Origin of the sequence: Pelagirhabdus alkalitolerans (assembly GCF_900096905.1) — a bacterium.
Classification (GTDB): Bacteria; Bacillota; Bacilli; order Bacillales; family Amphibacillaceae; genus Pelagirhabdus; species Pelagirhabdus alkalitolerans.
Genome location: NZ_FMYI01000004.1, coordinates 173,015 through 230,685 on the forward strand (window position 1 = coordinate 173,015; position 57,671 = coordinate 230,685).

Consider the following 57,671-nt stretch of genomic DNA (forward strand, 5'->3'; position numbering starts at 1 on the left):
AGATCATCACTTAATCGACCTAATAAGAAAATCGAATAATCAACGCCTAAAGCCATTAGTAAAACAAATGCGAAGAATGGCGTCGCCCACATAAGCCCATCGTAATCTAACCAATTGACAAAAATTAACTCAGTAATCGACATCGCACATATATACGTAATGATAAGAGAACCAATGACATAAATCGGCATAATTAATGATTTAAATAAAATCGTTAAGGCAATGAAAATACCAACTAGCATGACAGCTGCTGTAAAGATAAAATCAGAGTCTGATACATCACGCAAGTCACGATTATTACTCGTAATCCCTTCAAATGCCAGATCCGTATCTTCTAAAAACGTGTCTTGTAGTGAAAAGTAGGTCATCTCTTCAATCTCATCAAGCGTATCAAATGCTTCATCACTATATGGGTTAACTGTTAACCCTATTTCAACAAACGCCACACGCATTTCACTAGGCGTTGTATACTGTTCCCATACTTGTTCAAACTCCTCTGATTCTATGAGGTCACGCATGAAGATTAATCCGCCTAATGGATGACCAGATTTTTCAATGATGTCATCTAACGTTTCAATGGCTTCATCTAAACCATCATCAATTTCAAGCGTGCCATCCCTCATTTCATCTACACTGGTAATCAATAGTTCTAACATCGTTTCGACTTGATCGAATTCACCTGCAAAATCGGACAGCCCTTGCTCAATTTCGCCTAGACCGTCATCTAACTCACTAAGAGCTTCGCTTAGCTCATAAATACCTTCAACTGCTTCACTTAGGCCTTCCATAATTTCTTCTGTACCTGCTTGCATCTCTCTGATACCAGACTGTAATTCATTAATAGCCATATCTATTTGTTCAAACACGTCAAATAGTTCATTTTCTCGTTCAGTAATCTCTTGTAAGACTTCTTCAAATGCTTCTAACTCTTCGATCGCTTCTGATAATTCCTGATCAATTTCGTCTGCATCAAATTGTTGTTCAAGCGATTCAAGCGTCTCAATTACGTCATCGACCATCTCTATTGATTCGATTAAACCGGGCAGTTCCTCATCCAGTGACTCAAACGCATCATCCATGGTACCTTGAATATCCTCACTCATTTCAATGGCTTCAGCCAATTGTTCACGTGACTCACTCAACACTTGATCTAATTCTTCAATGAGTTCAAAATCTTCATCTGTTACTTCGTCAATTGGAAAGCCTAAGATTGACTCAAGGAGCTCTAATACTTCATCTTCATTAAGCTCATCCAATTCCGCTTGGAATGTCGCTAATAATACATCAACGGATTCCAGTGATTCGATGAATTCATCAAATGCTTCGTCAATCTCCTCTGACTCATCTGACAATTCTTGAATCAATATTAACACGTCTAAAAATTGTTCCGATCCCTCATTTAGATCATTCAACAACTCATCACCGATAACAGATTGTTCATTAAAAGTTGAAACAACGTCATTTAATTGTTCTAACCCATCAATCAGTCGTGATAAGTCTTCAACGTAACCATCTGACTCATCAAAGAACGTTTGTAATCGTTCTTCAAGCTCACCTGGCACCTCACTAAATGCCTCAAGTTCATCCAGCATTTCATTTTGCCCTGTGATTAACTCTTCTAATCCAGATTCACCTTCTTCCAAACCTTCAGCTAATTCCATTAAATTTTGATCGATCTCATTTACCCCATCACGCGACTCTTCGACACCATTTAATAGTTCATAAATGCCTTCTTCAGCCTCTTCCAGTGTCGGTTCTTGGTTTTCCAACTCGGTTAATAATTCGAGCTGACCTTCCTCTAACTCTGAAAGACCACCTGATACTTCTTCTAATCCGTCTCTCAATTCTTCAGCTAGATAAGAGACAGTCGCTTCTTCTAGAACCTCTCCTTCTGGCCTTGAGATCGTTCGCACTTCATCCACATTATCGATTTTTTCTAAATTTAAACTTAACAACTCTAAATAAGGAATGGCTTGTACGTCATACCAAGATCCTTCATTACTCTCGATCACGAGTGTCGTGAAGAATAAGTCACCTTCTCCAAATGCCTCATCAACTAAGTCATACCCTTGTACGGAATCAAATGATGGATCAATTTCATCCAAATTATCAAATGAGCGAGATTGATCATACATCAATGCTAAAGGAATTGTCGCAATGAGAATAAGGATAATCGCATACTTTGTTTTATAAAGAGCAAAGTACCCTAGTTTACCCCAAAGCCAATTATTCGGTTCTTTTACCTTTTGCTGTGAAGGCCAAAAAATCCGATTCCCTAGTACTTGGAATATAAATGGGAACAACATCCAAATCGCTAAAATGACAAAAATAACACTAAACGTGACACCAACAGCTGATCGATACAAATCAAAATTAGCAAGGCCAATTGCCGCAAAACCTATAAAACCGGTCATGGCACTATATAATACTGAATTTCTAGCACCTTTCATCGTGCTCTTCATCGCAAGGCGCTGATTCGGTTCATGAATTGCTTCCTCTTGAAAACGTTGCATCACTAGAATACAGTAATCTGTCCCAACACCAAAGACGACAATTAATATAAACACTTCGGTAAATTGTGAAACTGGAAAACCGAATCGATCAATTAGAACAGACACCAATGAAACAGATATCACATAAACCGTTCCAAGCATTAATAGAGGGATAAAAGGAGCAACAGGAGATTTAAAGATGATAGCAAGTACAACAAATACGAGGATAACAGTTATAATCGTTGAACGATCTAATCCTTCTTCTGTCGTCACAAGAACGTCTTCATTAATAGCAATTTCACCCGTCTGATAGTGATTCATCCCATCAACGGCCATTTCATCATCAATCAGACCACGCACATCTGCATATTCATTCGATTCAATATTCGATTGTAAAACAACAACTAGTACGTCCTCATCCTCGCTTAATAATCGATCTTCCGCTTCTTCACCATCAAACGGTGACATCACATCATATAAATTCAGATCAGATTCATACCGAATCGACTCCGCACGTTCTTCGATTTGGTCTTTTTCATCATCAGTAAAGCTTGACTCATTTTCATTTTGATACACCACAATAATTTCATGACCCGTAAATCCATCATCTCGCTCAATAATATCATCAACAGCCTCTGAGGGATAACCTTCTGGTGCACTCGGCATCCCTTCTTCATGAACAAATTGAGAAATATCAGGAGACACCATAAATAGTGCAACAACTGCTATAACCCATATGATTGGATTAACATGTACAAATCCGACTGACTTGAAATTGTGCCTCCACTGCGATAAACGCTTTATCATAAACTCACCTTACTTTTTAATACTTAAGAGCAAAATATTCTTTTTGTCTGAAATTAATTTTACCTTATTCTTCTAATGGACTCAATTAATACACAATGGTTTCAATTTCACACAAAAACGAGCTGCTTTCAATCTTATGAAAACAGCTCATTCTAACCACTTATTTTTTAGTCGGACATGGTTTAGCATTACCAGGAAAAACAGTCGGACATTGTTGAGGAACAATAGGTGTTTGGCATTCGTCTATAGCTAATAAATCACGTGGTTCACAAAAACTGGCTTCTAATTCTAACGTTACATCTGCAACTGCTTGAACACTTTGGCATACATTTAAAGTAAGATCAACACTTTCTAATTCTGTATTGTCACAGTTTACTGTCGCACTACACGTGACTTCTGAAATCCGAACAACAAGCCGCGTACCTTCTGGCGCACACAGGTATACAGATTCTGGTATCTCAATTTCAATAGGATCTGATAACTCCAAGAATGGTGTGACACCGTCAAAACCTGTGAACTCAACAACTAATGATAATGTCTTCTCAAAGCTAACACGTTGTAATTCAACTTCTTGACCATCAATTAAAAAATCGCGATCTTGTCTCTCTGCTGTTTCAGTGACTTCTATTTCTGCATTTTGAGGTAGTGGATTACCGGTAAGAGGATCGATGAGATAACATCGTGTTGATAAATCACTAACAGTCGGACCACAAGGATCAATCGTAAGAGCTCCTATATCTTCTGCTGATACATTTTGATTAACTGTTTCTTGTAGAACAACCCAATCGTAAACTTTTTCCGCATTAAAACAAAGTAATTCTTTATTATTATTCAGTGAACGTGCCAAGGTATACTCTACTCCTTTACTCATTATTTATAATTCATTATCAAAGTATGTTCATAATCATTTTTTGTTCTATGCGACTACCCTATTTCAATCAATTTAAATTAAAAAGGCGATTGTACTTAGTCACATCCTAGAAAGAAACACCTAAATTGAAAACAGTCATATATTAAATCTATATAAATATTGAGGTGAATGATGGTGGTGAGTTCAACAAACGATCGGCTGATGCCAACAAAGAACGATCAACCCTTAACCAATTCTATGACAAAAAGACAGCTCATTCATGCCTATCAATTACTGAAGTATCAGTACCATTCTGTCTCTAATAATTTAAGGCATCAAATTGAAGAAAATAAACAACTAGTTGAACAATTAAATTATCATCGCAATAAAATAAATAGTATAAAAAAGCGACTTGAAGAAAAAGAAAAAATATTAAATCAAATGACAGACAAAACCAATTTATTAAACACTGCGCTTATTAAACATACAGAAGATTGCCAAAGCCTTGTTAGTATGTTGTCTCAGCTTAAACTTATTTCTCATTCAGAGGAGGTGGAATATAATATGTCTAAAATACTTTCAACTAAAGAAGATCCAAACATATCAAAAACACCAGAAGTAGAATCTGATGAACATAAAATTGAAGACCATCCTGCACCCAATCCCTTTACCTTTCAAGATCTTAAATCTTATAAAAGTGTGACTTTACTTCCTATAAAGAACGAAAAGAAAAATATAAATTTCTCACCTTACCTCTATGAACGGAGAAAACATCTTATAAAACAACTTAAAAACAGAAAACCGAAAAACGATGTAGACACACGTACTGAAAGTCAAACACAAACCTCCGAACAATCAACAGTTTCTGACACATCACCAGAAAAGAACCTTGATGATATTAATGAACCTGTCAATTTAACTACAGAACAAACAGAATCAACCTCTACAGTAGTCGACAAAATTAAAAATTTATTTAAATTATAAAAGCGAATAGCCTAACACCAATAGAAGCATCTTCCATGGTTGTTAGGCTATTATATACACTTATTTATTTTTGTCTTAAATCTCTGTTACCCTATAATCATTTTGGCTTTTGGATATTTATATAGATCCTTGTTCGGCTTACCACGTATTATAAACAGGAATGAGAAGATACCAATCCGTCCAACAAACATCATCACCATAATGATTAGTTTACCAATATTGGATAGATCTTCTGTGATCCCTAAACTTAAACCGGTTGTTCCAAAGGCAGAGAAGACTTCAAACATAATTTCAATATGTGAGAATGGCTCTGTAATCGACAAGGCTAAAATCGCTGCTAAACACAACATAAACGCAGTTACCGATACAATATATGAACGCGTAATATCTTCACGGTCTATTTCACGTTTAAACACTTTAATGGATTGGTGTCCTTTCGCATAATGGAAAATCGAAAGCAGCATAATCGCAAAAGTGGTGGTTCGTATCCCACCACCAACACTACTTGGTGAGGCCCCAATAAACATTAAAAATGATAATACAATTAACGTTGGCTCTGTGAACTGTGTCATTTCCATTGTCGCTAGACCACCATTTCGGGTCGTAATCGACTGAAACAAGCTATAAAATAGAGATTCATGCCAACTGCTATCTACTAAGAAATGGTTTCGTTCTAATAAGAAAATCATGACAGCACCAAACAGAGCGAGTAAGAAGAATGTTGTTGTTGTTAACTTAGCAAATGTACTAAAGCGTTGTTCGGCTCTTCTGTTCTTACGGAAGCCGAAAATAATGTGTTGTACCTCGATCAACACTGGGAATCCAATCGCCCCTAAAACAAGTAAAATCATATTAACTGTCTGAACATAATAATCACCAGCAAAAGGAATTAACGATTGTCCTGTAATATCAAAACCTGCATTTGTCGTCGCACTAACCGCTGCGAAGAAACCCTGTGTCCATGCTTCTTGCCATGTGTCAAAATAATTAAGATAATGAACACTTAGTAAAACCATGCCGATCATTTCGATGATAATTACTGTTTGTAAAATTTTTAACATCAAGCGAACTAATCCTGATAAAGTGGAACGGTTTTGATCGACTGAAATGAGTTGACGACCTCTTAAACCAATTCGCTTACCTAACAATATATAGATAGTCGTCCCTAACGTCATGATCCCAATACCACCAAATTGCAAAATAAATGCTAATGCAAAGTACCCAGCTGTATTAAAGGTTAATTCAGTTGGGACGACCGTTAAACCCGTAACACTAATCGCACTAATGGCTGTAAATAACCGATCAATAAGCGGAAATTCTATTCCTGTCTGATGGAAGACAGGCACACTAATAATCAATGTTGCCAATATAATTGCTGATAAATAAAACAGTACAATGAGTTGGACTGTTGATAAATGTTTAAGCACTCTGTTGAACTGTTTTCTTTCTGTCCGCATATATCACACCATACCTTATTACAAAATTAGTTATAGCGTAACATATTATTCCGCTTTTGCACCCTATATTTTTAGTATTTGTGCGCTCAATTTGATTTATAATAATTTAGAGCTAAACTGTCAATTTGATCTTGAGTAAGATTGGTGTAATGCATCATATCTTCGTAAGGAATGTTTAGTCGAATCATATTAATCGCAATCCGTTCCCTTTCTTTTTTCTCTCCGTATTCTTTACCTTGCTTTAATAATAGGTAATCAGTTTTTGTGTGAGAAGTCCTTCTTAATATTTCATCACTCATTTTATCCACATGTTGTTTAATAAATGTATAAATATCATTAAAATAAGGCTCATGACGAAGCCAATCCTTGAAGTATTCAGATTGTTCAAATCGAGAGACAGATTTTAAAAAGTACAACCATTTCTCTAGCTCGGATTGATTTGAACGTGGTCGTAATTTTAATAACTCCATGTAATGAAGATCGATGGATTCGGATTGTTTATAAGGCGAGGTTTTGGGCTCAACTTGATAGGTGTTATGAAAGTGTTCAGATTCTTGAATAATGTTGAAATTTAATAAATTAAAGATGAGTGTTTCTTTTTCAATAAAAGGGGACGGTTCATTTACGACATGATTGAAGAACGGTGAAGAATACATACTTGATCGTTGTTGGTTATACTGATCTTGTTCTTTGAAATGAATGGTTATATCTAAATGCTTATCTTTTTGGGTTCTAATTTTAGTCATAACTTCTAATTGAATAGATTGGCGTAAGTGATGACGATAATACACAACTTCTTTCACATGATCATCAATTATAAATTGAATTAATGCATCTAAGAACGCTATTCGCCAGTTTGCACATTCTGGACTTGATTGAGAGAACAAATAATCTGCTAAAACGTTTAACGAAATCGATTGTTGTTTAGTCAATGGACATCAGCTCCTTTTTTAGACAATACCACAACCTTTATTTGATGCAAAAAACTATTTTTCATTGCCACTCCAAAGAATGCGCCCTATCTCATTATGATTTATCATTAAATCATATAAAGCGATCTTATTTATGACATCATTTTACAAAAATAATCCCCTCATAACAAAAACAGTCACAAACTAGAAGCGTTCATGACTGTTTTTTCACTATGAGCGTATTTTTTTAATAAAGACAACTTTTAAATAATTACCTTCTTTAAATTGCTTATGATATTGAAAATCTTCAGGCAATCGAAACGTTTCAACAATTTGATAGCGGGCATTCGATTCTTTAAACGCCTGATGGATCATCGTTTTAAATTTATCCATGCCAAAGCCACTAAAGTTCGTTGACGCTACAATAACGCCATCATCTTCTGTTACTTGAATCGCTGATTTTAACAAGCCAACGTAGTCTTTTTGAACACTGAACGTCCGTTTTTTAGAACGGGCAAAGCTAGGTGGATCTAGTATGACCAAATCATAAGCTAGCTCATGCTTAATCGCATAATCGAAATAATTAAACACATCCATGACTCGAATCTCATGCTGAGTTGGATCTAAACCGTTAACGGCAAACTGTTCAATTGTTTTTTCTTTACTTCGATTAGCCAAATCAACACTTGTCGTCTTTCTAGCACCCCCGAGTGTTGCATAAACTGAAAAGACTCCTGTATAAGAGAACGTGTTTAATACCGTTTTATCATTAGAATAATGATTTTGTATCGTTCGTCTAACATCGCGTTGATCAAGGAAAATCCCTGTCATCGGTCCGTCATTTAAGTCGACAGCAAAATTCGCACCATTTTCTTGAATAATTAACGGAAATTGAGCACGCTCTCCAGAGACAAAATCGTCATCATCAATATACTTGCCGCCTTGTTTAAAACGTTTCTTCTCATAAATCCCTTTGACTGATGTTGACTGTTCCAGAGCATTTATAACAAGTGATTGGAACTGATAAATCCCTTCGCTATACCACGTGATCAAGTAGTAATCCGCATAATAATCAATCGTTAGTCCACCAATGCCATCGCCTTCACCGTTAAATACTCGAAAAGCTGTGGTGGATGGATCATCAAAAAGTGATTTACGTTTAGCTAGTGCCGCACTAATTTTTTTGATGAAAAAAGTTTGGTCAATCGCTTCTTCTTTGTTTTGAGTCAATACCCAGCCGTAACCCTTATTTTGTTTACCGTAATAACCACGGGCAATAAATTGTCCTTGACGATTCACTAAATCAAGGATCATCCCTTCTTTTGTTAAAGGGCTAACATCTACGAGTGCATCTTTAAACAAATGAGGGAATCCTGCTTTATATTGACGACTATACTTATCTTGAATTGTTAATTGAACCATTTTTTCATCCTCTTTCTATACGTTCTCGTTAAAATAATAATCTTGCTGCGAAAATAACCATTGTGACCGTAACCGAGCTGAATATCGTTGAAAACAACACAAGCTGAGCTGCAAAATCTGGGTAATCACTGTACTCTTGAGCAATAATTGCACTATTAACAGCTGTTGGCATAGCAGAAGAAATCAGCAAGGCTTGTGCCATCACACCATCAATCCCCATGACAAATATAATGACGAGTGCAATCAATGGACCGACTAATAATCGAATCAGCACATTAGCATAAACAGTCCAAATCGCTTTTTTAAAATTAATAACTGAAACTTGTGCACCTAACGTTAAAAGCGCCATTGCCACCATCGCATTCGACACATAATCAGCCGGAACGAGGACGATATCAGGTAAATCAATATTTAGTACATTAAACCCAATCCCTGCTAACAATCCGTATAGAACAGGCATCTTAAAATAACCAAGTAATGCTTTTAGTCTACCCGCCTTCGCTGCTCTTAAAGAAAAAATACCATATGAAAACACGAAAATATCTTGAAACGTTAGCGCTACGACTTGAATAGACATCGCATAGGGATCGCCTTGAAAAACAAGGGCATTCACAGGAATACCGTAATTCCCTGAATTAAAAAACATCGCACCATTTGTAAAAAGCGTCTGCTTGTCTTTATCTAACCCTAACAGTTTTCCGCTCACTTGACTCACGATATAGACCACACCAACAAATACAAGAAAGAACAAAATCACTTGACTAAATAATTGCTGACTTAGTTCCGTATGATATAAGGCATCAAAAATAAAGCCAGGCGCTAAAAAGTAAATATTTATTTTAGCTAATGAAGATAAATCTAATTTAAATTTAATTTGCATAATAAATCCGATTAATACCATAACAAAAACCGGACCAATAATTTCTCTTAAAATAAGTATAAGTTCAGACACAACAGTCGCTCCTTTTAATATGTACATAAGAAAAAGTACTATGATCTCTCACAGTACTTGATCTTTAGTATAGCGAAATTATACCGTTCTGTCACCTAGCACGCTAAAATCTTCCGGATTTTAAAATGGCGAGTATCATCCAAATAAACATAGACACCGCAACGAAAAAGCCAATTTCAATTGCAGGTAAATTCCAAATAAATGATGATTCTCCTGATAAAGCAGAACCGATGATCAGCCCTACCATAATAATACTAAAGGCGAGTAGGACAATACTAAAGGATAATTGATTACTAATTCGATCCATCTTCTTAAGTAATAAATTTAAATCAGGAACCTGAACTTCAATTCTCAATTTGTCTTTTTTTATAATGGATGAGAGCGATTTTAATTGCTTCGGTAGTGATGTAAACATTTCCCCGAATTCAATGACTTGATCAAACGTACGCGCCGCCATTTTCTTAGGATTATAGCGATCTTTTAACAATTGTCTTCCGTATGGTTCTGCAATTTCAACAACACTTAGGTCAGGATCCAATTGTTCAATCGTGCCCTCTAATGTTAATAAAGCTTTCCCGAGTAATGTAAAGTCTGCTGATAACTCAATTTTATGCTTATAAGCGACTTGAAAGAGTTCACTAACAGCATCAGCTAAACTCACATCACTTAGTGGCACCCGGTAATAACGATCCATCAGTACATCCACATCTGTCTTCATTAACTCTTTATCAATATCATCAGGTGCTACACCCATTTCGAGCATAACATCGACCATCTTATCTGTATTTTCCCGCATGAGTGAAATTAGAAGTGTACCGAATTGTCGCTTCATTTCTTCAGTTAATCGCCCAACCATACCAAAGTCTAATAAAACGAGCTTTTCTTGAGGTTGAATTAAGATATTACCTGGATGTGGATCTGCATGGAAGAAGCCATCAATTAAAACTTGTTGAAAAGTCATTTCAGCCAGTGTTTCTGCAATCTTCTTTTTCTCATACCCAACAACTTGTTCTTCTGTTATTTCTTTAAGCTTAACACCTTTAACGAATTCCATGACCAATACTTTTTTTGTTGTGTATTCAGAATATATTTTAGGAATATACACATCATCATTGTCTTCAAATTGTTGATTCATCTTTGTCATATTACGTGCTTCAACAATGTAATCGAGTTCTAATCGAATGGTCTTTGCGAATTCCTCAACGACGTCTCTTGCCCGGTATCGAACAGCCCATTCCATTCTAAGTTCTGCTAATGTCGCTAACTCTTTTAAAATTTCAAAATCTGTTTCAATCTTGTTTTCAATGTTTGGCCTTTGAACTTTAACAGCAACACGCTCATTTGTCTCGCGCAGTGTTGCTAAATGGACTTGGCCAATTGAAGCTGCTGCTAAGGGCTCCTCTTCAAAAGATTTAAACACATGATCGAGTGACTCGCCTAGTTCCGCTTCTACAATTTCTTTTGCTTCCTCGTATGGAAAAGGGGGAACATGGTTTTGTAGTTTTTCTAATTCAGAAATGATTTCATCAGGAAAAATGTCAGGTCGAGTACTCGCAACCTGACCAAATTTAATAAACGTCGGACCCAGTTCTTCTAAAATCAAACGAATCCGCTCGCCTAATGTTTTTTCCTCTGCTTCTGGGTTTCGTTGTTTATATAGACGCTTAGGAATAACATGTAAATCATTTAACCCAAGCTCTTTTAATAGAAACCCTAAACCATTTCTGGAAAAGGCAATAATAATGTCTTTATAACGATTTAAATGCCTCATCCGTCTTTCAAACACACAAAACTCCCCCCTTCTATAAACTCATCTTTATTTATTCTTGACTGATACGTGCTGCGATATCATCGATTCTCGCTTCGATACGACGAATATCTTCTTTCGTTGCCACATTAAATTCACCTAAAATGTCATTATGCGTTTCAGTACCTTTTTTTGCATAATCGCGAACGAATTCTTTTGCTTCCTCACGCGTCATTTCACCTTTTTTAACTAACTCATCTACGACTTTATCAGCTTGTTCAACACCTGTTGCTGCAATACCTAAACCAAGTGCGACACCTTTTTTAAACATATCTTTCATTTGAATCGCTCCTTTTTTGTAAGAATTATCTATTATATGACTATTCCACTTTCATTATCCGTTTAAACCTCTTCATCTGATTGATAATCAGGAATACACCAATCAATCGGCGTTATTCCTGATTTTTCTAAATAAGCATTCGTCTTTGAAAAAGGTTGACTCCCGAAAAAACCACGATGCGCCGCTAATGGACTTGGATGTGACGATTCTATGATGTAGTGCTTCGTTGTATCGATCAACGCTTTTTTCTTTTGAGCAGCTGCACCCCATAATACGTACACAACGGGCGCCTCTTTTTGATTGAGCACATCAATCACACGATTCGTAAAGTGTTCCCATCCTTTATTTCGATGTGAATAGGCCGCGTTCCTTCTTACTGACAACACTGCATTGAGCAGTAGAACGCCTTGTTTAGCCCATTTAGTTAAATGACCATGATTAGGTATCTCACAACCGATGTCATTTGCTAATTCCTTGTATATGTTTTTTAAAGAAGGTGGTACTTTTACATGCGGTTGAACTGAGAAACTAAGCCCATGTGCTTGGTCATCGCCATGATAAGGGTCTTGCCCCAATATAACGACCTTCACGTTTTCATAGGGCGTATAGTGAAGCGCATTGAATAGATCGTGTTGATTTGGAAAAACAACCTGCTCATTATATTCTTTTATTAAAAATTGCCGTAACTGTTGATAATACTCTTTTTCAAATTCATCATTTAAATAATATGCCCAATCATTTGATAGAATCGAATCACGCACTGTAACGCCCCCCTTTCTTCGTTACGGATGAATAATCTGTTGCCATAAATGCGATGTTTCTAATTGGGATGCGATATCTAACAATTGATCTTCACGACCTTTAGAGGCAATAAACTGAACGCCCATTGGCATCCCTTCTTCTGTTAAAGAGGTTGGCACATTCATAGCTGGTTGTCCTGTTAAATTCGCTAACTGAGTAAATGGTGTATACGTCAAACTCGGTAAAAACATATCATAAACCAATTGACGTTGGTCTTTAATGGACAGATGATCCACATGACGTAGTGACTTCATTTCCATTTTATTTGGTGTTAACTCACCGATCGCAGGAGCTGAATACGCATTTGTTGGTGTAATATAAAAATCATATGTTTCATGGAATTGTGCCATGACTTCACTCGCCTTATCCCAACCAGCAAGGCTCTCACTATATTCACTAGCTGTTACATGTTTTCCTGTTTCATGTAACACCCATGTGAAAATGTCTAAGTCATCAGATGAAATTGGACGACTTAACGCTCCTTCCATTTGACGAACGACTCGATTCATCTCACCACAATTCATTGTGTAATAGTCTTTCATTACCTCAATACCGTTTAACGGCACTTCTTTTTCTTCAACGATATGACCTTGTTTTTCCAGCCATTTAACGACTTTATGAACACTTTGTTTAGCATCATCACTCACAGCTGTCCGAACAGGGGACGCGGTTGTAAATGCAATTCGATATGTTTGTTTCGATTCACCTTTGACAATATCAGCATATCGCCCGCTATATAAAGGGGTTTGAAAAGCCGCTTCAGGCTGTACGGTTTGTAAAACATCTAATAAATGAGCGCTATCCCGAACAGATCGACTTAACACAAAATCGATCGCAGCTCCTTGCCATTGTCTACCGACACCCGGTCCGACTGGCGTGCGTCCTCTTGTTGGCTTTAATCCAAATAAACCTGTAAAACTAGCAGGAATACGGATTGACCCACCACCATCACTAGCTCCCGCAACCGGAACAATGCCAGAAGCAACAGCAGCTGCTGCACCACCACTTGACCCACCTGGTGAATAGTGTGGATTCCACGGGTTTTTAGTCGGTCCGTAAAGATCAGGCTCGGTAATGTTTTTTAGACCAAATTCTGGTGTGTTCGTTTGACCCATCATTAAGAACCCTGCCTGTTTGAGACGTTTCGTAAAATGAGCATCCTGTTTTTGAATATTTCCTTTAAGTAAAGAAGATCCAGCCGTTAGCGGCTCATCTTTTAAGGCTTGTGAAATGTCTTTTAGTAACATCGGCACACCAAAGAAAGGTTGTCCTTCATTCTGAGCTAAGGTTGCTTCTTGGTACACTTTCTCCTCACGTGTTCTAACTACTGCATTTAAACGTGGATTGACTTCTTCCAAACGTTTAAAACTTGCATGCAATAGTTCATCTGGCTTTACTTCTTTTTTCTGAATTAGTTCACTTAAACCAACAGCATCGAAACGTTGATAAGTATGGACGTCCATATTGTGCCTCCTTGCACTCTTTTTTCAATTATATCGAAATCATATTCTTAAGAAAATAAATTCGATTAGATTGTTAAGTAAACTTAATGACAAATTACAGTTTATTCACGAGTTTAAAAGGACAACGTTTAGTTTGAGTGTATTATAACCCATTAAAAGTAAACCCCCGCCAAGAGTTGACGGGGGTTAAACGACACACACTTTATCGATAAAGCGTCCAACGTTCTATATCTTCAAAGCCTAACTTTTTATAAATGTCACCTGCACTTGGGTTATCATAAAATAAGCAAAGCTCCTTATCTTCATTAATCAGATCCTGTATCAACTTTGTTAAACATTTGGTTGCTAGTCCTTGGCCCATATATCGGTGGTCAGTGGCTACGGCAACCACCATGGCTGAATGACTATTTTCAGCAACAGTTGATGCAGTCGAAACAACCCTGTCATCCATTTCAATGAAATAACCTCTACCGACACCTTGCTCAAGATCTCTTTGTTTCGTCTTTGTGTTAATGGATTCCTTTGAATCTTCAAATTCTGGAACGCTTTTAATAAAAGTCGCCCACTTATCTAAATCATCAACTTGAAGTTGTTTGACATCATTTAGATCGATCGGAGGCAGTTGGCAATCTGTCGCACACTTAGCGTAATACAGACGACGCGGGTTCTCGCTTTTATGATGAAGGTAAGGAATAACTTGGTTTGTGACCGATTCTAAGCCTGATAAAACCGATTTCTTTTTCGATTGGTTAATTATATCTGCAAACCCTTCTGCATCAAAAGGCGTTAAACTAAACGGAATATAATTATCTTCATACCTTAATAAGACAGCTCTTAGTTGGTCGTGATCGTCAAAGTCACCCCATACTTCTTGAAAACTCTGTTGATAACCAAATGCTTCAATATCACCGATAATAAAAAGATTCTCAGCTGGCTTTTGTCTAACCAAAGCCTGGACTGAACGATCATCTGCTTCTGTTAGTTTACGAATCATTGTCTCCTGCTCCTTTTGACCTCTATTTAGTCGTAAGATAATGACTAAGATTCATTTCTCATATTATTTAATTAATTGATTGGTACATCACCCAATCACCCACATGGAGAAATCCTAATTTTTTGTAAAGCTTTCCCGCAATCAAATTATCATAGAATAGATAGAGTGATTTCCCTTCTAATAAAATATCTTCCGTTAATTTAGAAACGCATGTTGATGCGAGTCCTCGTCCGGTAAAATCAGGGTGTGTCGCGACACCAGATAACATGGCTGAATCAGCGTTTTCCAAAGTAGTCGAAGCGGTGGTTACCATTTGACCCTTTTCTTTCAAATAATAGCCTCTCGATATGCCCGTTTTAAGATCTTCTCTCTTTTTATCTATACGTGCTGTTGATCTTTGGAATTCTGGAATCTGATCAAGTAATCTTTCTAACAAGTTGAGGTCTGATGGTGTTAGTTTACATACATGATCTTCCTTATTGATTATTGGACGTTGATGCTCAGAAGAGATTGCAAAATAGAGATCGTCACTTCTATTCGTTAATTGATTAAGAAATGGTGCAATTTTTGTAACAATTGATCTCAATCCAAAAAGCATTGAACTGTTAGAGTCAGTATTAATAATGTGTGCAACCCCCTTCGCATCAAAATCTTCCACCGCAAAAGGAATAAAGCGTGTGTTGGATTGCCATAAAACTGCATGCAACTCACCGTTTTGATCAAAATCACCCCATCCAGTTAGAGGTTTCTGCTGATAACGACTTGCCTCAAGACACCCGAGAATGAATAGATTTTCAATCGGTTGATGATTTAAAAGTGATTCTACTTGAGTTATATCAATCTCTGTTAAACGTTTAATCATAGACTTTCTCACATACCTTTACCTTTATTTCTATTTCAGTAAGTCTAGTATAAGAAACCATTAGATTAATGCAAGTTTTATTTTTAACAATAGACATAAAAAATACGCCCCCTTTTAGGTGAGCGTATTTTAGTATGACGAAAGCTCTTCTGGTTTTAACAAGTCCAATACGGTGCCTACTAATAAATCAACTCCAATCTGAAGAGATGCTTCATCAATTGTGAAGTTATTGGAATGAAGGGGTTTAATCGGTTCATCTTTGTTTGCACATCCTAAGAAGAACATAGCTCCAGGAATTTGTTGTGTAAAATGACCAAAGTCTTCCCCTCCCATTCCATATGGGGCCTCAACCACATTCATGTCTGGATCATAATCCTTCGCCACCGTCTTGATTTGTTCAATGATAGCCGGATCATTATCCAGTGCAGGCTCACCAGCTTCAATCTCTAGTCGATAATCACCACCTAGCGAATGGGTCATTTGGGCAACTTGCTCTATTTCCTGAATCAGTTGCTGACGAGTGGTTTTTGAATAGGACCTTATAGTACCTATAACGGTTACTTCACTTGGAATAACATTGGGCGTTTCTCCTGCATTTACTTTTCCTATGCTAATGGTTCCAACCTCTAATGGGTTAAGTTTACGACTAATCAGTCCATATAGACCTTGCAGTACAAAACTTAACATCCAAATAGGGTCTTTACTTTCATGCGGATAGCCTCCATGCCCTCCTTTGCCTAAAATAGTTAATTGAAAATTATCGATATTTGCCATGCTCACTCCTTTGTTTACTTGAATAGCACCTGTTTCAAGCCAGGGACACATATGCAAAGCAAGGATCGAATCTAATGCCTCTGTCACACCAGACTCAATAAAGTACGGGGCACCTGTTTTCCCCCAGTCGTCTGTATCCTCCTCTGCTGGTTGGAATATAAATTTGATGCTTCCGTTTATCTGTCCTTTTTGATAATAGTCAGCTACTACAGCGGCCACGCCTAACACGATCGCCATGTGCGCGTCGTGCCCACATGCATGCATAACGCCTTTATTTTCAGAAGTATGGGGGACATCATTCTGTTCAACAATTGGCAATGCATCCATATCGGCACGAATACCAATAACTGGACCCGCTCCTCCTTTCAATGTTGCGATCACGCCATGTTTAGCAATTCCTGTTTCGATCGTATAGACACCAAACGATTCCAAAACATTTACAATGTAAGCACTTGTTTGTTCTTCGTGAAAACTCAGTTCTGGATACTGATGAAAATGACGCCTCCACTTTATAACTTGTTCTTTCAACAATCGATTAGGTTCGTGTTTTGCCAGAATGTCGATTGGGATCACTCCTTCACTAACTGCGTCAACGACTATGCTGTTACAAAAATGTCCGTTGGTAAGGATTGAAAAGCTTGCTCTAAATCGTTTAACAAGTCTTCTACATCCTCAATCCCTGCTGAATAGCGAATCAATCCTTCTGGAATACCCATCGCTGCTCGCTCTTCTGGCGTACACTCCACATGACTTGTTGTTCTTGAAGGGCCAATAATGGTCTCAACTGAACCTAAATTTGCCGCACGATTGGCATATTTAAATTTCGGTAATAGGTGACGAATCGTTTCAACACCCCCTTTAACTGAAAAACTTAACATTCCACCATATTGTTTCACTTGTTCAGTCGCAATATCATGACCCGGATGATCTTCTAACCCTGGATAATAGACTCCCTCAACGGCATCAATTGTTTGCAAATAGTTTGCAATGATCATTGCATTTTCACATTGCTTATCAACTCTTAACTTTAAGGTTTTCATCCCTCGCAATAGCAAGTAGGCTGACATAGGATCCATTGTCGCACCATTAATTTCTCGATAGTGATAAATCGATTCAACTAATTCTTCCGAGCCACAAACGGCTCCACCCAACGCATCCGCATGCCCACCTAAATATTTTGTTGCACTGTGAATCACTAAGTCAGCACCTAATGCTAATGGGTTTTGATTAATCGGTGTAGCAAACGTATTATCGACAATGACGATCGCACCAGCCTCCTTTCCTGCTCGAGCCATTCGTTTAATATCCGTAACCTTTACAGTCGGGTTTGTCGGCGTCTCTAGATATAAGACTTTACACCCTTTAGCCACCTCTTTTTCAATTGCCTCATGATCACCTGTTTCACAAAGTTCAACGTCAACTTCTAATCGAGGCAAAAATTCTGTGAAAATCTTATTTGTACCACCGTACGTATCTTTAATCGAAACAATTCGTTCACCCGGAACCAAAAGTGTACCGAGCGTATTACTTATGGCAGCCATGCCCGTTGAGAAACTCGTTGCTGCATCAGCTCCTTCTAAATCTTTAATTTTCGCTTCAAAAGCTTGCACGGTTGGGTTTGTGTTTCGTCCATATATATGACCTGGTTTTTTACCGATTGCCACATCATACCATTCATCCATATCGTCATAACCAAATGACACACTGTGTACAACCGGTACTTGTGTCGCACCAAATGCTAATTGTTCCGCTTCTCCAGACCAAATCGCTCGCGTTCCCATCTTCGCTTGTTCCATCATCATTCCTCCTCAAACTGTTTGACTATTTAGCTCATCATTCCCGCATGTTGTGTGATAGGGAATGGATCTTGAACAATTAATTCTCTTGGATAGTTCGCCAACGTTTCAATACCATTTTCAGTTACTCGAATCGACTCACTAATTTCAATGCCATGCTGATCAAACCACAATGCAGGTATAAAATGAAACGTCATATTCGGTTGTAAAACGGTTTGATCACCTTGGCGTAAACTTGCTGTGTGTTCACCCCAGTCAGGCGGATAATTCAAGCCGACTGAATAGCCGATGCGAGCTTCTTTATGAAACCCGTACTTTGCAATTGAACGACGCCATACGGCCTCGACTTCACCACATGTCATACCAGGTTTTGCTGTCTGCAGGACTTGATCGATCCCTTCAAGTACAATCGGTTCTAATTCTTGTAATTGTCGAGACGGCTTACCGATTGAAACAGTCCGTGCTAGTGGTGAGTGATAGCGTTTATAACAGCCTGCTAATTCAACAATCGCTGCTTCACCTTCCTCATAGGTTCGGTCTGACCACGTCAGGTGAGGGTTTCCTGTATTTTCTCCTGATGGCATTAATGGCACAATCGATGGATAATCACCACCGTGCTCTTTCGTTCCGCTAATCATGTTGTAATACATCGTTGCTGCAGCATCACATTCTCTAACACCGGTACGAATCATTTCGACACCACGAAACATGGATTGTTCAGCTATTTTTGCAGCATATTTCATATACTCAATTTCTTGGTTTGATTTAATCATTCGCACGTGATTGACAATCAAATCCCCATCTTTTATCTGAGCGTTTGGCAAGCCTCGAACTAAAGACTGATAGGCCTTTGCTGAAAAGTAATAATGATCCATTTCCACGCCAATCCGTCGATTCCCTTGCCCGCTCTGTATTAAAAATGCTGCAATGAAGTCCATTGGGTGATCGTGATCTGATTGGACATAATGATCGGGATACGCTATGATATTTTGATCATGTAACCAAGTCGTTGCCTTCACCCCATTGGCATCCATGTAGCGCCCAACCCAAATTGGTTGATCCTGATCTATAGTAAGAATTAACATCTGATGCACATAAAATGACCATGCATCATAGCCCGTTAAATAATACATATTCGCTGGATCACTGATTAACAATACTTCAATTCCTCGCTCATTCATCTCTTCTTTCGTTTTCTTGATCCGATTTTGATACTCAATTCGATCAAATGGTAGCATCTGAACTCACCCTTCTTCCTTTAATTTTCAGAATATTTATATATTTCTTATTATTCTAAAGCGTTCATGGTTTTTATATAATGTTCAAATTGTATGAAGTTATATTTTTTCTTTCTTACAGATTGTGCGGGATACTTTTTCAAACAAAAAATACTACACCTAAACGATGTAGTATTATGTATTTCTTTCTTCAGTATTTAATTGTCTCAACTTCCATAATCGAACACTTAACTCTAATAAAAAAACATCATCTGATTTATCCAAAGACAAATTCGTTAAGGATTCAATATTTCGCAGGCGATGCATTAACGACTGACGATGTAAATTTAGAGCACGCGCTGTTTGACTGACATTTCCTTTAAATTGACTGTACACCTCAAATGTATACACGAGATCTGTCTGTCTTTTTTCATCATAAGCCAACAAATCCTTTAATGTTTGTCCGATCACTTTATACACATCCGGTTGCTGTGAAAATGTCATTAATAGGCGCTCCACTTTGGTGTCATCATACGATGTCCGTTTTCCGTTACCTTCCCGTTCGATCCCAATATCAAGCGCAATTTTAGCTTTTTGATAAGATGAATAAAAGGGTGTTTCTTCTTGAGAGGTTGCAGCCATTCCCCAAGACATCACTATACCTTTTAATAACGCACTGAGGCGGCGATCGACTTTATCCAAAAACTGCTTGGCAATTTCCATATAATGATCAGCTGGCGCTTCTAGAAACGTAATGACTTTCCCATCCTCGAAAGTCGTCATCGTCTTCACACCAAATAATGTACCTGCGTACGTAATTTCTTTTTGGATCGCGTAATTTTGACTCTGTAACGACGAATTATCTGGTCGATCATTATCATATTGTTTAATAGAATCGTGATAATAAATATCACCAACCAAACAAACGTAATCTCGCATTAAGTCATAACCCAACAAATCCGCTTTTGCAATCAATTGACTATCTAGCTTTTGTTTTTGTTTAGCTAATTGTAAGACAAAATTATCTTTCAAACGTACCTCAGTTAACTCAATCGCATTTTCTTTGACGAAATACAATGCTGATGCAGTAAGGGTATGCTCTAGCACATTCATCACAAACCAAGATAGTTGACTAGGTTCTGCCGCTTGAACAAATAAGTAACCTTGTGTTTTATGATTATTAATAATCGGCAATCGGTAGATGATTTGATTATCTATGTGATAAGCTTCTAACAAATAATAAACAGGATGCGCAACGACTAATTGTTCACCTTGATGAACAACCTTCTCACCTTCAGAACCTAATTGAAAGGGTTCGATCCATTCTTCAGAAAAAAACTTACGACCACGCATCACAAAATGTTGATTCGTTATACAGACAGATAGCTGAACATATTTATACAGCACTTGGACAATGTCTTCAATCCCTTTATCATTTAGCACACAATTAACCAACTGTTGGCGGACAACCTCAGCTTCTTCTCGTTGATCTTGTTTATCGGTTGTGATTTCTCCCATAATACTTGCAACGACATCACCAAACCGAACTTCCCACGGGATATCCAATATAATTAAATTGGCCTCACTAGCCAATTTAAAAATTGAATCAGGTAGGTTATAAATATATCGACCTGTAGCAAACGCTAAAACAGATGCTCCAGACTGAATGACATCCTTCACAAACGTTGTTAAAGCTTGCGTATCATCTTTGCATCCAATACCGGTTGTCAAAACAAATTCATTTTTACGAACAAAATTTTCAACAGGTGCCTCAATAACGGAAACCCATTCAATGACATTCTCATCTAGATACGCTTCTCCTACTTTAACCTTCGCATTCGCAAAAACCGGTAATTTCAATACATCTTTCGCCACTAAACTCATCGGAGCCATCACTCCCAACTTTTATTAAAGGTTTTAATCCATATGTTCAATTACACTTTATTATACTAGAAAAATCAAAAAAATCAGAATACTTTATTTATAATCAATAATCTATGAATGAAAACTGACCGATCGCATAGACATGACTTCTATATAATGCAATATTTAAGAAATCGTTTATATCCCATTAAAAAAGGTGAGTAGCTTTGACTACTCACCTTTTAAAGGGTATTCAGGAATGATCATGATTGTCATGTTCTGAACGAATTCGATAACGCGCTCCGTTCATTTCTATTAATTGATCTACAGAACCATCTAGTACGAGTTCTTTTAGTGCTGCTTCTTTCCCTTGCTTAAATATAAATGTTTGATTACCCAACTTCAAAGAGGTCGGACTTGTTTTCTCAATCGAAAAAATGGTCGACCAGTGATTGACCGTCATTTCCGGATCAGGTACAAAGTAGATCGCCTCAGACATCGTTAACTGACCTAGAGAATGTTCTGAAATAACACCATTTTCTTTGAGCATTTTATATCGATCAGGGTCAGGATCAGACCATTCGATCACAAAAGGATAAATTAACCCTTGAAAATCACCTGATATAGTCATCATCTTCCATTCAATTAATTGATTTTGTGCATTATAACGTTTACCTGGCATAATAGGAGAAGCATTAATGCCATGCATAATCAATTGTTTTCTAACCGCTTCAATGTCGTTTGTTCTTAATGCCACTCGACTTAAACCCTCATCACTTGGCAACCAATCCACTGCATCCTTTACCACTTGATTTGGGTCCGTTATCGACTCAGCTAACTCACGGTTTTCAACACCTAAAAATTCTAAATAGGTTAAATCAAAATAACTTAAAACATTATGCGTTCCCCACTGCTTGTGTGAGCCACCATGAAAAGCTGTAATCCCTTGTTGTTCAAAATGCTGACGTGCTTCCTCTAAGTCATTGACATAATGAACCGTATGATCCCAAACTAATTTAGCCACTTCAATCACCCTCTTGATTTGATAGTTCTGTCGTACGTTCAACAGCTTTCAGTACACTACGCTGTAATCCAGCAGCAAAGTCCGATGCGTTTAGCTGATGAAGACCGTTCATCCCAACACCAGCAGGTGAATTATTAATGTCTAACAGTTGTCGTGGATGCTTACCTGATTCGTTAAGCATCTCAACAGCCCCGACCATGTTTTCAAGAGCCACTTCCCATGCCATATCTCTTGGAAGACCCGCTAAAACACCTGCATCTACTAAAGATTCAATAAAATAATAGATGTAATTAGGGCCTGCTACACCATAACCGGTAAACGCATCAATAAGCGCTTCATCAATATGCGTCACTTTTCCAAATCCGTTTAAAAAAGGATCTAAGTCAGCTTGATTAGCGTATGCATTTAAAGCGACACCACTATAACCTCTACCAGTGTCGGTTAGCGTATTAGGAATAACACGCGCAATAGCACGATCACTGTCAAGCCATGCTTCAAATTGTGCAATGGTTACCCCTGCTACAATCGATACAATCGTCGCTTGATCAGAAGCATGCTCATAAATCGTTTGACAAACTGTTTTAAGATCGTCTTGCGGTCTAACCCCAATTACAATAAGATTGGCTTGAGTCAATACATCCTCCTCTTTTTGATCAGTGACGACCTGATACGTTTCAGTTAAGTGCTGTTCTCTTTCTTTATTGAGATCCGTTACAGTTATATTGTTTGAATTAAAGACACGATTTTTTAGAAGCGCTCTTATGATCGCTTCTGACATCTGACCACCGCCGATAAAATGAACGTGATTCCTCATTTTCATACACTCCTTTTCCTGGATCAATTAAAAAACCAGTAGAGCCACTTGATCAGCTCTACTGGCTAAATTAAATCTTTAATTAATTGTTATCCCAAGCTTCTGGTAAAACAAAACCATCATATCTTGATTCACCTGTAATATAGTCTTCAAATTCTTCTGATTCATATGCTGCTTTTAAGTCTTGAGCCCATTCTTCATCTAAATCTACTTCTAACACTGACACAATGATTCGGTGCTCTTCTGGCGTATCTTCAATGGCTAATCCATCTGCAATTCGCATACCCGCTTCAGCAATGTAATTTCCATTAATGATGCCGTAATCAACGTCTTCTAATGACACAAGTATTTGTGCTGGATCCAACACTTCAAACTCAATTTCATATTCATCCGGTGAAACACTATTTAAGTTAAAATCTGTTGTCCCTGCATCCTCTTCAACTGTTACCCAACCTAAGTCTTCTAAAATACGTACAGCACGCTCTTGGTTAACAGGATCATTAGGAAGAGCGACAGTTGTGCCATCCTCTACTGCATCTAGTGAATCATGATTTTCTGAGTGTAAGGATTGAGGAGCGCCCGGCGCAAAGGCTAACCGTTCCATTTCAATACCTAACTCTTCATTGATTCCTTCCATATAAGCCGTACTCTGGAATACACTGGCATCTATTGCCCCTTCATCCATCGCCGGATTCACTTGCATATTTTGTGAAAAGACTTCTATATCGACTTCATAACCTTGTTCTTCTAAAATAGGTAATATACCCTCTCTGAACTGCTCTTCATACGTACCAACACCAAAACCAACCGTGATTGTTTCAGTTTCTTCTTCTCCCGAACACGCTGCTAAAATAGCCACCGCCACAAGTAATAATGCAAATAGTTTTTTCTTCATCTTTTTTCCCCCTAATTGTTAATACTCTCTCTTAAAGCTTTAAGTGTAGAATGTGATGCATCAGGTGATACCGCACAATTCGGCACTAATAAGAATGGTTGATCTTTCATCATGTATAGAGCTTGTTGCGCTTGAATTCGAACCGGCTCTGGATCTTCTGTGTGAAAGATATGATGATCGACCCCTGCTACTTTAACTTTATCCAAATTGACTGTTAAGTCAGGATTTCCTTCAGCATCCGGATCCCAGCTAATACCTTCTACAGGGTAATCATTAAATCGTTCTGGATCCGCGTATGATCCACATGTATGCAAAATTCGACCGCCTGGTTTGATCGCTTGCAACACGATATGGTCATAAGGACGAGAGAATTCATCAAATTGTGATTCAGTAAATAAATCAGGATGCGTCGTTCCTGTGGTCGCGTAAAACAGACCATCGCCCCCTTGATTTTCTAGTTCTTTTACATAATCAGCCATTGTAAGAGCAATGGCATGTAGAGCTTGATGGACATCTTGACGATGACTCACAAGCAATTCGTGAAAGTCAATTGGGTTCTCACTCCCATACATCGTTTGGTCGACATACGAAATATGTCCGGTTAAAAACATTAAAATCGTTAAAGGTGAGAAGACCGTTTGAACGAGTGGCATATCGTCTAATGCTGCTCTTATCTGTTCGACAGCATCAAGTTGTTCTTTTAACGGTTCAGACTCCAATGCATTGACATATTTTACCTTGTTTAAGTCATCACCATTTTGAATGAACGGTTTGACCTGTCTTGGAAACACCCATTTATAATCGTTAAAATCATAAACGTTACCGAAAGCTTCTGCTAAATAAGTGGCTCTCGGGTTTATTTTTATCCAATCCCAGTCATATTGTTTAGCAAATGTGATTGTGGCTTCAGCTAGGTCTGAAGCTGTCTGTTCTTTCTCTAAAAAGTGATGCCAACCGCTTACTAAGTGCCGCTCTTTCTTGCCATGTGCAAGTACATTGTAAAAGCGTGATTTCTTAGAATAAGTCATGATGTTCCTCCTTTTATCTTCGGCGTACTAACCGCGCTAAATGATTACCCGCCGATTGAATAAATTGAACAAATATAATGAGAACAATGATCGTTGATATGATCGCAAAAGAATCATACCGATGATAACCATACAGAATGGCAATGTCACCGACACCACCGCCGCCGACAGCGCCTGCCATTGCAGAAGCTCCGATCAGTGAAATGGTGGCCGTAGCTAATGATAAAATTAGAGAGCCAAATGCCTCTGGTAATATGAAATGCCAAATGATTTGAAGTGGCGTCGCCCCCATGGACTCAGCTGCTTCTACAATCCCTGACCCTACTTCTAATAGAGAATTCTCGACAAGTCTTGCTATAAAAGGTGTGATAAATATAATTAAAGGTACAATAGCAGCGTTTGTACCAATTGATGTCCCCGCAATCACTCGTGTGAATGGGGTAATCGAAACCATTAAAATAATAAATGGCACCGATCGTATAATATTAATGATGACATTCAATGTGCTATACACCATTGGAAAGGCTAAAATCCCTCCACGTCGAGTAAATACAATCACAATCCCTAAGATTGAGCCAAAGATCGTACCGATTAAAAGCGACATTCCAACCATATACAAGGTATCACCTATCGCCTCTATAAATTGATCGAGTGTAATACTGGTATCAAACATTAGACTGTCACCTCCTTAACTAAAACATCATTCTGTTTCAAATAAGAAAGTGCACGTTCTTTATTTCTTGTGTCTCCTTGAATATCTAAATACCAAATAGCTAACGTGGTATTTTGAATGTCTATCATATTAGTAAAGACAGCACTAACTTTTAAATCAAAACGTTGTATGAGCGTTGATAGAATAGGTTGAGTTGCATGCTCCCCTACCATTTCAAGCTTTGTCAATGAATGAGTGCCTTGCTGTCTTAACTGCTCTTTAATTCGACTTGGAATGTCTGTATTCATCACTGTTTGAACAAATTTATGTGACGTCTCATGCTCAGGATGACCAAACACATCAAGAACAGAACCCTCTTCAATGACACGACCTTCCTCCATCACCGCTACTTTATTACATATTTTCTGAATAACAGACATTTCATGTGTAATAATCATAATCGTAATCCCATACTTTTTATTCACTCTTTGCAGTAAACTAAGAATAGATTGTGTCGTCTGAGGATCTAAGGCCGATGTCGCTTCGTCACATAGCAATATTTTAGGGTTTGATGCCAATGCTCTTGCGATACCAACACGCTGCTTTTGTCCCCCTGATAGTTCACTAGGGTAATTTGATGCTTTATCCTCAAGCCCAACAAATTGTAATAGCTCCAAAACACGTGAGCGTATTTCCTGTTTAGATTTTTTAGCTAATATCAGTGGCATGGCCACGTTTTTAAAGATTGTTTTCGATTCTAACAAATTAAAATGCTGAAAAATCATTCCAATTTGCTTTTTTATTTGACGGAGTGCATGTGGTGATTGATTACCCAAATACGCGCCATCAACGATCACCTGACCTTGACTCGGTCTTTCAAGATAGTTCACTAAACGAACAAGCGTACTCTTCCCTGCACCACTATATCCTATCACGCCAAAGATATCTCCTTTATCAATTGATAAGTCAACACCTTTTAAGGCTTGCACTTCTGTATTTTTCTTCTGATATACTTTATGAATTCCCTTTAACTCAATCATTGTAGGCCCCCTCCGCAAAAGACTTATAAAACATATAGAATAAGTCGGAATAAAGTGTATTATACCTTCTATTCTATGAATTGTCATCCGTTCTGGACCATAAATTTTAAAATTAATGAAAATTTCAATTATTCTAAAAAATATACATTGCGTTAAGAAGTACTTCATAACGTTAATGTGAAATTAAAAACCCGTGAGTTTCTCTACTCAAGGGTTAACGTCTCTTATTTAATCATCGGGATCGATTCCAGATTCTGATGATCCACCTTGATAAGAATCACCAATAGAACCCGAATCTTCTTCATCTTCTGATGAATTAGACTCATCACTATCTGTAGGTTCTTCTTCTGTTGTTCTATCAGATGATTCTCCAGTCGTCGAATCATTAGACGAATCGTTGGTCGAACCGTTAGTTGAATCATTATCACTCGATCCAGAACCATTTCCTGAAGACGAGCTACTGCCACTTGAATCTGTTGACTCAGTTGACCCACTACTTTGTGAAGACGAATTGCTAGAAGACTCTTGTGTTGTTGATTGATTCTCATCTGTTGCTGTATCAACCGGCTCATCTTCAACCACCGGTTCCTCCTCAATTGGGTCAGTATCTTCTTCGAATTCATCTAGCTCTTCTTCTTCGTCCTCTACATCTTCTGTCAAACTATCTAAGAGCAAAAGATCATGATGTTTTCTAACACTATGAAGCGTTCGCTCTTGTCGATTCTCTAGCTCACTTGCGTGAACAAACGAAATTTCGCTCTGATTACTATAAAATATAATGGCTAGTAAAGCTACAGCCATTACCATTGATGACACAATCATTAATTTACTTTTTCGATCCATATAAACACAGCCTTTTATTGGTTGATATGTCTACATGTTACCATACTTAGCCAATGATTTTGATAGAATTTTAGAGAATTTTTATACATTTGATCATATTACGTATATTTACTTGATACAATCAACAAGATTCTCATTAACATACAGTTAACTTTTTCTCTTTACTAAAACTAAGAGTCTGAGACAAAACAAAAATGAATATCTTGAAACACGAATAATTCGATCAAAAGGACATCGCAATCTGAAATATGTAAACAAATAGCCGGACAAAAACAGTTAAAATACTATTTTTGTCCAGCTATTACATTGACTTATTTACTTTTGTCTCAGACTCACTTTAACTTATTATATGAAAATATAGAAGAATGTCTCCTTATAAACACTTCACCCCATAATAAATAATATTGAAGCATCTTCCAATCTCTTTAAGTTAATAACGATATAGCTAATATCATTTCATGATTTTATATCGACGATATAAAATCATACACAAGCCAGCTAACATTAGTAAAGCACCTATAGCCAACCAGTTATAAGTGGATGATGCTGTTCGTGGTAACGTGCTTTCTTTATCTTTATCTTCTTCAACTTCTTGACCTTCATCCACTTCTTGAAAAACAGATGAATTAAATACACCAAATGTACTAAAGTGTTCCGTTGTTGCTAAAATTTTACCATCATTATATTCTCCATCAACATACTCCCAGTCACGTAATTCATCATTCCAATAGTATACGTTTAATAATTCTGGATTCGTTTCTTCATCTGAAATGTCAAAAGCTAATTCAACTCCATAGTCAAACTGATCTAATATTTGACCACCATGATCAATGCTGAATTGATAGACAGTCCCAGCTGATAGCTCAATATCATCAATTGAATCAGATGACTCGATCTTTTCGATTGATATTTCTACTGCAAGTGCAGTATTAAAGTTTGAAGATGGGAGACTCATTTTAATCCCTGGTTTCATTATTTCAATGTTTATATTTTGAGCGATTAAATATTCAATCTGATCTTCACTTAATTGAAGGTGATTAATTTCCTCAGGTAGTTCTATTGATAAGATCCCGTTTTCCTCTATTATCATGATATCTCTATCACTCACGGTTGCAGTTTGTCCATCTATTTCAATCGCTGCAACACTTCGTTGAAGTAATCGAGTGACATTGATTTGATAATTTTGGATTGTCAAATCTTCCGCTATAACTGTAATATCTACTTCATTTACTGCTCCGGCTTCTAAAGAAATTCGATCAGTTCCTTCTCCCGAGAGGGCAGTTTGACCATTAATCTTAAGTTCAGCATCATCAGAGTCAGTGAACGCTGTTACTTGTAAGTAGTCTACATCATAGTTAACCAACATGTTATATTCCTTCATGTCTTTTTGGAAGTCCGGTTGAAGTGTTCCCTCACTTACATCCAAATAACTTAAGTCGGCATTACTTGATGAGGCTCGATCGACTGTCAACGTATAGGTTTTTTTATCCCCGTTTTGAGCAGTGACTTCGACCGTGATTGGATTTTTTCCAACTTCTAGAGGTAAGTTTTCTGATGCTTCACCACTTGGAATTTCGCTTCCATTTACTGATACTATCGCGGTTTCATCCTCCACTGTTGGCGTAATGGCTAATGTCTCTGTGTTATTTCCTACACTCACTTCATAGTCGGTTGTGGCTGTATCAAAGTCCGGATCCAGCTCACCCTCACTTATTTGTAGATTACTCAAGTCAGCATTACTCGATGGGGCTCGATCGACTGTCAACGTATAGGTTTTTTCATCCCCGTTTTGAGCAGTGACTTCCACCGTTATTAGATTTTCTCCAACTTCTAGAGCCATGCTTTCTGATGCTTCGCCACTTGGAACTTCACTACCATTCACTGATACCGTCGCGGTCTCATCATCCACTGTTGGCGTAATGGCTAATGTCTCTGTGTTATTTCCTACACTCACTTCATAGTCGCTTGTGGCTGTATCGAAGTCCGGATCCAGCTCACCCTCACTTATTTGTAGATTACTCAAGTCAGCATTACTCGATGGCGCTCGATCGACTGTCAACGTATAGGTTTTTTCATCCCCGTTTTGAGCAGTGACTTCCACCGTGATTGCATTTTCTCCAACTTCCAGAGGTAAGTTTTCTGATGCTTCACCACTTGGAAATTCGCTACCATTTACTGATACTATCGCGGTTTCATCATCTACCGTTGGCGTAATCGCTAAAGTCTCTGTGTTATTTCCTACACTGACTTCATAGTTGGTTGTTTCTGCATCGAACTCAGGATCCAGCTCACCCTCACTTATTTGTAGATTACTCAAGTCAGCATTACTCGATGGGGCTCTGTCAACTGTCAGCGTATAGGTTTTTTCATCCCCATTTTGAGCAGTTACCTCAATTGTGATTGGATTTTCTCCAACTTCCAGAGGGAGGCCTTCTGACGCTTCTCCACTTATAACTGATCTGCCGTTGACTTCTAATGATGATGTCGTATCTCTTAATGTCGGTATCACTTGAACAGAATCCATTTCATTTTCAACATGAGCTGTATAGCTCAAGGTATTCGTATCAAAATCCGGATTTAATGTACCTTCACTTAATTCCAAATTCTCTAAGTCAGCACTTCTCGTATAGTTAACATCAATCTGAAAGTTTTTATCATAATATTGTCCAGATGAATCCATTGCTCTAATAGTCAAATCATAGGTGGATTGATCCTCGTAATCGAACTCAGAAGCCGTCCTTAATTCATTTCCTTCAATGATAAAATCAGAAACATCACCACTTTGTAATGAATAAGAGATCTGATCATCATCTGCATCTGCACTCAATGACCCAACAACTGTGCCACTTGGTTGAAATTCCTCTATTTCATGATTCGTGAGAGAAATATCTGTTGGCGGCTCATAATAGGTGATTTTCAGATACGGTGCCCGATCACCTCGATCACGATGACTGATGTGTAAAGAAAGATCGTTATGTCCTGAGAAAACAAACGTAACGAATTCGTTTTCTTGAGCAGATCTCTTGATGAAATTGGTTAAATCGGATTCTCCTTGGAACAATACATCTCCAAGAGAGCCGATATTATCGCGTTCCACAAGCAATTGTTCCTTATCTGGGATGGAAGCAGAACCTTCATCCCAATTATCATCATCAGTACCCCAAACATTAATAAATGATGAACCACCCGGAGGAAGTGCAGAACCTGATACATAAACCCTTAATTCAACATCTTTAATTCTGTTAACATCTACAGTAGACAAATCAAACTTAAGCGCGGTCTCACTCCCTCTTCCGATTTGTAAGCCATTGTTTAAACCAGTTGATGAAGTGTTCCCATTTCTATATTCCAAGTTATGCGTGACATCTAACCTTACATTCTCACTCGCTTCTACAATTGAATCACTAAATATAGGATTTAATAACCCGAAAAGCAATGTCGCAATCATAATAATTGATACCTTTTTTCTCACATAAATCCCCTCCAATTCTAAAAATTCTGAAAACACATAGTAATTTACTATCTGAAATTTAATAGAATAGCTAAGATCTACGATATAGAAAAGACCTACTTAAATATATAAATATTTTCATATGTATATTGCTATATTCACTTGTTAACTATAAAATATGAATATATTAAATAAAAGGTGGGGATCCAATGACGATCGAAGGGGAAAAAAGGATTGATCAACTGTATCATCTAAATATATTTTATTATTCCACTGGTATCCCAATAGCATTTATCGAAAAGCATACAGACTTGATAAAGCGTCTCCCTAATAATGAGTATCTTAATCCTGTTCTTCCTCGAAATACTCTTATCAATCGTCAAGCTTTGCTGGCAGCAGAGGGAATTGACAGCGGAAAATGTATCACGTTTGAAGATGAATATTTTCAGCATTACTTCTCTGTTAAGATAGAGGATAAAGGAGAAACAATTGGTTTACTCTTAGCGGGCCCTGTTCAGATCATTGATATAACATTCCAGAAACTACATGAACTATTCTTACATAAATCTTTATCATTTTCTTCTCAGAAGATGATAAAAGATCATTACGAAATAACTCCTAAACTCACAACAAACCAATTCAAGTATATAAAATTATTTTTGGAAAATATCAACAATTTTGAGTACGAACCATTCAATATAGAAGATTCCGATACTGACGAATCTCAAATTCCTATAACACCTATTTCCATTTTAGAAACACAACCAGTAAGTCACCATTCATTAAAACTTGAAGAAGAATTGATAGAAGCTCTTAAAAATAAAGATCGTGCTGTTCTAGATATACTAGCCCATTTCGATGAGTTTTCCATACCAGATATCGGGAATGGCGACCCCGTCCGAGCATTCAAAAATGTTCTTATATCCGCTGTTGCGGTAGTCATACGAGAGGTTAATCAAACTGGAATTGATTTCAAACAGTTACAACAGTTTTCCGATCGTTACATCAATAAGGTCGAAGCAACTTCGCATTTACAGGAACTGACCTCGATGTATTATACTCTATTTTTTGATTTATTAAATTTAATAGAAGCATCCGAAACCGAAACATACTCAAAACCAGTAAATCAGGCAATGTCATATATTCGCGAGCACTTATCACACCCTTTAACACTAAAAGAAATATCGAGTATTATTTATTTAAACCCGAAGTATTTTTCGAAAATCTTTAAGAAAGAAACTGGAATGACCATTTTTACTTACATTTCAATTGAAAGAGTGAAAGTTGCAAAATATTTTTTAAAAAACACCAATGAGACAATTATTGATATTTCTAATTATGTAGGGTATAGCAATCAGAGTTACTTCACTCAAGTTTTTAAAAAAGTAGAAGGGGTAACTCCCACGCAGTATAGAGCAGAACTAACCGCTAAACAGAATGGATAGCTTTCACGGAATATAAACGGTGAATGCATTTCATTTCAACATTTGATACTGATCATGAGTACATATACGCTGGATTCACATAATGTAACAACTTTTTAATGGTATGGCTTCCCCAACATATATTTTGAGCCAAAAATAAAGCCAAGAATAGCGCTCCGACATACTTTAGGAGCTGCTGCTCTTGGTTTTATTGATTTAATTTCACATAGTAGCAAACAAATCCGACTCTTTGCTACAACAGGCGACTAAACCCTTCGTTAATCATGCTTTTAAAAATCGTGCATTGATTGCTACGATCACAGTACTCAATGACATTAACATTGCACCTACTGCAGGACTTAACACAATACCAATTGGTGCCAGAATACCAGCTGCTAGAGGAAGTGCTACAATATTATAGCCCGTTGCCCACCAAAGGTTTTGAATCATTTTGCGATAGGTCGATTTAGAAAGTGATAATATAGAGACAACATCATTCGGATTATTTTTAACTAAGACGACATCTGCTGTTTCCATCGCAACATCTGTACCAGCTCCAATTGCGATTCCTAAATCGGCATTTGCTAGTGCGGGAGCATCGTTTACCCCATCACCTGTCATTGCAACTTCTAAACCTTTTTCTTTAATTTCTATTATTTTGTCTGCTTTCTCATGTGGCAATACTTCAGCGAATACATCATCAAGACCTAATTGATCAGCAACCCATTTTGCGACCTTCTTGTTATCTCCTGTTAACATCATCGATTGAACTGATAAGTTATCTAAATCTGTAATAGCTTGTTTCGCGCTTTCTCTTATCTTATCTGCTAGAGCAATCATCCCTGCTAGCTTATCATCCACGATGACAAATACAACTGTTTTTCCCTGACTAGATAACTGTTCAAATGTATCCCTGTTATAAGAGATTTGCTGCTCATCCACATAACCAGGGCTTACTATTTTAACACCTTTATCTTTCACTTTACCTTGAAGCCCTTGACCAGTTAGTGACTCAAAAGTTTCAGGACGTTCAAATGTAATACCTCGCTTTTTAACATCTTCCACAATTCCTTGAGCAATGGGATGTTCAGATTCCCCTTCAAGTGAACCTGCTAACATCAATACGTCATCTTCTTCAAAACCTTCTTCTAAATGAATATTTGTAATGCCAAATTTACCTTCTGTTAATGTACCTGTCTTATCAAATACAACCGTTTGAAGTTTCCTTGCTTCTTCAAAGCTTGTACGATTACGAATTAACAAACCTCGTTTGGCGGCAAGTGTAGTCGACCTTGCAACAACTAGTGGAGATGCAAGACCTAACGCATGTGGGCATGCAATGATCATAACGGTTACCATTCTTTCCAGTGCATAATTAAAACTTTCCCCCAGCATTAACCAAACCGTTAATGTCATGATTCCCGCTGCTAATGCTATATAAAACAACCATTTAGCAGCACGATTCGATAAGTTTTGTGTTTTTGATTTCGATTCCTGTGCTTCTTTTACCATCGTAACGACTTGGGATAAGTAGCTTTCTTCACCCGTCTTCATAACAGAAACTGTTAATGAGCCTTCACCATTAATCGCCCCACCAATCACTTCATCGTCAATCTCTTTTTCCACTGGAACAGATTCACCCGTAAGCATGGACTCATCATTTGTGGATTGACCCTTAATAATGATTCCATCTACAGGAACTTTCTCACCAGGTTTAACTAATACCTGGTCGCCTTCTGTTAATTCTTTAATTTGCACATCACTTATTTCACCATTCTCATCAATTCGATGAGCCTCTGATGGCATCAACTCGACTAGCTCTTCTAATGCATTCGAAGCCCCCATCACTGAGCGCATTTCAATCCAATGCCCTAATAACATAATCACAATTAGAGTAGCTAACTCCCAAAAGAAATTACTACCTGGAAGACCGAATACAGTTAATGAACTATATACATAAGCGACAACAATCGCTAACGCTATCAACGTCATCATACCTGGATTTTTTTGTTTTAGCTCATCAAATGATCCTTTTAAAAATGGCTTGCCACCATAAAAGAATATAAAAGTAGATAACGCAAATAAAAGATACATATCTCCTGTAAATCGCCAATTTACTCCTAAGAAATTCTGAATCATAGGAGATAAAATTAAAATCGGTATGGTCACAAGTAACGAAACAAAAAATCGTTTTTTAAAATCTTCAATCATATGACTATGATCATGACCGTGATGACTGTGATCGTGACCATCATGATTGGTATCATGGTGCTCATCATGATCAGTGTGTTTGTGATCTTGCATTTTTCCACCTCATTTCAAAGTATCATTTAATCTTCTAAAATAATACTTCCCATAAATTATGCAGAAATTGTGCAGATTGATGAATTAATGCATGACATTATATTATCCCGAATCGTTGTCGTTATAAACATCTATGCTTAACATTTATTTTGATCTTCACATCCACTATATCAATTTTTCGCCTCAACATTTAACTGCATTAAAGAGGTTACTTATCCACTTTATATCTAATAAAATCAGTACCATACTATCAACTTTTCTATTTAATATAACTAAGACCAGATACAGATGTGCGTCTGGTCTTAGTTACTCATCATTTGAAAAAATATAAAGTGTATTCCTTTGAACACTCGATCTTTATGTTAACTGAATAGTCGTTATACATGTATTATCTTGGCTAAATGTAGAAAACTCAGACTCTGCTGTTTTTCCTTCGCTTGAAATATTTATCGTGTAATTTTCATCACGCGGTAACCATAAATCGATAAATCCGTCATCAGCTGATGTGATCGTTTCATCTACGACAACATTGCCATCTTCATCTTCAATATACACATCAAAATCTTCATTTATCATCTCACCTTGACACCCAATTAAATCATGGTCATAACAAGGATGGGTTTGGTCTATAAATGGTGCAATAGAAACGAAAAAATCATTTTCTAGTATGTCATAAACTGTCTCACTATTATCAGACTCAGTTACAATTAATTCGTCTGAGGTAATAGAAGCACTCTCAGCTTGTAAGTTGCCCGAAGAATAACCGGCTACTTTTTGTTTTATATCTTCTGTCGATACTTCATCTTGATCGGCTATATTAGTAGTATTCATTATTAAAACGAATACCATAAGACCCGTTACAACAACCCCTATTATTAGCATAAACTTCTTCACACTATTTCAGCTCCTCTAATATCTTATAATTCTAGTTACTGATTGACTCTCTTATCTTTCCCAATATACATGATAATTTTGCATAATTTGTGAAGTTTTTAAAAAGAGATAGGTTTGCCAGCTTTTTTTGATGAGAATCCATGCAAGCATAAAGCAATTCTTAAATCTAATCAATTAACTATGGACAAAAATAAAGAGAGCGCTTTATTATTAATGTTAGATTACGGACTCACATTAATAAAAAGACTCTCACATAACTAGATATTCATTCACTATTAAATAAAAGAAATAAATTCATTCAAAAAAAAACTGAAATAATGATTCTACTGTTTTTTACTAAAGGTCAGCTGCATATTTATTTAGTTTTTTACTCATCGCTTCAATTTCTTCAATGAAAGATGCAATTTCCTCAGTAGAATTGGCTTGATTCTTTCCGTGAGAAACCAACTTATCAATGGATACTGAAATTTCATCAACAGCTTGTTGTGTGTTGATCAGTATATTATTAATTTTCTCGGTAGAAGCAATCGTTTCATCTGATAACTTTCTAATTTCCTGAGCAATAACGCCAAAACCATTCCCCTTATCACCAGCGTGTGCTGCTTCAATAGATGCATTCACACCAAGTAAATTAGTCTGTGAAGCTATCTTGTTGATAAACTCAATAACTTCTCCCGTTTTTTTCATCTCTCCACTCGCATGGTTAGATTGTTCAAGCAATGTTTGGCTGAGATCGGATAGTCCGTTTGCACTTTCTGAAATATCTGTCACACGATTATTTGCCTGAGTTAAAGAGTTCACGATCTGGTCTGAAATTTTACGCAATTCTCGCTCATTTTGCTCCTGTAATTGAATCGCAATCGCTCCAATCACTTTACCATTCTCAACGATAGGATTCGCCATTCCAGTAAAATGAAAACCATAGAATTCCTCAGGAACCACTTCTTTTATAACCTTATTGTTTTGAATACAGTCAGCTAAGGGCTCGTTCGGGTCAATTTTTTGTCCTTTTTTAACCCCTAAATCAACTTTGGTTCCCGGGTAATAAACCAACCATTCTTCTAAATTCGTTAAGCCAATGGCCATGTCTGGTAACATAGAGTGAATCATTGGTAAGACCTCTAAATATTTGTCTAGTATCGATTGATTGTCTGATTTTTCATATTCCGAACGCATTTCCATCATCTGTTATTCCGCCTTTGTATAAAAATTATTATGCCATAATCCTTTTCACTTTTCATACTAAAGTATATAGTAAGTGTTTTAAATGAACAACTAATTCCGCTTGTTAGTATTCACTGGAATATCTTACATAATGTACGAGAGACGGGGTTTATCAAAACTGCTTCAACTTTCGACTAGCTTGATGATCACATTTGAAAGTATTTTTTTAATCACAGTTGTCTAAATTTCTTTATATGAATCTAACCTTTACGCATTATTTTGCAATGATTCTATGATAAAATCCAATTGCTGATCCAGCGAAGTAGGATCATTAAAGAAAGCTGCATCCGGGTCTAATTCAATAACTCTATCTTGTTTCACAGCAGGGAGCTCTTCCCACAGCTTACTGCCATACACATGTTCTGGATCGGCCTCATCTCCTGACCATGGGCAAGTAAATATAATATCACCCGCAATCTCCGGTAACGTTTCTAATGAGAAATCTGCCCAACCTTCGCCACTATCAATAGCTATTTCTTGCACGGTTTCTGGCGCTTTTAAATCAAATTCATCATAAATAATTTCACCACCCCTTCCAAAATTATGACCGAATGCATAGATGCCTTTTGAAAAAGGGGATAGGATCGATACAGTTTGATCACCGACAATTTCTTGTATTTTGGGTTTCCACTCAGCAATTTTACTTTCCCATTGTTCAATCCATTCGTCTGCTTCTTTTTCTCTACCTGTCATGTCACCAAATTCTTTCAATTGTTCTTTATATGATTTTTCACCATAATTAATAGCAATAGTTGGAGCGATCTTTTCTAGATTTTCAACAGCATTTGCATCATTAAAAGTTATGATCAGATCCGGATTAAGATCAACCATCTTTTCCATTGATGGATTGTTACTCTCACCTATACTTTCTACTCCGTCCAACTTACCCTCAAAGTATCTATTTTCCATAGAAAAATCACTAACCCCTATGGGTTGAATACCTAATGTCAAGAAATAACCAACATAACTATCTGCAACGACTATAATCCGTTCTGGATGACTAGGAATTTCGACAGTTCCGTTTGCAGCTTCGAATGTCTTCGTTTCTTTCTCATGTTTTTCTTCAGATTCTTCTAGGTCGTTATCTGTACTGTTATTTGAGTCTGTATCTTGTCCACAAGCGCTCAAAAATCCAATAAGTAACGTAATACACATTAACAATACGATAAATATTTTTTTATTTTTCATTATATTTTCTCACCTTTTATAATTTATATTTAGTTTCTAGTTAGTGCTTCAACAACATCATCTATTTTTTTTGATTCCGCAATAGGGCCATTTAACATCCAATTTCTTGCGGAAACCACGTGCATTTGTTCTTGTTGAACAGCTGGGATACTTTCCCACACGGGCATTTTTTTAACTTCTTCTAAAGCTAAATTTGCTTGTTCATTTTCTTCCACGGTTGCTAAAGAAGACCCTACCGTTACGAAGAGATAATCAGCCTTTAAATCAGGCATTTTTTCTAATGAAACCACAGCTCCCCAGTCACCTTCTTCTCCATTCTCTTGTAACTCCGATACTAATGCACCGGATGAAAAACCTAACTCATCATACAAAACACTTGTATAAGAATAGCCAGGGAAAAATACTTGTACATCTTTAGGGGTTGGTCGTATGAACGCAACGGTTTGATCTCCTCCTATACTCTCCATAACTTCCTTCTTTGCTTCTTCTAATTTACTATTGAACGTTTCAATGACTTGGTCTGCTTTATCCACTTCACCAAATACACTGCCAATAGCTTCAATCGATTCTTTCCAGTTCTCTCTGTCGTATGCTATAGTTGGTGCTATTTGCGTTAATTGTTCATATACATTCTCTCTTCCGGCTGGCGATTCACTTACAACAATAATATCGGGGTCTTGGTCCAGTATCGCTTCAAAGTTATATTCTGCACCCACTGTCTCAATAATGTGAATGTCTTCTTCTTTTAATGAATCATATAAGTAATGTCCTTCCATACCTGTAGCTGCTACCATAGGAATTTCAAGTGACAACATGATATCTTCCAAACCAATCACTACGACACGCTCTGGATCTTCTGGAACTTCTGTTTCACCTAGTCCATGCTCAACTACTTTTGATCTATCAGAATCATCGTCCGCTACACTTGCCTCTTGACTCTGACAACCTATTAAAATGACAGATAATAACGCACATATCATAAAAATAGTTCTTTTCATCTCAACCTTCCTTTCTAAACGATTAAAAATTAGTTCACGATGTATATAAATCTTTAATTAGTTCACGATTTCGTTCTTTAAAAATGTCATTATGTGAAGAAACTCTACCTTTATTGTTTGCCTCTGGATCCAAATATTGTTTTGCTCTATTAACAGCATTTGCAGCATCCTGAAACGCTCCCGCAATGAGTCCCAACTTACCTTCATGTTGTAGAATATCTCCCGCCGCATAAAGCCCTGAAACAGATGTCTCACTCATAGGGCTACCAGCTATCTTAAATTCATTCTCCATCTCTACTTTTACGCCACTATTTTCAATCAGTTCTCTATCGCGTTCGAAGCCATGATTAATAATGACTTCATCCACTGATATTTCTAATTGTTGATCCTGAGCCTTTAATTTCACTTTTTCAATTCTCTCTTGATTACTTGAAGCGAGTAATTTGTGAATAGACGTATTAAGCAAGCATTCTACAGAACTATCTAATAGTTTTGAAACTTGTGCTTCATGCCCTTGTAACATATCATTTCGATAGGTGAGGTATACTTTTTTTGCAATCGGTTCTAGTTCATTTGCCCAATCTATTGCTGTGTTACCCCCACCAGAAATTAAAACTGTCTTCCCTTTAAATTTGGCAAGAGATTTCACTGTATACTGCAAGTTAGTAATTTCAAAACGCTCCGCCCCTTCTATTTCTAACTTAGTAGGCTTTAATATCCCTCCGCCGACTGCTAAGATAACTGTTTTTGAATAATGTGCTTCACCAGAATCTGTCTTTAATACGAAGACGCCATCCTCTCTCTTAGAAATAGATGTCACTTTATTTCCTAAAACAGTCGTCGGATAGAAAGTTAGAGCTTGCTCTTCCATTTGTTTTATTAGCTGAGCGCCTGAAACAGGTGTAAGTCCCCCAACATCCCAAATCATTTTTTCCGGGTAAACATTTACTTTCCCACCTAGGAATTGCTGGTATTCAATTATCTTTGTCTTCATCCCTCTCAATCCACTATAGAAGGCTGAAAAAAGACCAGCTGGTCCCCCACCTACAATCGTTAGATCATACAGTTCATCTTTGTTCATCCCGACTTCATCTCCTTTTTATGTTTTCATTCTTATGTTTTAAGTGTTTGACTTTACTAGTAAATACAGAAAATAAGGCGCACCAATGATCGCTACTACAATACCAGCTGGAATCTCTGATGGTTGTAATATCACTCTTCCAATCGTATCTGCGACTAAAAGTAATAAACCACCCAACATTGCTGAGACTGGTATGACAAATTGATGTCTAGCACCAACTAATTGGCGAGCCATATGTGGTGCTATTAAACCGACAAAACCAATTCCTCCACTTACCGATACACCAGCACCAGCGAGGGCAACTGCTACACCTAATAATAATAATCGTTCTTTCTCTATTGCTAAACCTAATCCTGTTGCGCGAACATCTCCCAAATTTAATGTATCAATAATACGTGCTTTTGCTATAACTAAAGGAATAAAAATAAGTATCCAGGGAAGTAATGACAGTACAAATCTCCAATTGGATCCCCAAATACTCCCCGCTAACCAAATTGCAACAAATTGATAAGTCTCTGAATCTAATTTCAATGTTAGAACTATCATGGCTGCACTAATTCCAGCAGCTATCGCAATGCCTGTTAACAATAACCGAACTGGGGATATTCCTTCTCCTTTTTTATAAGACAACAAATAAATCAAAAATGCGGTTATACCCGAACCTAATAAAGCAACAAAAGGTAGGAGAAATACCGGAGCCTCTGTTGTAGAAGGAAAAAAGGATATAAATAAAACAACAGCTAAGCCCGCTCCTGCATTAATACCTAATATTCCAGGATCCGCTAAGGCATTACGAGAAATACCTTGTAAAATACAACCTGATACGGCAAGAGCCATTCCTACTAAAACAGATAACACAATGCGGGGTAATCTGAATTGAAATAAAATAAGTCTTTGTCTATCTGTCCCCTCACCAAGAAAAGTCTCAAATAATTCTAGTGGCGATAAGCGAATATGCCCAGTATTCATACTAATAATAAGCATCAATAGAATAAGTAAACTAATTATAAAGATAACTAATATATTCCTTTTATTTCTTCTTTGTAGATACTCAGGAGCATATTTGTTTGGTATCATATCTCCTCTCCTCCTTTTCTAGCTAAGTAAAGGAAAAAAGGAACACCAAGTAAAGCGATTAAAGCCCCAATTGGTGTTTCTAATGGTGGATTGATCATCCTAGCACCAAAATCAGCAAGGACAACGAGTAGTCCTCCCAGTATCGCAGAACAGGGAATAATCCATCGATAATCATGCCCAACCAAAAATCGAGTGATGTGTGGAATGATTAACCCAACAAATCCAACTGCACCTACTATAGACACACCAATTCCAGCTAAAATTAAAACGATAATTGCTAAAAAGAATTTAATCTTCTTTGTTCGTTGTCCAAGCCCTATTGCTATTTCTTCTCCCAGACTAATAATAGTGATTGATTTAGATAAAGACATCGCTCCAAGAAACGCTACAATCACCAATGGTGCAACCATTTCTAGATTCTCCCACTTTGTACCTGACACACCACCTGCGTGCCAAAATGCTAAGTCTTGACTAATACGATAATAAATAGCAATTCCTTCACTTAAAGCGATCAATAATGCACTGACGGCAGCACCAGCTAAAACAAGTCGTACAGGCTTCAAACCTCCTCTTGTCATCGAGCCAATTCCAAATACGAGCCCTGCTCCAAGTGCTGCTCCAGCAAAAGAAAAGAAAATGATATACATATATGGCATACCTGGAAAAAATGCAAAACTAATGGCTAACATGAATGCCGCCCCAGCATTTAAACCTAATAAACCTGAATCAGCCAGAGGATTTCTTGTTATACCTTGCATAATCGAGCCAGATACCGCAAAGCAGGCACCAACCAGTGCAGCACCTAATACTCGTGGCAGTCGAATTTCCTGGATAATCTGATGAGACGTTAGTTCATCGTTATACTGCACAATAGATGACCACACTGTTCCCATATCGATATCTGCAGCCCCAAATGATACGGAAATCCCTATTGATACAATTAATCCAAATAATCCACCCATAATAATGATGCTTGCTATGACGGGGCGTGATTGATAAATAACATCTTCTGTATCTACTTGTGTATACTTTTTTAATATTGCCATTCGACTTTCATCCTTCATTTGCATTTTCAAATAGTTGTTGCGTATCCCTACTTAGTTGATACGAGTGAAAAATTGGGTTATGACTAAATGGACAAGTTGTCAGATTAACATCAATTTCAAAAACCGTTTGAATCGTAGAATAGGTCATGACTTTAGACGGACTTCCTTCTTTTATGATCTCTCCACCTTTCATTGCAATCATATTATGAGAAAATCTAGAGGCATGGTTTAAGTCATGCAACACCATAATAATAGTTCTTTTTTCTTCTATATTTAATTTCTCGAGTAATAACAAAATATCCAATTGATGGGCTAAATCTAAATATGTAGTCGGTTCATCTAATATAAGGATGTCCGTGTCTTGTGCTAAAGCCATAGCAATCCACACACGTTGTCTTTGACCACCGGATAAAGCCTCAACAGACCGATCTTTAAACTCACTTAGGCCCGTTACCTGAATCGCCCAGTCTATTTGCTTTAAGTCTTCCAAATTCAATCCCCCGAAACCACCTTGGTGTGGAAACCGACCATACGAAACTAATTCAAATATGGTTAATCCAGAAGGAACTTCAGAGGATTGTGGTAAAATAGCCATTCGTTTTGCGATTTTTTTAGTTGAAAGCTGATGTATTGCTTTACCATCTAAAAACACCGCACCTTTATCAGTCTTTAAGATTCTGGCGATCGCCTTTAATAAAGTGGATTTACCACAGCCATTTGGCCCAATAATAGTCGTTATCTTCTGATCAGGAACCGAAACACTTAACCCTTCAATAATAGGTGATCCAGAATAACCAACCGATACATCTTCAACAAAGAGATTTGACATAAAATCACCTCCATACCTTATCGTGATGATAATGAGAATCATTATCATTTAAACTAATCTTATATGGGTTTTTTATCCTTGTCAATAACTTCACAAAATTTGATTTAAAATCCTCTCTCCATACTCTGGAACACCTAACGAACTAGATACCTCTCTAAAGCTCAATGAATCACCCAGTTTTGAAATTTATGACAAGCTATGTAATCGTCAAATAGCCCACACCTATTATTCAGGTCTGGGCTCATGCTAAGATGGTCTGTATACGACAACTTTCTAGTTAATCGTTTGACTAAGGGTGACAAGAAATGAAAGTTGACGATCAATCTGTGATTCTACCTCCATAGATATTTTCTCAATTTTAATCATAATCGATGCATTCTCATCAATGTTTAGTGAGCGGCTAATTTTTAACCAAGCTCTAGGGAAGTTGTCCGTTTTGGATCATATTTACGTTTCCAGCAATACATTCGATAGCCACTCATTTTTTGACGACACCAACAGTTATACTAATAATACTCTCGCACCATTATTTTTTATCAGTTTATTAGACTTAAAAAGCCTCCATGTGAGAGATTTATATAAATTCTCTCACATGGAGGCAACGTTAAATAAGTGTCTAATATTACTTCTCTGTAATCCACTACCTATTTAAATGTACTAGCTTTTAAAACGATTCAATTGACCTTTTTGAGTCTTTCCACGCGGCATCGTCTGGTGCGTTTTCATCGCCTTTTGTTAAATAGATTCTATCAATTCTTAATCCTGACTCACCCGCATGAACTGAAAAATCGTGTAAGCCTTGATCAATCTCTATTTCTGACAAGAGAGACCAAAACCAAATTTGACTCGTACTAAACGTATAGAGATCACCTTTAGAAAACTGCTCGTCGTATGGCTGTATCTCACCATCTAAACCAACTCTTAAAGAGTCGGAAGAATCATCATTAAACTTAATCAATACCCATACACGATAAGTTCCAGGACTCGCAACCTTTATTTGATAATGAAGAGAAGGGGCATCTTGAGCATTTTCCCACTTTAATCCTCGATCTCTTATATACATAGCCATTCCCGTCGAAGCATTAGTCTCCGCCTGTGTATGTGTCCACTCAATCGTTTCATTCACTGAATCTTTTTTTGTATATGCATACTGTGACTGTTCAAGAGCATATTCTGTTTCAATGGCGATAACACTATTACTTTCAATGAAATAGCCAGAGCCAAAATCTGACACAACATCTTTATATCCAAAAGAATCAGCGTGATATCTAGAAAAGCCTTTTTCAGTTTGTGGGTATTCTTCATTCAGCATATATAATCGATCATAATTCCAAAAGTCCCTTCCTGCGTATACAAGGTTTGGTAATGGAGCATTTCCTGGTTTCATGTTGTACATGTGATAACACAAATCATCCATATTTGATCCGTCATAATTTGGAATTGCTTTAGAATTCATTTTTCTCTCGACAGCCTGATCACCTACAAAATAACTTTCATTAGGGCCAAGGTCATTTAATTGTGCTTTTAACTGTTGATCAGGTTTCTCTCCAGCTAAATCATTGTCTGTATAAATCGTTAACTTGTTAATCGTTACATACCGATCAATCATATAAACTGTTAGATTATGAACCCCACTATCTATAAATGGTAAGGGCACATACAGTTTTTCACCATTATTCCATACAGATTCTTGCCAATTTCCACGCCACTCATCATTTGTTTCGGTTTCAACGATTATGGGCTGTAGGTCATCAATTGATACAGCAAAACGAATCCTACCGGTTGAGTCCAAAGTTAAAAAACGGTCAATTTCCAGTAAAAATGAGCCTTCATTTTTTAGGAAAAACGAATACGTCACCGAAGCATGATTTTGTAGATCACTTTCATCAAGATAACCATTGCCAGACGCTTCGATCACATTACCATTCATTCTGCCTATATCATTGATCACTTCCCATTGATGATCGCTCGAACGTTGATTAGACATAAATTTGTCAGCTTTCATGGAAACAAACCCATCCGCTTCAACATAACCTTTAAAATCATTTGGAAGTTGGATCGCACTTTGAGCAAATACGTCAATCTCAAATTCTTGTTGATTAAGTGATGTCTTAACCACAATTTTACCTTTTTTATCTTCCTTATTAACAGCTTGCTTTAACTTTACTAATACTCTTTTTTCGTCAACAATCGTTCCTTGACGATTTGAAATTTCAAGCCAGTCATCACAATCAATCAAATCTATCGTAAAGTCAAAACGCTCTGCTCCTGTATTGAAAATTTCAAACCATTTTACACCTATACCGTATGAATCGAAATGAATCTCTTGATTAGGTTCCGGCACCATCTCTCCCCAAGTCACCATCTTCACGCCAGGCTCTTCAATCTTTAAAGCCGGGGTTCCTGCTGGATACATGGCAGTCGGTGGTGGTGAAAAACTCTCAGGTGTCAAGATTCCATCCCATTTCCCATCACTCATTATTTTATTATAATAGTGAAGCATGCACCGTCTGTACGCCATCATTTCTTTGGATTTTGTAATGTAGGTGTCTGCTGCTTGCATTTTCCCTTGTTCATAACTCAAGTGACTTCGGTCTGCGTAATAAAACTCTGCATTTGCGTAGTATGAGGCATGAACTTTCATTAGAAACAACTGAAAGAAGGCTTCTTTTTCGTCTTCAGGTAATGCAAAATAGATTTGATTCGCTTCATCATATATTTCTTTTAACTGATTTAATCTTTCTCCAGCTTCGTCTCCATAAATTGTTTGTGAAAACCTTTCTTCTGTTAAATGTTCAAGCTTACACACGTTCGTTATCTGAGTGAAGCGATTATATAATTTTGCTGCCTTTTCACCGTGGTTACCCGTAAAATTGCTATCAATCCAATTTTGAGTAAATGATAACGAATCGTTTGTTACACCCTCTTCTTTTCCAACTTCCCAACCGTAAGTTAAAAAGTATTCCATATCCTGTTCAATCGGTTTAAGAGCCCCTACATTAAGAACCCATATTTTCCTTATATCATTGTCATAGCATTTCTTCATTTCATTACCAGTATGGGCAAGCGGAATCGAATTAATAAACAAATAGCTCATATGTGGATGTCCCCAATACGAACTGTGAAAATAGACGCCGTGACCCCCTGGGCGCTTTCGCTCATTCGAATTCGGATACCTTCTCATGTAACCAAAATTGTCATCTACCCACATAAGTGTAATATCTTCCGGTAATTCTAAACCATCATCATATAAAGGAAGAACTTCCTTATAGGGGATAAATGTCTGTAAAGCCTCTTCGCCATTCTTTTCTCCTAATACGTCTTTTAAAATTTGTCGTTGATCCTTTATGACATCACCTAGTAGCTTAACTCGCTTTCGTTTTTTCTCTTTATCGCTGAGTGACTGGTCATGATCAATCGCATCCGTTTTAAACCCGTAATCATGAACCCCTCTCATTCCAACTGTATAGCAAACTTCATAGCCTTCATTCTGTTCAACACTTTCTCGCCAGTATTCCTTTAATATGTCACGATGTTTACCTGGGATAGAGTAATCATAACTGATCCCTTCATAACCTTTTTTCTTCAACCAAGGTTCCCATTCATTTTGATTACTACGAAGAAGCATGTCACAATGTGATGTTCCAACAACGATCCCCATCTCATCTGCTAAGCGTCCATTTTCGGGATCTTCATTAAAATAATTGACATGCATAGCCGGCCAAATATAATTTGCTTTTAATCTCAGGAGCAGTTCAAATACATGAACATATGTTTCAGGACCTATGGTGCGGTCATTCGTATGCAACTTAGCCCAGGCCTCTAGTTGTTCTTCATCATTCAAAAAGATCCCTCTATATTGCACAGATGGATAAGATGTTGTCTTAAAACCACTGTCTATGTAAATGGCGTCTTGCTTCTTAATTGGAACATCAGCAAAAAAATACCACGGCGAAACACCAATCATTTTGGAAAACTCATAGATACCAAAAATGGTGCCTCTTCTGTCCGTACCAACGATGTATAAGATACCCTCTTTTTCCTGAATCAAATAACCTTCCCAATGATCGTGACCATGAGAATCTCGAAGACAATCCGTATTAATCTCGTGATCACTTAGTATATGTTCAATCTCTTCATTAGCTGTCAACGTTCCTATGACAATATTTCCTTCTTCTTCAGTGATCTCAGCAATGCTTCCACATACTTGATCGATATCTTTTGTAAGGTTATCCGCAGCAATTTTAACAGCAGAATTTTCATGATTTGATAAATAAATCTTTATCTTTTTTTCACGCTCGCCTATTAATGTTTTGCCTTTCAATCGTCTCATTCCTCTCCCTACTGAATAATCAAATCGATCTTTCATACCACTTTTCTATCGTATTGTAGATTCATTATAATGGTTTACTATTTACAATAGAATTGCATATTATCTAAAATACATTGCAATTAGTATTAAACTGCCGTACACTAATTGCCATACAGATGTCATTTACAAAGAGAGGTTTCTTTATGAATTTCCAAGATTATTATTTGGATCATGAACTTTTTTTTCATAAAAATTGTGACATGCCACCACATCCAACAAAATATGGCATGCATGCCCATGAAATCTATGAATTGTATTATTTATTGTCGGGAAAAGGTGTGTTTACAGTTGAGGGGAATCCTTACGAACTAAAACCGAATAGTATGATGATTATGCGTTCAAATGAAGCGCATTATGTGCAAATGGATAGTGATCTTCCATATGAAAGAATTGTGCTCCACTTTTACCCTCAGTTTTTAGACCCTATCGATCCAAACAGAACATTACTTGCGCCATTCGATAACCGAGGTTTAGGAATCAATAATTATTATCCAGCCGGCTCTTTTTCTAACCAATTAGTTCGATCTTGTTTTAATAACATCCTTGAAATTAAAGAGAATGATTACCAAAAAAGAGTGGCCATTATCACTAATTTCTTAACGATTTTGAATGAATTAAACAAGAGCTTTCATAATAAAGATCCTCAATTATTATTTACTGACCAGAACTCTAAGATGACTGAAGTGATCAGTTACATCAATGAACATTTATATGAACAGATAAGTATTGAAACGATTTGTAACCAATTTTATATTAGTAAATCTCAATTAAATAATTTGTTTAAAAAAGCAACCAACACAACTGTATGGAAGTATATCGTTAGTAAACGATTAGTAAGCGCTAGACATCTACTTTATGACGGTGTCCCTGCGAATGAAGCGTGTATGAAATGCGGATTTAAGGACTATTCAACTTTTTACCGCCGATATAGAGAGTACTTTGGCACGTCTCCTCAAAATGATGTGAATAAATTCTGAGTTTCTATTGGATCCTTTTCAGTGTTGTTAATCTATTCTAGCGCACCTTTTAGATACTCCACATTACATTTATTCGTCAAAGTAACATCTGCTCTCTAGTGAGCTCTGCTTTTATATATTATTCACCTTTCTTTTCATCAACTTTCTGTTAAAACTTAATATTGATATGACCGACAAAAAGCGGAACTCCCTGATGCATGGAAGTTCCGCTTTCAAAGTTTTTTGTTAAAGTAACCGACTCCTTTAATTCAATAGATGCTCATCACCTAATGATTCTTGAATAAGCTCGTTCAGTTCATCTTCGTTATCAATTTCACTCAATTCTTTTTCATATCTTTCTTGTAGATTTTCTCTCGTCATTTCATAAACTTCCTTACCATCATGCATTTCGAAATTAAACGTCACCCAGTCCACATTTTGGATCAATGTGAATAGATAAGAGGCATTGTTAATAGCTACTTCTTTTTCATTTAATTCTGATTCTGACCAAGCATAGTTCACAACGATCCCATATGGTTCTTCTTTTGTTTTAAGTTCTATCCCACTAAAGTGTTGTGCACCTTGTAAATGAATAACAGTATTAACTACCGCACTGTTATCACCTACATAAGAATTTTTATACTGAAATAAATCAACATCAGTAGCAGTTGCATTTGAATGACAACCACTTAAAAAGATTAGTATCAATAATGAAAACAAAACCAATTTAACCATCTGTCTCAACTTCATCCCTCACTTTTTAAAATAACGTCAATCTTTAAGCATTAGTATAAGATGTAGCAACGTTTATCTAGTTAGTTTAGATACCTTAAGTGTACCATGCTTTACCTTTCTGTGTTGGTATTATTGTCTGAAACGCTATTGTATATCTCATTTATAATTTTGGATACAGAAAGCGTTCCATCCACTATAATATCCGAATTTGGTTTAATAGTCTTTAACATCTCAAGATATCCTCGTCTTCCACGTGAAATGTAATTTTCCATATCAAAGAGGATATTTTCAGTAGAACTATTTTTATAATCTCTTATTAGCCGCCGTGCCATTGCAATATCCAATGGTGTATCAATATATATAGTTAAATCAATCAAAGTACTTGTTTTCATATGCTTATAGGCAAACGGGTAGTCAAGTAAAATATAATCTAAAGGCTCAACAAGTGCCATTTTAATATCTTGAATGAGTGGATCTAAATTCCATTCATTATAATTAGCTCCATTATCAATCCAATCAATTATGTCATACGGCCCATCAAAATCGTAATCATCAAAAGAAATCACCTTGGAATTGATTAATTTATCATTCAAGTAATTTGTAATAGTAGTTTTTCCTCCACCAGAAACTCCAGCAATAGCAACTACAAGTGGTGTCTTTTCTTTTTCCATACACTTCCCCCGTATTTTCAAATGCTCTTCTAGCACAAACCTCCCCAGCACAACAATAATAAAGTTAAATTTACCACTTTAGCAAACATTACTTTATCTAGATATGATAGGTAATTGAAACCTTATTTTAATGGTGAAATGAGACTTTTTATATAAACCTAAAAAATATTGGAATTAATAAAATTAAGCAAACCATTACTAATGTTAGACCATAGATCATATTCTTATGATTTTTATTTCTATAATGGTACACAGATTGAATTGAATATAATATCATCACTAACACTATCATTAAAAGGCTATGAATATTTAAATTGTCTGTATTAAAAAATGCCCAAATAATGTTTATTAATAATAAAACTATAAAAGTACCATTTAATAATAATAATGGTTTACTCATTTTCATGAAATCCATCCTTTTGTAGAAATATTTTTTTGGCTTTGGTATTTATTGGGCTATAATTTGGAGCCTTACATAAAATATCCAAATAATCCTATCATTTTGATTAAAAATATATCATTTACAGTCTCACAGGAGCACTTTAATAAGCTAGAAATTTTATAAAATATGTAGTTGATTATGTCGAAGTATCATTAATTTAATAAAACAATTTAACCACCCGTTTACAATATAAGGATATTGAGCTAGAGTTATTATAATAACCTAAACTATTTTATTATTGAGGTGTATAAAATGAAAAAACTACTAATTGGAATTTCTTTTATTTTATTACTTACTGCTTGCGGTGACAATGATAAATCTGAAGAATATATTCAATGGGGAGATAATGTTAATACTATCGACATTGATAAATTAGAAGAAAACGGTATTTCTTATGAAATTGAAAATGACATTATTTACATACCTTCAAATGAATTTGATAAGGCAATTCTGTGTTGCAGTTAGAGGTAGAGTCTGGGACAGAACAAAATGCGGGCGTTCAAAAAGACAAATAATCTTTCTTCATAAATGCTACGGTTCTCATCGCTATTGAAATAAACTCGCTTTTTAGCGGAAACGGTCTCAGATAACTTCAGAAGCAAAAATCACTTCTAAAGTGGATCTCCAGCTCGTGCTTTTCCCGCAAGAGTCTCGCCCATTCCAGATTGCTTTGAAATATGTAAACAAATAGCCGGACAAAAAATAGTTAAAATACTATTTTTGTCCGGCTATTACATTGACTTATTTACTTTTGTCTCAGACTCTTACTTTTTCTTGCACTGTGTTAGCATTTGAAGTTCATCTAACCTAAGAACCCATTCATATCCGGGGTTTTAGGGGCAGTCCAGCTACAAGGGCTAGTCGCTCGCGTCATAAGCAGTTCCCCTCCAATGACCCACAAAAACAGGTCATTTACGGCGCTCTGCTTATGCGTGTCACGACTGGCGAGCCCTTTCCGCTTTCTGAACTTACATCATGCCGCCCATACCTGGCATTCCGCCACCCATGCCGCTCATGTCTGGTGCACCGCCAGATTCTTCTGGAATATCAGCAACAACCGCTTCAGTTGTTAGGAACATCGCTGCAACTGAACCAGCATTTTGTAGTGCTGAGCGCGTTACTTTAGTTGGGTCTACAATTCCTTTGTCGATCATGTTGACCCATTCGCCTGTTGCCGCATTGTAACCAACGCCAACATCTTCACCTTTAAGTTTTTCAACGATAATTGAACCTTCAAGGCCTGCGTTTTCAACGATTTGACGTACCGGTTCTTCAAGTGCACGAAGGACGATGCTAGCTCCTGTTTCCTCGTCACCTTCTAGGTCAAGGTCAGCTACTCTTGTATAAACATTCATCAGTGCTGTACCACCACCAGATACGATGCCTTCTTCTACTGCTGCACGCGTTGAGTTTAGAGCATCTTCAATACGAAGTTTACGTTCTTTCAGTTCAGTTTCTGTTGCTGCACCAACTTTAACGACAGCAACACCACCTGCTAATTTCGCTAGGCGCTCTTGTAATTTTTCTTTATCGAAATCAGATGTTGTTTCTTCTACTTGCGCACGGATTTGTTGAACGCGTGAAGAAATTGTTTCTGGGTTACCAGATCCTTCAACAATGGTTGTATCTTCTTTTGTTACAACAACTTTAGCCGCACGACCGAGTTGCTCTAATTGTGTTGATTTCAAGTCAAGACCTAAGTCTTCTGTAATCACTTCGGCGCCTGTTAAAGTCGCGATATCTTCAAGCATTGCTTTACGGCGGTCACCGAATCCTGGTGCTTTAACAGCAACAGCATTAAATGTACCGCGAAGCTTGTTCACAACTAATGTTGCAAGTGCTTCTCCTTCGATATCATCAGCAATCATTAACAATGGCTTACCTTGTTGAACAACTTGTTCTAAAACAGGTAATACTTCTTGAATGTTGTTGATTTTCTTATCCGTCACAAAGATGTATGGATCTTCTAGTACAGCTTCCATCTTATCTTGGTCACTAACCATGTATGGAGATGCATAACCGCGATCGAACTGCATACCTTCTACAACTTCAAGCTCTGTGTTAAAACCTTTCGATTCTTCAATCGTAATAACACCATCATTACCTACACGTTCCATCGCTTCAGCGATCAGTTGACCGACTTCTTCATCAGCTGAGGAGATCGATGCAACTTGTGCAATTGAATCTCTACCTTCGATTGGTTTTGAGATTTTGCGTAATTCTTCTGTTGCAACTTCAACAGCTTTTTCAATACCGCGGCGTACGCCCACTGGATTCGCACCTGATGCGACGTTCTTCAATCCTTCTTGAATCATCGCTTGTGCTAAGACAGTCGCAGTTGTTGTACCGTCACCTGCTACATCATTTGTTTGAGATGCGACTTCTGAAACGAGTTGTGCACCCATGTTTTCAAATTTATCTTCAAGTTCGATTTCTTTAGCAATGGTTACCCCATCATTTGTAATAAGAGGTGAGCCAAATTTTTTATCTAACACCACGTTGCGACCTTTAGGTCCAAGTGTTACTTTTACAGCGTCTGCTAGTGTATCTACCCCGCGCAACATTGCACGGCGTGCGTCTTCGCTAAATTTAATATCTTTTGCCATAATTAAATTCCTCCTTAAAAATCGTTTATTTCATTATGATTTTTTAACCAATAACGGCTAAAATGTCATCTTCTCTTAAGATTAAGTATTCATTACCTTCATGCTTAAGTTCAGTTCCTGCATATTTTGCAAATACAACTTTATTGCCTTCTGAAACTTCTGGAGTGATTTTAGCACCGTTGTCTGCTACACGACCTGAACCAACAGCAACTACTTTTCCTTGTTGTGGTTTCTCTTTAGCAGAGTCTGGTAGGACAATCCCGCTTTTCGTTGTTTCTTCTTCTTCAATACGTTCGATAATAACTCGATCACCTAGTGGTTTTAACATATTAAAAACCTCCTCCATATATTTTCATTTGTTAAATTTGTTCATTTTAGCACTCGACATTGTTGAGTGCTAACACAATTATTATGATAATCAATTCACTTTTATTTTGCAAGAGATTTACTTAAATTTTTTTGCGATTGAGCTCGTTAAAATCGTGATGATTAGTAAGTATTGACAAGTATTATTTAATTATATTCAAGGAGTGTGGTAAAATACATCTGCATGTGTATGTTATCTATATGAGGAGGTTTTTAATATGACGAAACGTTATCTAGGTGTTATCCTAGTCTATGCGTTAGCCCAACTATCCGTCTTCCCTGTTGTGTTATTCCTAGAAGGGTTAGACTTAGCACCTGTTGTATATAGTAATATTGTGATCGGTTGGCAGATTGCTAGTTTTGTTATTGCTTTGGTCGTTACTTTAATGTTGTTAAAATCAGAACGCGAACAACCTCGTGATCCTGATCGAGCAAGCACAACCATGGTCGTTGTTTGGTCAATACTTGGCTTTTTAATGGCTATGTTCGGCCAAATGATCGCTAATATGATTCAAATATTTGTATTTGGAATTGAACAACAGTCAGAAAACACCGCTCAAATTATGGAAATTGCACGAGCATTTCCAATCTTTATTATTATCATTGCGGTTATTGGCCCGATATTAGAGGAAATTATTTTTAGAAAGATTATTTTCGGAGAGCTTTACAAACGGACAAATTTCTTTATTGCTGGTACAATTTCAGGTATTGTGTTTGCATTGATTCATTTTGACTTTACACATTTACTTGTTTACTTTGCAATGAGCTTCGTATTTGCATTTGTTTATGTTCAATCAAAACGAATTATTGTACCCATCATGGCACACGTCTTAATGAACACATTTGTTGTGGTCGTACAACTATCGATTGATCCTGAAGAACTAGAAAACATGCTGGAACAAACAGCTCAAACATTATCGATCATTTTTGGAGGCTAGTTAAACTTTATGCGTATTTCACCTTTGTTTAATGCGTTTGTCTATTTTTTAATTGGGTCTGTGTTTGTATACTTTGCCTATCAATCAATAGAAGATACGGTATTAAATGGTATTACCATTCTATTAACGATTGTCGCAAGTCTTGAGTACGGAGCATCAATCCGATTAATTAAACTTCACAGGCGCATGAAACAACAAAACAATCAAACGAAAAAATAATCAGAATGCCCATTGTGGCATTCTGATTATTTTTTTACTCATCTACTGGGTAGTGTTTCATAAAGTATACGAGTGATTGAAGCTCAACTGCTAAATCGATATGATGAACACGTACACCTTCTGGAACGGTAATTCGTGCAGGTGTAAAGTTAAGAATCCCTTTAATACCAGAATCAATGAGCTCATCCGTAATTTGCTGAGCAACTGCTCCTGGTACTGTCAGAATTGCAGCTTGTACATTTTTAAGGCGCTCTGACAAATCACTAATATGATAAACTGTCACACCACCAATTTCTTGACCGACTTTCGACTTATCTGCATCAAACGCCATTTCAATCTTTGTGTTATTGTTTTTGGTGAAGTTATAATGTAAAAAAGCGGTTCCTAGATTACCAACACCAATTAATGCAACATTCGTTGTTTCATCTTGGTCTAATGTTTTTCTGAAAAAACCAAGTAAGTATTCAACATTATAGCCGTAGCCTTTTTTCCCTAACGCTCCAAAATATGAGAAATCTCGCCTGATCGTTGCTGAATCAACTTTTACAGCATCACTTAGTTCTTTTGACGACACTCTCGATTTACCTTGTAAATGTAAGTTATTTAAAAAGCGATAGTATAATGGTAATCGCTTTGCTGTTGCTTGGGGTATTTTACTCTGATCTGCCATCCTACATTCTCCTCTTCAATTAAATTCAAACCAGTCTATATCAAGATTATTTATGCGCTACCTACAGTTTACCAAAATTAAACCGATCTGTCCTATAAAAATTACAGTCAATAGCCAGTATAACCAAATGAAAGCATTTAGGTATACTTATTTGCTTGCTAGTTACTTCTTAAGTACGATACACTTAGACAGGATGAGGTGAAAAAATAATGATACTTATGCAAATTAATCAATTAACAAAACAATTTGGGGCAGAAACAATTTTGAACCAAATTAAATTAGAAATAAAATCATATGATCGAATTGCGATTGTCGGTCGAAATGGTGCAGGTAAATCAACCCTACTTAAAATCATGTCTGGTCTGATGTCCTATGACGAAGGTGAAATTCATCGACCAAAAGAAGTCACGCTCGGATATTTAGATCAGCATTCTGGCCTTGAAACACATTTATCCATTTGGGATGAGATGTTAGAAGTTTTCAAACCATTAATAAAAGAAGAAAAGCATTTACGTCAATTAGAAGAAAAAATGGGCGATCCCGATTTATTAGAAAACCCTAAACAATATGAACAACTGCTTCGACAATACGATCAACGTCAAATTGACTTTAAAGCTAAAGGAGGATATCAATATGAAGCCGATATTCGAAGTGTCCTTCATGGCTTGAATTTTCATGATTATGACTTTAATACACCGATCCACGAACTAAGTGGCGGACAAAAAACGCGTTTGGCGTTAGGTAAATTGCTTCTATCCAAACCCGATGTTCTTATTTTAGATGAACCGACGAACCACTTAGACATTGATACTTTAACATGGCTTGAAGGTTTTTTAAATAATTATCAAGGAGCCGTTGTCATTGTCTCTCACGACCGATACTTTCTTGATAAAACGGTGAACATTGTTTATGAACTATCTAGACATCAGTCTAAGAAATTTATCGGAAATTACACGTCTTACTTGGAGCAAAAAGCACTCAACTATGAACAAGAACAAAAGGCATTTGAAAAGCAACAAGACGAAATTAAAAAGCTCGAAGACTTTGTTCAGCGAAATATCGCCCGCGCATCAACAACAAAACGCGCTCAAAGCAAACGTAAAAAGTTAGAAAAAATGGAGCGCCTTGATGCACCTAAAGGTGACGAAGCAAAAGCAACATTCCAATTTGATATTGAAAAAAGAAGTGGAAATGATGTTTTAAAGGTTAATCAGCTAAGTTATCGTTTTTCTGACAGTGAACAACCTGTTTTTGAAAATCTAAGTTTTCATGTCAATCGCGGCGATCGTATCGCGCTTGTTGGTCCTAACGGTGTTGGTAAAACAACGTTACTAAAAACAATTATTGGTGATTATCACGCAACATCTGGTGATATAAAGATGGGGACCAATGTTCAAATTGGCTATTATGACCAAGAGCAAGCAAAATTACATTCAAATAAATCAGTCTTGATGGAATTGTGGGATGATTACCCTCACATTAATGAAAAAGATATTCGTACGATTCTCGGAAATTTCTTATTTTCAGGTGAAGATGTTTTAAAATCTGTTTATTCATTAAGCGGTGGAGAAAAAGCGAGACTAGCTTTATCCAAATTAATGATGCAAAAAGCGAATCTATTAATTCTAGATGAACCGACAAACCATTTAGACTTAGATAGTAAAGAAGTTTTAGAAGCAGCTTTAATTAACTATCCAGGTACAATTGTCTTCGTTTCTCACGACCGGTATTTTATTAATGAAATCGCAACACAAGTTCTTGAACAAGTTGAAGATCAGATGACCGTTTACTTAGGTGATTACGACTACTATGTTGAGAAAAAACAGGAAATGAAAGAAATTGCGGCATTAGAAGAACCGCAGATCGAAGAAAAAGATATTAGTGATGCAAAAGTTAATTTTCATGAAGAAAAACAACGAAAACAAGAAGAAAGAAAACGTCAAAGACGTATCGAAGAAATTGAACAAGCGATCCAAGATAAAGAACAACAGTTTGAAGAAAATGAAGCATTGCTCTGTGAACCAGATATTTTTCAAGATCATAAAAAATCGTTAGAATTAACCGAAGAAAACAATCAATTAACTCAAGATATTGAAACGTTAATGGAAGAATGGGAACATCTTCAGCTATCACTGCCTACTGATTAATCGAT

At 36.9% G+C, this 57,671-nt stretch carries 46 protein-coding genes (1 of these 46 cut by a window edge); 7 read left to right on the forward strand and 39 right to left on the reverse strand.

What is annotated here, in order from left to right; translation table 11 throughout:
• Positions 1 to 3,299, reverse strand: partial view of an MMPL family transporter gene (locus BLR62_RS06985; RefSeq protein WP_090795168.1) — the 5' portion only. The gene continues 256 nt to the left of window position 1, outside the view; only the first 3,299 of its 3,555 coding nucleotides appear in the window; its start codon is at positions 3,297 to 3,299; its stop codon lies off the left edge, out of view.
• Positions 3,300 to 3,459: 160 nt separating this feature from the next.
• Positions 3,460 to 4,146: a BMQ_0737 family morphogenetic spore coat protein gene (locus tag BLR62_RS06990; protein WP_090795171.1), complete on the reverse strand. Its 687-nt coding sequence runs from the start codon at positions 4,144 to 4,146 to the stop codon at positions 3,460 to 3,462.
• A 225-nt stretch (positions 4,147 to 4,371) separates the two neighbouring features.
• On the opposite strand from BLR62_RS06990, the gene BLR62_RS06995 reads away from it, so the two are divergent.
• A complete protein-coding gene (locus BLR62_RS06995; RefSeq protein WP_218119765.1) occupies positions 4,372 to 5,133 on the forward strand; it encodes a hypothetical protein in 762 nt (253 codons plus the stop codon).
• 86 nt (positions 5,134 to 5,219) lie between these two features.
• On the opposite strand, the gene BLR62_RS07000 is transcribed toward BLR62_RS06995, so the two are convergent.
• The 22 genes from BLR62_RS07000 to BLR62_RS07105 form a co-directional block, all read right to left on the reverse strand.
• Entirely contained in the window at positions 5,220 to 6,590 is a 1,371-nt protein-coding gene (locus BLR62_RS07000) for a TrkH family potassium uptake protein (protein WP_090795176.1), read from the reverse strand.
• 86 nt (positions 6,591 to 6,676) lie between these two features.
• Positions 6,677 to 7,522, reverse strand: a complete 846-nt coding sequence (locus BLR62_RS07005; RefSeq protein WP_090795178.1) for a PD-(D/E)XK nuclease family transposase — start codon at positions 7,520 to 7,522, stop codon at positions 6,677 to 6,679.
• A 210-nt stretch (positions 7,523 to 7,732) separates the two neighbouring features.
• Positions 7,733 to 8,923 carry a class I SAM-dependent rRNA methyltransferase gene (locus tag BLR62_RS07010; protein WP_090795181.1) on the reverse strand — a complete coding sequence of 397 codons (1,191 nt, stop codon included), beginning with the start codon at positions 8,921 to 8,923 and terminating at the stop codon, positions 7,733 to 7,735.
• A gap of 28 nt (positions 8,924 to 8,951) precedes the next feature.
• A complete protein-coding gene (locus BLR62_RS07015) occupies positions 8,952 to 9,875 on the reverse strand; it encodes an AEC family transporter (protein WP_090795184.1) in 924 nt (307 codons plus the stop codon).
• Positions 9,876 to 9,978: 103 nt separating this feature from the next.
• A complete protein-coding gene (locus BLR62_RS07020) occupies positions 9,979 to 11,661 on the reverse strand; it encodes an ABC1 kinase family protein (protein WP_090795186.1) in 1,683 nt (560 codons plus the stop codon).
• A gap of 34 nt (positions 11,662 to 11,695) precedes the next feature.
• Positions 11,696 to 11,962 (reverse strand): phasin family protein, encoded by a 267-nt coding sequence (locus tag BLR62_RS07025; RefSeq protein WP_090795188.1) that lies wholly within the window; start codon positions 11,960 to 11,962, stop codon positions 11,696 to 11,698.
• Positions 11,963 to 12,024: 62 nt separating this feature from the next.
• Positions 12,025 to 12,723, reverse strand: a complete 699-nt coding sequence (locus BLR62_RS07030) for a uracil-DNA glycosylase (protein WP_090795191.1) — start codon at positions 12,721 to 12,723, stop codon at positions 12,025 to 12,027.
• Positions 12,724 to 12,744: 21 nt separating this feature from the next.
• Positions 12,745 to 14,226, reverse strand: coding sequence for an amidase (locus BLR62_RS07035; RefSeq protein ID WP_090795193.1), 1,482 nt, complete (start codon positions 14,224 to 14,226; stop codon positions 12,745 to 12,747).
• 202 nt (positions 14,227 to 14,428) lie between these two features.
• Complete coding sequence (locus BLR62_RS07040) at positions 14,429 to 15,220, reverse strand: GNAT family N-acetyltransferase (RefSeq protein ID WP_090795196.1); 792 nt, start codon at positions 15,218 to 15,220, stop codon at positions 14,429 to 14,431.
• Between the two features lie 67 nt (positions 15,221 to 15,287).
• Positions 15,288 to 16,082, reverse strand: a complete 795-nt coding sequence (locus tag BLR62_RS07045) for a GNAT family N-acetyltransferase (RefSeq protein WP_090795200.1) — start codon at positions 16,080 to 16,082, stop codon at positions 15,288 to 15,290.
• Between the two features lie 129 nt (positions 16,083 to 16,211).
• Positions 16,212 to 17,429 (reverse strand): M20 metallopeptidase family protein, encoded by a 1,218-nt coding sequence (locus BLR62_RS07050; protein ID WP_245719424.1) that lies wholly within the window; start codon positions 17,427 to 17,429, stop codon positions 16,212 to 16,214.
• A 23-nt stretch (positions 17,430 to 17,452) separates the two neighbouring features.
• A complete protein-coding gene (locus tag BLR62_RS07055) occupies positions 17,453 to 18,652 on the reverse strand; it encodes a cystathionine gamma-synthase family protein (RefSeq protein WP_176759248.1) in 1,200 nt (399 codons plus the stop codon).
• 29 nt (positions 18,653 to 18,681) lie between these two features.
• Positions 18,682 to 19,890: a M24 family metallopeptidase gene (locus tag BLR62_RS07060; RefSeq protein WP_090795205.1), complete on the reverse strand. Its 1,209-nt coding sequence runs from the start codon at positions 19,888 to 19,890 to the stop codon at positions 18,682 to 18,684.
• A 174-nt stretch (positions 19,891 to 20,064) separates the two neighbouring features.
• Positions 20,065 to 21,753: a PucR family transcriptional regulator gene (locus BLR62_RS07065; RefSeq protein ID WP_090795208.1), complete on the reverse strand. Its 1,689-nt coding sequence runs from the start codon at positions 21,751 to 21,753 to the stop codon at positions 20,065 to 20,067.
• Positions 21,754 to 21,985: 232 nt separating this feature from the next.
• Positions 21,986 to 22,756: a VOC family protein gene (locus BLR62_RS07070; protein WP_090795210.1), complete on the reverse strand. Its 771-nt coding sequence runs from the start codon at positions 22,754 to 22,756 to the stop codon at positions 21,986 to 21,988.
• Position 22,757: 1 nt separating this feature from the next.
• A complete protein-coding gene (gene proC / locus BLR62_RS07075; RefSeq protein WP_090795212.1) occupies positions 22,758 to 23,570 on the reverse strand; it encodes a pyrroline-5-carboxylate reductase in 813 nt (270 codons plus the stop codon).
• Positions 23,571 to 23,652: 82 nt separating this feature from the next.
• The gene (locus BLR62_RS07080; RefSeq protein WP_090795214.1) at positions 23,653 to 24,465 is read right to left on the reverse strand and encodes a MetQ/NlpA family ABC transporter substrate-binding protein; all 813 of its coding nucleotides are present in this window, start codon (positions 24,463 to 24,465) and stop codon (positions 23,653 to 23,655) included.
• An 11-nt stretch (positions 24,466 to 24,476) separates the two neighbouring features.
• Positions 24,477 to 25,493, reverse strand: a complete 1,017-nt coding sequence (locus BLR62_RS07085; RefSeq protein ID WP_090795217.1) for a uroporphyrinogen decarboxylase family protein — start codon at positions 25,491 to 25,493, stop codon at positions 24,477 to 24,479.
• Positions 25,494 to 25,506: 13 nt separating this feature from the next.
• Complete coding sequence (locus BLR62_RS07090) at positions 25,507 to 26,166, reverse strand: methionine ABC transporter permease (protein WP_090795218.1); 660 nt, start codon at positions 26,164 to 26,166, stop codon at positions 25,507 to 25,509.
• Positions 26,166 to 27,185: a methionine ABC transporter ATP-binding protein gene (locus tag BLR62_RS07095; RefSeq protein WP_090795221.1), complete on the reverse strand. Its 1,020-nt coding sequence runs from the start codon at positions 27,183 to 27,185 to the stop codon at positions 26,166 to 26,168. The genes BLR62_RS07090 and BLR62_RS07095 overlap by 1 nt, the downstream gene beginning before the upstream one ends.
• Positions 27,186 to 27,413: 228 nt before the next feature.
• Positions 27,414 to 28,028 carry a hypothetical protein gene (locus BLR62_RS07100; RefSeq protein ID WP_090795223.1) on the reverse strand — a complete coding sequence of 205 codons (615 nt, stop codon included), beginning with the start codon at positions 28,026 to 28,028 and terminating at the stop codon, positions 27,414 to 27,416.
• A gap of 451 nt (positions 28,029 to 28,479) precedes the next feature.
• Complete coding sequence (locus BLR62_RS07105) at positions 28,480 to 31,500, reverse strand: cadherin-like beta sandwich domain-containing protein (RefSeq protein WP_090795226.1); 3,021 nt, start codon at positions 31,498 to 31,500, stop codon at positions 28,480 to 28,482.
• A 188-nt stretch (positions 31,501 to 31,688) separates the two neighbouring features.
• Here BLR62_RS07105 and BLR62_RS07110 point away from each other — a divergent pair, with 188 nt between their 5' ends.
• Positions 31,689 to 32,924, forward strand: coding sequence for a helix-turn-helix transcriptional regulator (locus BLR62_RS07110; RefSeq protein WP_090795228.1), 1,236 nt, complete (start codon positions 31,689 to 31,691; stop codon positions 32,922 to 32,924).
• Positions 32,925 to 33,185: 261 nt separating this feature from the next.
• Here the strand turns inward: BLR62_RS07110 and BLR62_RS07115 are convergent, their stop codons facing one another.
• The 10 genes from BLR62_RS07115 to BLR62_RS07160 all read right to left on the reverse strand — a co-directional run bounded on the left by BLR62_RS07115 (position 33,186) and on the right by BLR62_RS07160 (position 47,877).
• The gene (locus tag BLR62_RS07115) at positions 33,186 to 35,207 is read right to left on the reverse strand and encodes a heavy metal translocating P-type ATPase (RefSeq protein ID WP_090795231.1); all 2,022 of its coding nucleotides are present in this window, start codon (positions 35,205 to 35,207) and stop codon (positions 33,186 to 33,188) included.
• Positions 35,208 to 35,564: 357 nt separating this feature from the next.
• Entirely contained in the window at positions 35,565 to 36,101 is a 537-nt protein-coding gene (locus tag BLR62_RS07120) for a CueP family metal-binding protein (protein WP_245719425.1), read from the reverse strand.
• Between the two features lie 336 nt (positions 36,102 to 36,437).
• The gene (locus tag BLR62_RS07125; protein ID WP_090795233.1) at positions 36,438 to 37,286 is read right to left on the reverse strand and encodes a methyl-accepting chemotaxis protein; all 849 of its coding nucleotides are present in this window, start codon (positions 37,284 to 37,286) and stop codon (positions 36,438 to 36,440) included.
• Positions 37,287 to 37,532: 246 nt separating this feature from the next.
• Positions 37,533 to 38,513, reverse strand: a complete 981-nt coding sequence (locus tag BLR62_RS07130; protein ID WP_090795236.1) for an ABC transporter substrate-binding protein — start codon at positions 38,511 to 38,513, stop codon at positions 37,533 to 37,535.
• Positions 38,514 to 38,542: 29 nt separating this feature from the next.
• Positions 38,543 to 39,493 carry an ABC transporter substrate-binding protein gene (locus BLR62_RS07135; RefSeq protein WP_218119766.1) on the reverse strand — a complete coding sequence of 317 codons (951 nt, stop codon included), beginning with the start codon at positions 39,491 to 39,493 and terminating at the stop codon, positions 38,543 to 38,545.
• A gap of 52 nt (positions 39,494 to 39,545) precedes the next feature.
• Positions 39,546 to 40,592, reverse strand: coding sequence for an NAD(P)/FAD-dependent oxidoreductase (locus BLR62_RS07140; RefSeq protein WP_090795240.1), 1,047 nt, complete (start codon positions 40,590 to 40,592; stop codon positions 39,546 to 39,548).
• 39 nt (positions 40,593 to 40,631) lie between these two features.
• Positions 40,632 to 41,669: a FecCD family ABC transporter permease gene (locus tag BLR62_RS07145; RefSeq protein ID WP_090795242.1), complete on the reverse strand. Its 1,038-nt coding sequence runs from the start codon at positions 41,667 to 41,669 to the stop codon at positions 40,632 to 40,634.
• Positions 41,666 to 42,715 carry a FecCD family ABC transporter permease gene (locus BLR62_RS07150; protein WP_090795245.1) on the reverse strand — a complete coding sequence of 350 codons (1,050 nt, stop codon included), beginning with the start codon at positions 42,713 to 42,715 and terminating at the stop codon, positions 41,666 to 41,668. The genes BLR62_RS07145 and BLR62_RS07150 overlap by 4 nt, the downstream gene beginning before the upstream one ends.
• A gap of 7 nt (positions 42,716 to 42,722) precedes the next feature.
• Positions 42,723 to 43,544 (reverse strand): ABC transporter ATP-binding protein, encoded by an 822-nt coding sequence (locus tag BLR62_RS07155; protein ID WP_090795247.1) that lies wholly within the window; start codon positions 43,542 to 43,544, stop codon positions 42,723 to 42,725.
• A gap of 664 nt (positions 43,545 to 44,208) precedes the next feature.
• Entirely contained in the window at positions 44,209 to 47,877 is a 3,669-nt protein-coding gene (locus tag BLR62_RS07160; RefSeq protein WP_090795249.1) for a glycosyl hydrolase 115 family protein, read from the reverse strand.
• 182 nt (positions 47,878 to 48,059) lie between these two features.
• Here BLR62_RS07160 and BLR62_RS07165 point away from each other — a divergent pair, with 182 nt between their 5' ends.
• The gene (locus tag BLR62_RS07165; RefSeq protein WP_176759249.1) at positions 48,060 to 48,893 is read left to right on the forward strand and encodes an AraC family transcriptional regulator; all 834 of its coding nucleotides are present in this window, start codon (positions 48,060 to 48,062) and stop codon (positions 48,891 to 48,893) included.
• Between the two features lie 243 nt (positions 48,894 to 49,136).
• Here the strand turns inward: BLR62_RS07165 and BLR62_RS07170 are convergent, their stop codons facing one another.
• Both BLR62_RS07170 and BLR62_RS07175 read right to left on the reverse strand, forming a co-directional pair.
• Positions 49,137 to 49,607 carry a DUF4825 domain-containing protein gene (locus tag BLR62_RS07170; RefSeq protein WP_245719426.1) on the reverse strand — a complete coding sequence of 157 codons (471 nt, stop codon included), beginning with the start codon at positions 49,605 to 49,607 and terminating at the stop codon, positions 49,137 to 49,139.
• A gap of 110 nt (positions 49,608 to 49,717) precedes the next feature.
• Positions 49,718 to 50,278, reverse strand: coding sequence for a nucleoside/nucleotide kinase family protein (locus BLR62_RS07175; protein WP_090795257.1), 561 nt, complete (start codon positions 50,276 to 50,278; stop codon positions 49,718 to 49,720).
• Positions 50,279 to 50,972: 694 nt separating this feature from the next.
• Between BLR62_RS07175 and BLR62_RS07185 the strand changes: the two genes are divergently transcribed.
• On the forward strand, positions 50,973 to 51,185 hold the full coding sequence (locus BLR62_RS07185; protein WP_245719427.1) for a hypothetical protein: 213 nt from the start codon (positions 50,973 to 50,975) through the stop codon (positions 51,183 to 51,185).
• Positions 51,186 to 51,688: 503 nt separating this feature from the next.
• On the opposite strand, the gene groL is transcribed toward BLR62_RS07185, so the two are convergent.
• Both groL and groES read right to left on the reverse strand, forming a co-directional pair.
• Positions 51,689 to 53,326, reverse strand: a complete 1,638-nt coding sequence (gene groL / locus BLR62_RS07190) for a chaperonin GroEL (protein WP_090795262.1) — start codon at positions 53,324 to 53,326, stop codon at positions 51,689 to 51,691.
• 43 nt (positions 53,327 to 53,369) lie between these two features.
• Positions 53,370 to 53,654, reverse strand: a complete 285-nt coding sequence (groES, locus tag BLR62_RS07195) for a co-chaperone GroES (RefSeq protein ID WP_090795265.1) — start codon at positions 53,652 to 53,654, stop codon at positions 53,370 to 53,372.
• Positions 53,655 to 53,910: 256 nt separating this feature from the next.
• Between groES and BLR62_RS07200 the strand changes: the two genes are divergently transcribed.
• Both BLR62_RS07200 and BLR62_RS07205 read left to right on the forward strand, forming a co-directional pair.
• Positions 53,911 to 54,630, forward strand: coding sequence for a CPBP family intramembrane glutamic endopeptidase (locus BLR62_RS07200; RefSeq protein ID WP_090795268.1), 720 nt, complete (start codon positions 53,911 to 53,913; stop codon positions 54,628 to 54,630).
• Positions 54,631 to 54,639: 9 nt separating this feature from the next.
• Complete coding sequence (locus BLR62_RS07205; protein WP_090795270.1) at positions 54,640 to 54,849, forward strand: YdiK family protein; 210 nt, start codon at positions 54,640 to 54,642, stop codon at positions 54,847 to 54,849.
• Positions 54,850 to 54,883: 34 nt separating this feature from the next.
• On the opposite strand, the gene BLR62_RS07210 is transcribed toward BLR62_RS07205, so the two are convergent.
• Positions 54,884 to 55,519, reverse strand: a complete 636-nt coding sequence (locus BLR62_RS07210) for a redox-sensing transcriptional repressor Rex (RefSeq protein WP_090795272.1) — start codon at positions 55,517 to 55,519, stop codon at positions 54,884 to 54,886.
• Positions 55,520 to 55,728: 209 nt separating this feature from the next.
• On the opposite strand from BLR62_RS07210, the gene abc-f reads away from it, so the two are divergent.
• Positions 55,729 to 57,666, forward strand: coding sequence for a ribosomal protection-like ABC-F family protein (gene abc-f / locus BLR62_RS07215; protein ID WP_090795274.1), 1,938 nt, complete (start codon positions 55,729 to 55,731; stop codon positions 57,664 to 57,666).
• Positions 57,667 to 57,671 lie beyond the last annotated feature (5 nt).

Excerpts from the sequence above, each read along its gene's own strand:
- BLR62_RS07095 (WP_090795221.1), bottom strand. The coding sequence starts at position 27,185 with ATGATTGAGTTAAAGGGAATTCATAAAGTATATCAGAAGAAAAATACA.
- BLR62_RS07135 (WP_218119766.1), bottom strand. The coding sequence starts at position 39,493 with ATGATATGTGCGTTATTATCTGTCATTTTAATAGGTTGTCAGAGTCAA.
- proC (WP_090795212.1), bottom strand. The coding sequence starts at position 23,570 with ATGAGGAATCACGTTCATTTTATCGGCGGTGGTCAGATGTCAGAAGCG.
- BLR62_RS07035 (WP_090795193.1), bottom strand. The coding sequence starts at position 14,226 with ATGGACGTCCATACTTATCAACGTTTCGATGCTGTTGGTTTAAGTGAA.
- BLR62_RS06995 (WP_218119765.1), top strand. The coding sequence starts at position 4,372 with ATGCCAACAAAGAACGATCAACCCTTAACCAATTCTATGACAAAAAGA.
- BLR62_RS07125 (WP_090795233.1), bottom strand. The coding sequence starts at position 37,286 with ATGATGGAAATGCGTTCGGAATATGAAAAATCAGACAATCAATCGATA.
- BLR62_RS07085 (WP_090795217.1), bottom strand. The coding sequence starts at position 25,493 with ATGACTTATTCTAAGAAATCACGCTTTTACAATGTACTTGCACATGGC.
- BLR62_RS07060 (WP_090795205.1), bottom strand. The coding sequence starts at position 19,890 with ATGCTACCATTTGATCGAATTGAGTATCAAAATCGGATCAAGAAAACG.
- BLR62_RS07115 (WP_090795231.1), bottom strand. The coding sequence starts at position 35,207 with ATGCAAGATCACAAACACACTGATCATGATGAGCACCATGATACCAAT.
- BLR62_RS07155 (WP_090795247.1), bottom strand. The coding sequence starts at position 43,544 with ATGTCAAATCTCTTTGTTGAAGATGTATCGGTTGGTTATTCTGGATCA.
- BLR62_RS07160 (WP_090795249.1), bottom strand. The coding sequence starts at position 47,877 with ATGAGACGATTGAAAGGCAAAACATTAATAGGCGAGCGTGAAAAAAAG.
- BLR62_RS07175 (WP_090795257.1), bottom strand. The coding sequence starts at position 50,278 with ATGGAAAAAGAAAAGACACCACTTGTAGTTGCTATTGCTGGAGTTTCT.
- BLR62_RS07100 (WP_090795223.1), bottom strand. The coding sequence starts at position 28,028 with ATGGATCGAAAAAGTAAATTAATGATTGTGTCATCAATGGTAATGGCT.
- abc-f (WP_090795274.1), top strand. The coding sequence starts at position 55,729 with ATGATACTTATGCAAATTAATCAATTAACAAAACAATTTGGGGCAGAA.
- BLR62_RS07205 (WP_090795270.1), top strand. The coding sequence starts at position 54,640 with ATGCGTATTTCACCTTTGTTTAATGCGTTTGTCTATTTTTTAATTGGG.
- BLR62_RS07080 (WP_090795214.1), bottom strand. The coding sequence starts at position 24,465 with ATGAAGAAAAAACTATTTGCATTATTACTTGTGGCGGTGGCTATTTTA.
- BLR62_RS07110 (WP_090795228.1), top strand. The coding sequence starts at position 31,689 with ATGACGATCGAAGGGGAAAAAAGGATTGATCAACTGTATCATCTAAAT.
- BLR62_RS07170 (WP_245719426.1), bottom strand. The coding sequence starts at position 49,607 with ATGGTTAAATTGGTTTTGTTTTCATTATTGATACTAATCTTTTTAAGT.
- groES (WP_090795265.1), bottom strand. The coding sequence starts at position 53,654 with ATGTTAAAACCACTAGGTGATCGAGTTATTATCGAACGTATTGAAGAA.
- BLR62_RS07055 (WP_176759248.1), bottom strand. The coding sequence starts at position 18,652 with ATGGAACAAGCGAAGATGGGAACGCGAGCGATTTGGTCTGGAGAAGCG.
- BLR62_RS07130 (WP_090795236.1), bottom strand. The coding sequence starts at position 38,513 with ATGAAAAATAAAAAAATATTTATCGTATTGTTAATGTGTATTACGTTA.
- BLR62_RS07010 (WP_090795181.1), bottom strand. The coding sequence starts at position 8,923 with ATGGTTCAATTAACAATTCAAGATAAGTATAGTCGTCAATATAAAGCA.
- BLR62_RS07090 (WP_090795218.1), bottom strand. The coding sequence starts at position 26,166 with ATGTTTGATACCAGTATTACACTCGATCAATTTATAGAGGCGATAGGT.
- BLR62_RS07210 (WP_090795272.1), bottom strand. The coding sequence starts at position 55,519 with ATGGCAGATCAGAGTAAAATACCCCAAGCAACAGCAAAGCGATTACCA.
- BLR62_RS07145 (WP_090795242.1), bottom strand. The coding sequence starts at position 41,669 with ATGATACCAAACAAATATGCTCCTGAGTATCTACAAAGAAGAAATAAA.
- BLR62_RS07040 (WP_090795196.1), bottom strand. The coding sequence starts at position 15,220 with ATGATTCGTAAACTAACAGAAGCAGATGATCGTTCAGTCCAGGCTTTG.
- BLR62_RS07025 (WP_090795188.1), bottom strand. The coding sequence starts at position 11,962 with ATGAAAGATATGTTTAAAAAAGGTGTCGCACTTGGTTTAGGTATTGCA.
- BLR62_RS07200 (WP_090795268.1), top strand. The coding sequence starts at position 53,911 with ATGACGAAACGTTATCTAGGTGTTATCCTAGTCTATGCGTTAGCCCAA.
- BLR62_RS07165 (WP_176759249.1), top strand. The coding sequence starts at position 48,060 with ATGAATTTCCAAGATTATTATTTGGATCATGAACTTTTTTTTCATAAA.
- BLR62_RS07000 (WP_090795176.1), bottom strand. The coding sequence starts at position 6,590 with ATGCGGACAGAAAGAAAACAGTTCAACAGAGTGCTTAAACATTTATCA.
- BLR62_RS07150 (WP_090795245.1), bottom strand. The coding sequence starts at position 42,715 with ATGGCAATATTAAAAAAGTATACACAAGTAGATACAGAAGATGTTATT.
- groL (WP_090795262.1), bottom strand. The coding sequence starts at position 53,326 with ATGGCAAAAGATATTAAATTTAGCGAAGACGCACGCCGTGCAATGTTG.
- BLR62_RS07185 (WP_245719427.1), top strand. The coding sequence starts at position 50,973 with ATGAAAAAACTACTAATTGGAATTTCTTTTATTTTATTACTTACTGCT.
- BLR62_RS07045 (WP_090795200.1), bottom strand. The coding sequence starts at position 16,082 with ATGATTAAACGTTTAACAGAGATTGATATAACTCAAGTAGAATCACTT.
- BLR62_RS07140 (WP_090795240.1), bottom strand. The coding sequence starts at position 40,592 with ATGAACAAAGATGAACTGTATGATCTAACGATTGTAGGTGGGGGACCA.
- BLR62_RS07065 (WP_090795208.1), bottom strand. The coding sequence starts at position 21,753 with ATGAGTTTAGTGGCGAAAGATGTATTGAAATTACCGGTTTTTGCGAAT.